55 protein-coding genes, 1 pseudogene and 2 CRISPR repeat arrays (2 of these 58 running past the window's edge) are annotated in these 57,671 nt (G+C 39.3%); of the genes and pseudogenes, 11 read left to right on the plus strand and 45 right to left on the minus strand.

From position 1 onward, the window contains the following. The 10 genes from trxB to A0O21_RS05420 form a co-directional block, all read right to left on the minus strand. On the minus strand, window positions 1-830 hold the 5' portion of the coding sequence (gene trxB / locus A0O21_RS05375) for a thioredoxin-disulfide reductase (RefSeq protein ID WP_067062440.1). 91 nt of this gene lie to the left of the window's left edge; 830 of the gene's 921 nt are visible here — the first part of the coding sequence; it begins with the start codon at window positions 828-830; the stop codon falls past the left edge of the window. 10 nt (window positions 831-840) lie between these two features. Continuing rightward, entirely contained in the window at window positions 841-1,152 is a 312-nt protein-coding gene (gene trxA / locus A0O21_RS05380) for a thioredoxin (protein ID WP_099092216.1), read from the minus strand. Window positions 1,153-1,293: 141 nt separating this feature from the next. Then, window positions 1,294-1,944 carry an ArsR/SmtB family transcription factor gene (locus A0O21_RS05385; RefSeq protein ID WP_067062447.1) on the minus strand — a complete coding sequence of 217 codons (651 nt, stop codon included), beginning with the start codon at window positions 1,942-1,944 and terminating at the stop codon, window positions 1,294-1,296. A 383-nt stretch (window positions 1,945-2,327) separates the two neighbouring features. Next, window positions 2,328-2,954 (minus strand): endonuclease III, encoded by a 627-nt coding sequence (gene nth / locus A0O21_RS05390; RefSeq protein WP_067062453.1) that lies wholly within the window; start codon window positions 2,952-2,954, stop codon window positions 2,328-2,330. A 343-nt stretch (window positions 2,955-3,297) separates the two neighbouring features. Beyond that, window positions 3,298-3,906 (minus strand): DUF1349 domain-containing protein, encoded by a 609-nt coding sequence (locus A0O21_RS05395; RefSeq protein WP_067062455.1) that lies wholly within the window; start codon window positions 3,904-3,906, stop codon window positions 3,298-3,300. A 157-nt stretch (window positions 3,907-4,063) separates the two neighbouring features. Beyond that, complete coding sequence (locus tag A0O21_RS05400) at window positions 4,064-4,288, minus strand: DUF4649 family protein (RefSeq protein WP_067062458.1); 225 nt, start codon at window positions 4,286-4,288, stop codon at window positions 4,064-4,066. Between the two features lie 427 nt (window positions 4,289-4,715). Then, window positions 4,716-5,006, minus strand: coding sequence for a hypothetical protein (locus A0O21_RS05405; protein WP_067062459.1), 291 nt, complete (start codon window positions 5,004-5,006; stop codon window positions 4,716-4,718). Between the two features lie 285 nt (window positions 5,007-5,291). Next, on the minus strand, window positions 5,292-6,767 hold the full coding sequence (locus A0O21_RS05410) for a glycoside hydrolase family 1 protein (RefSeq protein ID WP_067062461.1): 1,476 nt from the start codon (window positions 6,765-6,767) through the stop codon (window positions 5,292-5,294). A 342-nt stretch (window positions 6,768-7,109) separates the two neighbouring features. Further along, entirely contained in the window at window positions 7,110-7,967 is an 858-nt protein-coding gene (locus A0O21_RS05415) for an aldo/keto reductase (RefSeq protein ID WP_067062464.1), read from the minus strand. Between the two features lie 62 nt (window positions 7,968-8,029). Then, window positions 8,030-8,881 carry an aldo/keto reductase gene (locus A0O21_RS05420; RefSeq protein WP_067062467.1) on the minus strand — a complete coding sequence of 284 codons (852 nt, stop codon included), beginning with the start codon at window positions 8,879-8,881 and terminating at the stop codon, window positions 8,030-8,032. Window positions 8,882-8,985: 104 nt separating this feature from the next. On the opposite strand from A0O21_RS05420, the gene A0O21_RS05425 reads away from it, so the two are divergent. Next, complete coding sequence (locus tag A0O21_RS05425; protein WP_067062471.1) at window positions 8,986-9,840, plus strand: LysR family transcriptional regulator; 855 nt, start codon at window positions 8,986-8,988, stop codon at window positions 9,838-9,840. Between the two features lie 357 nt (window positions 9,841-10,197). Here A0O21_RS05425 and A0O21_RS05430 read toward each other — a convergent pair whose 3' ends face one another. From A0O21_RS05430 to A0O21_RS05445, 4 genes are all read right to left on the minus strand, one after another. Beyond that, entirely contained in the window at window positions 10,198-11,013 is an 816-nt protein-coding gene (locus tag A0O21_RS05430; RefSeq protein ID WP_067062474.1) for an aldo/keto reductase, read from the minus strand. A 79-nt stretch (window positions 11,014-11,092) separates the two neighbouring features. Next, window positions 11,093-11,413, minus strand: a complete 321-nt coding sequence (locus A0O21_RS05435) for a carboxymuconolactone decarboxylase family protein (protein WP_067062477.1) — start codon at window positions 11,411-11,413, stop codon at window positions 11,093-11,095. Window positions 11,414-11,532: 119 nt separating this feature from the next. Beyond that, complete coding sequence (locus A0O21_RS05440; RefSeq protein WP_067062479.1) at window positions 11,533-11,955, minus strand: cupin domain-containing protein; 423 nt, start codon at window positions 11,953-11,955, stop codon at window positions 11,533-11,535. 188 nt (window positions 11,956-12,143) lie between these two features. Further along, the gene (locus A0O21_RS05445; protein WP_067062482.1) at window positions 12,144-13,319 is read right to left on the minus strand and encodes an Mbeg1-like protein; all 1,176 of its coding nucleotides are present in this window, start codon (window positions 13,317-13,319) and stop codon (window positions 12,144-12,146) included. A 318-nt stretch (window positions 13,320-13,637) separates the two neighbouring features. Here A0O21_RS05445 and A0O21_RS05450 point away from each other — a divergent pair, with 318 nt between their 5' ends. Further along, window positions 13,638-14,264, plus strand: coding sequence for a Pr6Pr family membrane protein (locus A0O21_RS05450; protein WP_067062485.1), 627 nt, complete (start codon window positions 13,638-13,640; stop codon window positions 14,262-14,264). 112 nt (window positions 14,265-14,376) lie between these two features. Here the strand turns inward: A0O21_RS05450 and A0O21_RS05455 are convergent, their stop codons facing one another. Together A0O21_RS05455 and A0O21_RS05460 are read right to left on the minus strand one after the other, a co-directional pair. After that, window positions 14,377-15,780 carry a prolyl oligopeptidase family serine peptidase gene (locus A0O21_RS05455; RefSeq protein WP_067062488.1) on the minus strand — a complete coding sequence of 468 codons (1,404 nt, stop codon included), beginning with the start codon at window positions 15,778-15,780 and terminating at the stop codon, window positions 14,377-14,379. Window positions 15,781-16,454: 674 nt separating this feature from the next. Further along, entirely contained in the window at window positions 16,455-16,919 is a 465-nt protein-coding gene (locus tag A0O21_RS05460) for a GNAT family N-acetyltransferase (RefSeq protein WP_067062491.1), read from the minus strand. A 290-nt stretch (window positions 16,920-17,209) separates the two neighbouring features. Here A0O21_RS05460 and A0O21_RS05465 point away from each other — a divergent pair, with 290 nt between their 5' ends. From A0O21_RS05465 to A0O21_RS05485, 5 genes are read left to right on the plus strand one after another with little or no spacing between them, the layout of a single operon-like run. Next, window positions 17,210-17,527, plus strand: a complete 318-nt coding sequence (locus A0O21_RS05465; protein WP_067062493.1) for a PadR family transcriptional regulator — start codon at window positions 17,210-17,212, stop codon at window positions 17,525-17,527. After that, on the plus strand, window positions 17,524-18,117 hold the full coding sequence (locus A0O21_RS05470) for a DUF1700 domain-containing protein (RefSeq protein ID WP_067062497.1): 594 nt from the start codon (window positions 17,524-17,526) through the stop codon (window positions 18,115-18,117). Before A0O21_RS05465 ends, A0O21_RS05470 begins: the two co-directional genes overlap by 4 nt. Continuing rightward, the gene (locus tag A0O21_RS05475) at window positions 18,114-19,085 is read left to right on the plus strand and encodes a DUF4097 family beta strand repeat-containing protein (protein WP_067062500.1); all 972 of its coding nucleotides are present in this window, start codon (window positions 18,114-18,116) and stop codon (window positions 19,083-19,085) included. The genes A0O21_RS05470 and A0O21_RS05475 overlap by 4 nt, the downstream gene beginning before the upstream one ends. Before the next feature lie 7 nt (window positions 19,086-19,092). Further along, complete coding sequence (locus A0O21_RS05480) at window positions 19,093-19,896, plus strand: CPBP family intramembrane glutamic endopeptidase (RefSeq protein WP_067062504.1); 804 nt, start codon at window positions 19,093-19,095, stop codon at window positions 19,894-19,896. Window positions 19,897-19,928: 32 nt separating this feature from the next. Next, complete coding sequence (locus tag A0O21_RS05485; protein ID WP_067062507.1) at window positions 19,929-20,762, plus strand: CPBP family intramembrane glutamic endopeptidase; 834 nt, start codon at window positions 19,929-19,931, stop codon at window positions 20,760-20,762. 37 nt (window positions 20,763-20,799) lie between these two features. On the opposite strand, the gene A0O21_RS05490 is transcribed toward A0O21_RS05485, so the two are convergent. The 3 genes from A0O21_RS05490 to A0O21_RS05500 form a co-directional block, all read right to left on the minus strand. Beyond that, entirely contained in the window at window positions 20,800-21,384 is a 585-nt protein-coding gene (locus A0O21_RS05490; RefSeq protein WP_067062512.1) for a hypothetical protein, read from the minus strand. A 275-nt stretch (window positions 21,385-21,659) separates the two neighbouring features. After that, window positions 21,660-22,550 (minus strand): alpha/beta hydrolase family protein, encoded by an 891-nt coding sequence (locus A0O21_RS05495; protein ID WP_082854419.1) that lies wholly within the window; start codon window positions 22,548-22,550, stop codon window positions 21,660-21,662. Window positions 22,551-22,714: 164 nt separating this feature from the next. Then, window positions 22,715-23,689, minus strand: coding sequence for an alpha/beta hydrolase (locus A0O21_RS05500; protein ID WP_067062516.1), 975 nt, complete (start codon window positions 23,687-23,689; stop codon window positions 22,715-22,717). Window positions 23,690-24,016: 327 nt separating this feature from the next. On the opposite strand from A0O21_RS05500, the gene A0O21_RS05510 reads away from it, so the two are divergent. Further along, window positions 24,017-24,934 (plus strand): LysR family transcriptional regulator, encoded by a 918-nt coding sequence (locus tag A0O21_RS05510; protein ID WP_067062523.1) that lies wholly within the window; start codon window positions 24,017-24,019, stop codon window positions 24,932-24,934. 88 nt (window positions 24,935-25,022) lie between these two features. Here the strand turns inward: A0O21_RS05510 and A0O21_RS05515 are convergent, their stop codons facing one another. The 11 genes from A0O21_RS05515 to A0O21_RS05565 form a co-directional block, all read right to left on the minus strand. Beyond that, window positions 25,023-26,207 carry an oxidoreductase gene (locus A0O21_RS05515; protein WP_067062527.1) on the minus strand — a complete coding sequence of 395 codons (1,185 nt, stop codon included), beginning with the start codon at window positions 26,205-26,207 and terminating at the stop codon, window positions 25,023-25,025. 150 nt (window positions 26,208-26,357) lie between these two features. Further along, a complete protein-coding gene (locus A0O21_RS05520; protein WP_067062530.1) occupies window positions 26,358-26,798 on the minus strand; it encodes a hypothetical protein in 441 nt (146 codons plus the stop codon). Window positions 26,799-26,824: 26 nt separating this feature from the next. Continuing rightward, window positions 26,825-27,970, minus strand: coding sequence for a galactonate dehydratase (gene dgoD, locus A0O21_RS05525; protein WP_067065163.1), 1,146 nt, complete (start codon window positions 27,968-27,970; stop codon window positions 26,825-26,827). Between the two features lie 35 nt (window positions 27,971-28,005). After that, window positions 28,006-29,355: a PTS galactitol transporter subunit IIC gene (locus A0O21_RS05530; RefSeq protein ID WP_067062533.1), complete on the minus strand. Its 1,350-nt coding sequence runs from the start codon at window positions 29,353-29,355 to the stop codon at window positions 28,006-28,008. A gap of 24 nt (window positions 29,356-29,379) precedes the next feature. Continuing rightward, a complete protein-coding gene (locus tag A0O21_RS05535; protein WP_067062536.1) occupies window positions 29,380-29,661 on the minus strand; it encodes a PTS sugar transporter subunit IIB in 282 nt (93 codons plus the stop codon). 302 nt (window positions 29,662-29,963) lie between these two features. Further along, on the minus strand, window positions 29,964-30,470 hold the full coding sequence (locus tag A0O21_RS05540; protein WP_067062538.1) for a PTS sugar transporter subunit IIA: 507 nt from the start codon (window positions 30,468-30,470) through the stop codon (window positions 29,964-29,966). A gap of 21 nt (window positions 30,471-30,491) precedes the next feature. Continuing rightward, window positions 30,492-31,103, minus strand: coding sequence for a bifunctional 4-hydroxy-2-oxoglutarate aldolase/2-dehydro-3-deoxy-phosphogluconate aldolase (locus A0O21_RS05545; RefSeq protein WP_067062541.1), 612 nt, complete (start codon window positions 31,101-31,103; stop codon window positions 30,492-30,494). Between the two features lie 6 nt (window positions 31,104-31,109). Next, window positions 31,110-33,116 carry a BglG family transcription antiterminator gene (locus A0O21_RS05550; RefSeq protein ID WP_067062544.1) on the minus strand — a complete coding sequence of 669 codons (2,007 nt, stop codon included), beginning with the start codon at window positions 33,114-33,116 and terminating at the stop codon, window positions 31,110-31,112. 276 nt (window positions 33,117-33,392) lie between these two features. Beyond that, window positions 33,393-35,219: a translation elongation factor 4 gene (gene lepA, locus A0O21_RS05555; RefSeq protein WP_067062547.1), complete on the minus strand. Its 1,827-nt coding sequence runs from the start codon at window positions 35,217-35,219 to the stop codon at window positions 33,393-33,395. Between the two features lie 191 nt (window positions 35,220-35,410). Then, a complete protein-coding gene (locus tag A0O21_RS05560) occupies window positions 35,411-35,746 on the minus strand; it encodes a hypothetical protein (RefSeq protein ID WP_067062551.1) in 336 nt (111 codons plus the stop codon). A gap of 174 nt (window positions 35,747-35,920) precedes the next feature. Continuing rightward, a complete protein-coding gene (locus A0O21_RS05565; RefSeq protein WP_082854420.1) occupies window positions 35,921-36,166 on the minus strand; it encodes a helix-turn-helix domain-containing protein in 246 nt (81 codons plus the stop codon). Between the two features lie 308 nt (window positions 36,167-36,474). On the opposite strand from A0O21_RS05565, the gene A0O21_RS05570 reads away from it, so the two are divergent. After that, complete coding sequence (locus A0O21_RS05570) at window positions 36,475-36,936, plus strand: helix-turn-helix domain-containing protein (RefSeq protein ID WP_067062563.1); 462 nt, start codon at window positions 36,475-36,477, stop codon at window positions 36,934-36,936. 339 nt (window positions 36,937-37,275) lie between these two features. On the opposite strand, the gene ndk is transcribed toward A0O21_RS05570, so the two are convergent. The 11 genes and pseudogenes from ndk to hemW form a co-directional block, all read right to left on the minus strand. Beyond that, complete coding sequence (gene ndk / locus A0O21_RS05575; RefSeq protein ID WP_067062565.1) at window positions 37,276-37,695, minus strand: nucleoside-diphosphate kinase; 420 nt, start codon at window positions 37,693-37,695, stop codon at window positions 37,276-37,278. Between the two features lie 788 nt (window positions 37,696-38,483). Next, a complete protein-coding gene (locus A0O21_RS10880; RefSeq protein WP_158511695.1) occupies window positions 38,484-38,654 on the minus strand; it encodes a hypothetical protein in 171 nt (56 codons plus the stop codon). Window positions 38,655-38,926: 272 nt separating this feature from the next. Continuing rightward, a pseudogene (locus A0O21_RS05580) lies at window positions 38,927-39,308 on the minus strand (pyridoxamine 5'-phosphate oxidase family protein). Window positions 39,309-39,510: 202 nt separating this feature from the next. Then, a CRISPR array of direct repeats spans window positions 39,511-41,391; the repeat unit is 36 nt; unit sequence GTTTTGGAACCATTCAAAACAACACAGCTCTAAAAC. Window positions 41,392-41,606: 215 nt separating this feature from the next. Continuing rightward, window positions 41,607-42,272: a type II-A CRISPR-associated protein Csn2 gene (csn2, locus tag A0O21_RS05585; RefSeq protein WP_099092217.1), complete on the minus strand. Its 666-nt coding sequence runs from the start codon at window positions 42,270-42,272 to the stop codon at window positions 41,607-41,609. Further along, entirely contained in the window at window positions 42,259-42,603 is a 345-nt protein-coding gene (gene cas2 / locus A0O21_RS05590; RefSeq protein WP_067062567.1) for a CRISPR-associated endonuclease Cas2, read from the minus strand. The genes csn2 and cas2 overlap by 14 nt, the downstream gene beginning before the upstream one ends. Next, a complete protein-coding gene (cas1, locus tag A0O21_RS05595; RefSeq protein WP_067062571.1) occupies window positions 42,600-43,469 on the minus strand; it encodes a type II CRISPR-associated endonuclease Cas1 in 870 nt (289 codons plus the stop codon). Before cas1 ends, cas2 begins: the two co-directional genes overlap by 4 nt. Continuing rightward, window positions 43,466-47,584, minus strand: coding sequence for a type II CRISPR RNA-guided endonuclease Cas9 (cas9, locus tag A0O21_RS05600; RefSeq protein ID WP_067062573.1), 4,119 nt, complete (start codon window positions 47,582-47,584; stop codon window positions 43,466-43,468). Before cas9 ends, cas1 begins: the two co-directional genes overlap by 4 nt. An 896-nt stretch (window positions 47,585-48,480) precedes the next feature. Next, window positions 48,481-49,131 carry a TIGR01906 family membrane protein gene (locus A0O21_RS05610; protein WP_067062580.1) on the minus strand — a complete coding sequence of 217 codons (651 nt, stop codon included), beginning with the start codon at window positions 49,129-49,131 and terminating at the stop codon, window positions 48,481-48,483. Continuing rightward, window positions 49,121-49,894 (minus strand): TIGR01457 family HAD-type hydrolase, encoded by a 774-nt coding sequence (locus tag A0O21_RS05615; protein ID WP_067065170.1) that lies wholly within the window; start codon window positions 49,892-49,894, stop codon window positions 49,121-49,123. The genes A0O21_RS05610 and A0O21_RS05615 overlap by 11 nt, the downstream gene beginning before the upstream one ends. 454 nt (window positions 49,895-50,348) lie before the next feature. Beyond that, window positions 50,349-51,083, minus strand: coding sequence for an acyl-ACP thioesterase domain-containing protein (locus tag A0O21_RS05620; RefSeq protein WP_067062584.1), 735 nt, complete (start codon window positions 51,081-51,083; stop codon window positions 50,349-50,351). 6 nt (window positions 51,084-51,089) lie between these two features. Continuing rightward, entirely contained in the window at window positions 51,090-52,220 is a 1,131-nt protein-coding gene (hemW, locus tag A0O21_RS05625) for a radical SAM family heme chaperone HemW (RefSeq protein ID WP_067062587.1), read from the minus strand. 125 nt (window positions 52,221-52,345) lie between these two features. On the opposite strand from hemW, the gene A0O21_RS05630 reads away from it, so the two are divergent. Continuing rightward, window positions 52,346-52,945 (plus strand): TetR/AcrR family transcriptional regulator, encoded by a 600-nt coding sequence (locus A0O21_RS05630; protein ID WP_067062591.1) that lies wholly within the window; start codon window positions 52,346-52,348, stop codon window positions 52,943-52,945. Further along, window positions 52,942-53,505 carry an NAD(P)H-dependent oxidoreductase gene (locus A0O21_RS05635; protein WP_067062594.1) on the plus strand — a complete coding sequence of 188 codons (564 nt, stop codon included), beginning with the start codon at window positions 52,942-52,944 and terminating at the stop codon, window positions 53,503-53,505. The genes A0O21_RS05630 and A0O21_RS05635 overlap by 4 nt, the downstream gene beginning before the upstream one ends. A 320-nt stretch (window positions 53,506-53,825) precedes the next feature. Next, a CRISPR array of direct repeats spans window positions 53,826-54,463; the repeat unit is 28 nt; unit sequence GGATCACCCCCGCGTGTGCGGGTAAAAT. Window positions 54,464-54,486: 23 nt separating this feature from the next. Here the strand turns inward: A0O21_RS05635 and cas2e are convergent. The 4 genes in view from cas2e to cas5e are tightly spaced (at most 2 nt apart) and all read right to left on the minus strand, a layout consistent with a single transcriptional unit that may run on beyond the window. Further along, a complete protein-coding gene (cas2e, locus tag A0O21_RS05640) occupies window positions 54,487-55,389 on the minus strand; it encodes a type I-E CRISPR-associated endoribonuclease Cas2e (protein ID WP_067062600.1) in 903 nt (300 codons plus the stop codon). A 1-nt stretch (window position 55,390) separates the two neighbouring features. Continuing rightward, window positions 55,391-56,332: a type I-E CRISPR-associated endonuclease Cas1e gene (cas1e, locus tag A0O21_RS05645; protein WP_067062603.1), complete on the minus strand. Its 942-nt coding sequence runs from the start codon at window positions 56,330-56,332 to the stop codon at window positions 55,391-55,393. A 2-nt stretch (window positions 56,333-56,334) separates the two neighbouring features. After that, window positions 56,335-56,979: a type I-E CRISPR-associated protein Cas6/Cse3/CasE gene (gene cas6e / locus A0O21_RS05650; RefSeq protein ID WP_067062607.1), complete on the minus strand. Its 645-nt coding sequence runs from the start codon at window positions 56,977-56,979 to the stop codon at window positions 56,335-56,337. Window positions 56,980-56,981: 2 nt separating this feature from the next. Then, window positions 56,982-57,671 carry the 3' portion of a type I-E CRISPR-associated protein Cas5/CasD gene (gene cas5e, locus A0O21_RS05655; RefSeq protein WP_067062611.1) on the minus strand. Its footprint extends 39 nt past the window's final position, so 690 of the gene's 729 nt are visible here — the last part of the coding sequence; its start codon lies beyond the right edge, outside the window; the stop codon is at window positions 56,982-56,984.

Consider the following 57,671-nt stretch of genomic DNA (forward strand, 5'->3'; position numbering starts at 1 on the left):
ACATCCCCAGCCGCAAAAATACCAGCTCGGCTGGTTTTAGAACTGCCAGGCTGCGTTTTAATATAACCAGCACTGTCCAAGCGGATGTAATCTTTTACAAAATCGGTATTAGGCTGATGCCCAATAGCCACAAAGAGACCGCTTGCCTCAATTGTCTCCGTCTCCCCAGTCACAGCAGACTTAATATCCAGTCCAGTCATTCCTGTTTCGTTAGAATGAACCTTTTCTGGTAAGTAGCCAAGCTTCCAGTGAATTTTAGGATTGGCCTTAGCACGCTTAACCATGATATCCGATGCCCGCAGCTGTTCACGGCGGTGGACAAGGATTACTTTAGAAGCAAATTTTGTCAAAAATAAAGCCTCTTCCATGGCTACATCGCCGCCGCCAACAACAATGACTTTACGATTTTTATAGAAAAAACCATCACAAGTTGCACAAGCGCTGACGCCTTTGCCGATTGTTTCATTTTCACCATCAATCCCCAGATATTTAGCAGTGGATCCCGTTGCAAGAATAACAGTTCGAGCTTTTACCAGTTCGCCTGTATCTAAATGGAGGGTAAAAGGCGACACATCGCCTTCAATTTTTTCAACGCGGGCAAAAGTCATTTCCGTCCCAAATGATTGGGCTTGTCGGCTCATAGCTGCTACCAGCTCATTTCCATCAACCCCTTTTTCAAAACCGGGATAATTTTCCACTAAAGTGGTGGTCGTCAGCTGCCCGCCTTCAGCATAGCCTGTTATCAAACGATTTTTTAAACCAGATCGGCTGAGATAAATACCAGCAGTATAGCCTGCCGGACCAGACCCAATAATAACAGTATCGTACATAGCAGTCTCCTTATAATTGATTTGAAATTTTATCTGCAAGAAGCTGCTTAGATTGGACACCAACCGCAGTGTCAACTACCTGACCATCTTTGAATAAAATCATCGTCGGGATAGAGCGAATACCAAACTTGGCAGCAACTTCTTGTGATTCATCAACATCCACTTTTGCTATGCTTGCCTGACCTTCAAAATCTTCAGACAGCTCATCAACAATAGGTTCCAGCATACGGCAAGGAGGGCACCATGACGCACCAAAATCTACTAAGGTGACACCAGACTTAATTTCTGAAGCAAATGTTTCTGTTGTTAGTTGTTTTGTCATATCCATTCCTCCATCTATTCAATGATTTGATTGAATTCTACTCCCAAAAAAAGAGAAAGTCTAATCAACTATTTAATTGAATAATTAAATTATAGCATTTCCAAAGATAAAAGCAAGTTTTTTGCTCAAGATACTTGAGAATTAATACTCAGACCATTTCCAGTCAATATAACTGCTGTTAAGACTGTAGGCCCTATAGCCTAAATCCTGCAGTTCTTTAGCAGCCAGATTGGCGTTAGCACAGAAACGGCCGCGGCAGTACACAATAATTTCTTTTTCCATGGGTAATTGCGTTTTTTGGCTGCTGAAATCTGATATAGGCAAATTGACTGCTCTTGGGAGGTGACCGACTTGATACTCATCTTCTGGACGCAAATCAAGAAGCATAACATCCTGAGACTTTGATTTCATTAAAGCAGCAGATAAATCCAACAGCGGGATACCATCAGCTTGGTCGTGCTCAGTCTCAATTTGTTTAATTTCTGCCCTTTCCTCTTGCCCGATATCACGCAGCAGCAGGACTAACTGAGCTACAGCATCAGAAGATAGAGCATAGATGATAAAGTTTCCTGAGCGCTGCGTTTTGACTAGGCAGGTTTCTTTTAAAATTTGCAGATGTCGTGATGTATTGGCAACACTCATCCCCGTTTCATTAGCAATAACCTCCACTGTTTTTGGGGCATGCATCAATAGACTTAGAATTTCAATACGCTTCTCATTGCTAAGCCCTTTTCCCATTTTAGCTAATTCTCCATAAAGGCTGTTTTTATAGTGTGAAACACGATCTTCCATATTCATCCTCCTTCTACCATTCAATTAAATAGTAAAATTCTTAATAGGAAAAGTCAACTATTTCATCTTGAAATTCCCATCTAATCTTAAAGTACAGCCTTCTGCTTATAACTAAAAAAGCTTGGAGTTTTTAGGCTCCAAACATACTGTGTATTGCTTTACGAAATAAAATACAAACTGCTTTCGTGCAGTCCTTGATACTAACACCTTTATTCCAACTGTCTGTTAGGATGGGCTTAACAAAAGCAAGCCAGGGTTTGAATAAAGACAATCCTCAGTAAAAAGCTGATAAAAAGATAGCCTCGTTTTTTGGTTCTGCTGATGACGGATTCCAAAAAGCATTATTTTAGGTCTAAACCAAACCAGACTGCTTTTTTGTCTCTTTAATCAAACTGGTAAAGCTGAGGATACTGATCGCACTTGGGATTTTTTGGATGACAGATGTTACGGCCAAAAAGAATCATGGCCTGATGGGCAGGAAGCCATAGTTCAGGCGGCAAAACATCTGTCACGCGCTTTTCAATTTCTAAGGGCGTAGCCGACTGCCTGACAATCTTATGGTGCTTGCAGATTCTGGAAACATGAGTATCTACTGCAAAAGCCGGGATACCAAAACCTACTGATAAAACGACATTAGCAGTTTTCCGGCCAATACCGGGTAAACTTTCCAGCTCTAATCTGGTCTTGGGAACCTGTCCGTCGAAACGCTCTAAAAGCTGAACGGACAGTTCATGCATAAATCTGGCCTTATTGCGGTACAGCCCCAGTTTAGAAATATACGGTTCAATGTCAGCTGGTCTGGTTTCGGCTGCTTCTTTAGGGCTTGGAAAACGCTCAAAAAGAGCCGGAGTCGCCTTATTGACTGCAGCATCTGTTGTCTGAGCCGACAGCATTACTGCTATCAAGAGCTCGTAGTGATTGCGGAAATCCAAACTGGGCTTGGCGTCTGGAAAAAGGGCAATAATCTCTTCGATGACATGACGCGCTCTTTTCTTGGATAACAAATCCATATGTCCCCTCCGGTTAATGATATCTTATTATACCAAAATACTCTGATTTTGGCAGATTTAAATGATATGCTCTCTCAATTAACGATATGCAGGAAAATGAGGATTTTTTGCATTATTTACCAATGCAAAAAGGCAAGGATACAAACTCCAAATCTGTCAAAGCCTAAAAGCCAACTAGTGAGGACGATTGATTTTTTTGAAGAAGAAAACAGTCTTTCAATTCATTTCCTAGATTAGTCAATTCTAGGAGAAGTTAATCGTACCTTAACCATAATTTAAAACAACTCGGAAAATTGAGACGATCAACTTAACAGAACTCTAACAGTAATGATAGATCTTACTCTTAGTCCGGCTGCTGGCCATCATGAGCCTGCCATTTGCAGTCAGTCAGCTCCATGTTTGTGAAATAGGCTGTGAATGAAGAGTTCTCAGGCGAACAAGCATAAAGACCGAAACGGATTGTTCCGCTTCCTTTATGTAAATGGCAGACTCTCATCTGCCGGAAAACAAGACCGTCATCCGAACACTCAATGCAGTAATCGCTCTCTCTGCGGCTCAGCCTGTACCACATCGATTTCACTGAACTGTCAATTTCAGTGCTGGCCCAGTCAGAATAACCCAAATTTGTCACAACACTTCCTAAATGCTGAAAATCAGCATTCTCATATTCAACTGAACCTTTCAACCAATTCTCAGCATCCAGATAAAGGACAATTCCGCACTGATCAAAACGTGTATGACTGCTGGAAAAATCTGTTTTTACTGTAAACGAAAAAAAGGGCTCATTGCTTTCCATCTGCAAAACAGGGGCATTGTCATTAACAAAATGATAGTAAGTTTTTTGCCATAAATCCGTATGAGGTGCGGTCGTGATAGAGATGCAGTCATCCGCAATTGAAAATTCTTCAGGCTGACGCGTCCACTTTAAATCCTGACTGTTAAATGCTTTCATTGCACTATTCTCCTTTTTCATCTTTTTTACATTTTATCATAAAAAATCATAAGCTTCTGCTAAAAAACAAAGCCCTCAGAAACTTTGATCTGAGGGCTCTATTGCCTTTTAATCCAACTTTTCAGGAAACTATCGGCTGATTCTCCAAAAGACTTATTTAAACATCATCCTGCGGCAGGTTTTGCTGCTGCAAATAAAAGAAGATATCGCCATAAGTGCCTGAATAGTTTAAATCCTGACCTTTGTAAGTCAATTTTACAATCTTATAGTAGTCTGCGATTTCTGTTGAGTTCGTCTGCTGTGACTGTTTAAACTCCTCATATGACGGATAGGAAACCGTCCTTTCCTGATTAGCTGCATCTAAATACATTATTTCAATCATTGAAATCCTCAATTCTATTAAGCTTTTAGCTTAAGGGGGTTACACCATTCTATCATACCTGCAAGAAAAAGCCAGTTAAACGACTTATGACTTAAATATGCAAAAGTTATGCAGGAAATGTGCGAAAGGCAGTCAATCATAAAGCTGCAGTTTTACAGTTCCCCTTTCAAACGGCATAGCTGTAGTCTTACACAATCAAGAACTGTCCTGAAATAAGTCAGTAAGGTTCTCCTGATTAGGCCTTCTGCTGGTTTTTTATAAAATTTAATAATAAAGAAAATTTGCTCAGACGCTTCAAAACGATATTTTTTATGTAATAAGCTGTTCAAAGCAACTAAAATAGGATATCATAGCTTAAGAATATCTGGCTTTCCCATCCTGAAAGTAAGGATAAGTGCGCAGAATTTTTATTTCTTAACTAGTTTTTTTATTTGTTTTTGCAGTAAGTTTCCCCAATGCCGGAAAAACAAAATAGTTGCTCTTCTAATCTATAATTATTTTTAGTTTCTTTTGGTAGTTTTTGATTTTGGTTAGCTCTTGAACGTCTTGAGCTGTTTAAACGCCTTTTAGAGTATGTTATATCTGTTGGCAGCCCTGCCATCAACCAAATAATGTTAGTTTGGACTGTGGCCAGCGTTAGCAGCTGGGGCAAAGAGCATTTGAATTTGACGGCGGCTGTATTTACTTTAGCTATAATTCCTCTTTCCTTGCTTATCATCTGCTTTGCCTTCCCTTGGGACTAAATAGCTAAGCTGAAAGTTCAGTTATCAGACACTCAGGAAGGAAAAATTATGGGCGGATTTACTTTTTAGTGGTTTTTCTATTTAGTTTCCCTTGGTTTCAGCAATACAAGCTAAGCTGCTAATTTCATTTATCGATATTTTAGGTTGTCTATTATTTCTGTTTTTATATGCTGTTTTACCGCTTATCTTATGCCCTCAGGCACAAAACAACACCCCTATTTCCTATGAGCAGGAAATAGGGGTGTAATTGTTTAGGCTTATCAGCCTAAATCTGCACCATTTGATTGGCAGACTTTTTGATACCAATAGAAGGAATCTTTGCGGCTGCGGGAAAAATCGCCTGTTCCATCATCATGCCGGTCAACATAGATAAAGCCGTAACGCTTAGCATACTGGCCGGTACCTGCAGAAACCAAATCAATCGGTCCCCAGGTGGTGTAGCCAATCAGAGGGACACCATCTTCAACAGCCTCATCCATCGCTTTGATGTGCTCTTTGAAATAGGCGATGCGGTAGTCATCATGAATGCTGCCGTCTGCTTCTACCTGATCAAAAGCGCCAAAGCCGTTTTCAACAACCATCAGAGGCGTATCCGGATAGCGGTCATGCAGAAGATTAAGCGTGTAACGAAGACCGTCAGGATCAATCTGCCAGCCCCAGTCAGAAGCTTTCAGATAAGGGTTTTTTGCCCCCATAGACATATTCCCGCCAATTTTTTCGGCAGACTCATCAACTGTGATACAGTTGGTCATATAATAAGAGAAAGTGTAGAAATCAACAGTGCCTTCTTTAAGAATCTCTTTATCTGCTTCAGTGATATAAGAGACATCAATCTGATTTTCCTTAAAGTAACGGAAAGCAAAATCAGGGTAAGCACCGCGCACCTGCACATCACCGCATAAATCGTTAGAAATATGCATATTTCTTTGATTTTCCAAAATATCCTTTGGATTAGGTGTCAGCGGGTATGTTGTTATATGGGCAATCATATTGCCGATTTTAAAGTCTGGATTGATTTCATGGCCTGCCTGAACAGCTAAAGCTGAAGCCACAAATTGATTATGGAGGGCTTCAAAGCGCATTTGCGGATTGTCTTTCAAGTCAGACAGAGGAATCGGCGTTTCAGAGTTGATATCTTCATCCTGCATTAAACCAAGGCCGTATAAATTACCTAAGCCGCTGTGGCCCCCGCCCATTAAAGGAATATTGATTTCGTTGAAAGTCAGCCAATACTTCACTTTGTCTTTATAACGCTCAAAACAGGTCCTTGCATACTTGGTAAACAGGTCAATCGTTTGTCGGCTGTAGAAACCGTGATACTGGGTTACAATATTCCAAGGAATCTCATAGTGGCAGAGTGTCACAAGAGGTTCAATGCCGTGTTTGTGGCATTCATCAAAAACCTTATCATAAAAAGCCAGTCCCGCTTCATTAGGTTCAGCATCGTCACCATTTGGGAAAATCCGGCCCCAGTTAATCGATAAGCGGAAAACACCCCAGCCCATTTCCGCAAACATGGCAATATCTTCTTTATAGTGATGATAAAAGTCAATCGCCTCGTGTGATGGGTAAAAGGCATTGGGATCCGTTTTAGGAAGGAAAGTTCTTGGCGTATCCACATCACCACCCAGCAGCATATCTGGTACAGACAGACCTTTGCCGTCTTCTAAATAGGCTCCTTCACACTGGTTGGCAGCAGTTGCTCCGCCCCACAAAAAGTCTTTAGGAAATGTCATCTTAGTTACCTCCGATTGTTTCTATGCCTATCATACCACTTTTAGGCCGATCTTACCAGAAAAAATGGAAGCCTTTTCATTTTTCTTATCTAAAAACGATTTTAAGATTTGTGCTGCACAGAATGGGTACCTTGCTTTATGGTTCAAACCAAACGATCTAAGTATTTTTGAATATATTATGTATAAATATAATAATAGTTTATACAGTTAAACCTTTAAATGTTTCTAAAGCATTATCGTCCTGACTCTATATTTCAATCAAAAAAGAGAAAATGGATTGCTTTTTGAAATGAAGAGTTTTCATTTAGGCTAATCCAAATTCTCATTTTTTATATTTATAGCTTAATCATCCGCATGGATATCATAGTTAGATAAGAGGTAGTCTTCCACACCCGGTGCGTCCGGATCGTGTGAGCCCTTGCCGGTGTCTAAGGCTCGCAGGTCTTCTAATTCAGATGGCGTCAGTTCAAAGCCGAAAATATCCAGATTGGACTTGATACGCTCTGATTTAGTCGATTTAGGCAGCACAACGATTCCTTCTTGATTTTCAAAACGCAGGATGATCTGGCCGACATCTTTACCGTATTTTTCAGCCAGCTTCACAATTACCGGATCGGACAGCAGTTCCTTATTGCCCTGACCAAGCGGACCCCAAGCTTCGACAACAACCTTATCTTTAGCTAAAAGATCGCGCAGTTCTTTTTGCTGCGAATAAGGGTGGAGTTCAACTTGATTGACTGCAGGCATAGTATTGAATTTCGGAACATAGCGCTGCCAGAGTTTAGGTGTCATATTAGAAACCCCGATGGATTTGATTTTACCTGCTGCCTGTGCCTCTTCCAGAGCTTTCCAAGCCTGTTCAACTTCTCCGTAAGGCTGATGCAGCAATAGTAAGTCAATGTCATCCAATCCCAGTTTTTCTAACGAACGGTCAATGCCTTTAACCGCAGAATCATAGGCATAATCCTGCAGCCACAACTTGGTTGTCACATAAATGTCTTTTCTGGGGATACCGCTGTCGGCGATAGCCTGGCCGACCTCAGCCTCATTAAAATAGGCCTGAGCTGTATCAATATGCCTATATCCTGCTGCTAAAGCTTCCTTCACAGCCGTATAGGTTGAGCCATCTGCGGGAATCAGAAAAACCCCAAAACCGACAGCAGGGATAGTGTGCCCATCATTTAAGACTATATTTTGCATTTCTTACCCTCTTTTCTTGTTTAAAAATAAATAGCAATAATCACAAACAGCAAATTGCTGCATTAATCATGGATTTTGACAGAGTGGAGCATTTTGATAACTGCCGGATCATAGTGATTAATAATCTCACTGTGTCCCATATCAAGCCTTGCAATTTCGGCATGATCCTCTTCCGAAAGAGTGAAGTCAAACACATCGATATTAGCTTGGATACGATCTTTATGAACAGATTTTGGCAGAACGATTACTCCTCGGTCCAAATTCCAACGCAGAGCGACCTGAGCAGCAGTTTTCCCATATTTTTCCCCGATTGCTGCCAAAACAGGGTGATTAAAAATATCGAATTTTCCTTCAGCAAAAGGACCCCAGGCTTCAAGAGCAAGGCCGTATTCTTTGGCAACGGCTAAGTCTTCATCGCGCTGAAAGAAGGGGTGAATTTCAATTTGATTGACAGCTGGCATAATAGCAACAGTTTCACAGAAATCCACTAAACGTTCCGGATAAAAATTCGAAACACCGATTGCTTTAATTTTTCCTTCCCGATAAGCTTCTTCCAAAGCCCGCCAAGCTCCAAGATAATCGCCGACAGCCTGATGGAGCAAGTACATGTCAATATAATCAAGCCCAAGCTGATTTAAAGATGTCTGAATCGCTTTTTTGGCGTTTTCGTAGCCAAAATCCTGAACCCATAGTTTACTGGTCACAAAAATATCTTCCCGGGGAATGCCTGATTTGCGGACAGCTTTGCCGACCGCAGACTCATTCATGTAAGCTGCAGCCGTATCAATATGGCGATAACCTGCTGCAAGAGCAGCTGCCACAGCCTCCTCACATTGACTGAGATCAGGTACTTGAAAAACCCCAAAACCGATTTGCGGAATAGTAAAGCCGTTATTTAAGGTTACTGTTGTCATATTTTCCTCCTCCTTTTTCTTTTACCTTACTCCATTTCCTCTGAAAAGTACACTACTTTTTGCTTATTATGGTATAATTAAGGCTAATAGCAGGAGGAAAAACCATGATTGACGGCTATTTACTGGAACAGCTTTTATCTTTTTACCGGACGGGAACTTTATCGGCTGCAGCGGAAGAACTGCACATCTCACAGCCTGCCCTCAGCCAGTCGATGAAAAAAATCGAGTCAATGATAGGTGTCCCGCTATTTAACCGTTCTCAAAACAAGACAAGCTTTAATGAAAACGGCCTACTGCTTATTGACTATGCCCAAAAAATTACAGAACTGCAGGAAGAAATGCTAGAGGCTGTACGCCATCAGGCAAAACATTCTTCAAAACTGCATTTGGCTTCTATCGCACCGGCACCGCGCGATGCTGTTTTAGAACAAGCGGCAGCCTTCCAACTGGAGATTACAAGTGAGCTGCTGACAGATGAAAAGCAGATGATAACTGATTTGCTTAATGATAAGTATGACTTGGCTATTGCAAGCCATATTCCTGTTAATAATCTGCTTGCTGCTGTCCCTTTCTTTGACGAAACTCTCTATATCCAAGTTCCGATTGAACATCCTCTTGCAAAATATGATGCGGTAACTTTTGCCGACTTAGCCGGGCAAAATATTCTTATTCTTATGGATATAGGTTTTTGGATGGATTTGGTGAAAACAGAAATACCCAGTGCTAACTTTCTTTATATGGATGACAATCAGGCTTTTACAGAAATTGCCTCAGAAGGAGAGTTTCCCCATTTTATCACAGACATTACAGATTTAAGCCGGGCAGCCGAACATAAAAAAATTATTCCTATTCACGAAGATAAAGCGAAAGCGACTTTTTACTTTGTATTTAAAAAAGAAAATCGTCTCAAATGGGATAAGTTGATTGAACGCTGCCGTTTAGCTTCAAATCAGAATTAAAAAACTGTCAATCTGATAAAGACGCTTGTCAGGTGAGACAGCAAAAGACAGCTCCTGCCTGACTCATTTTGTCTTTTGATGAAACCGCCAGCTAAAAAGTAGGCTGCAAAAGCTTAAATCAAGAAGGAAAACTGGCCATCTCCCATCATTCCAAACTGACCTAAAACCAGAAATCAGCAGCACGGATTCTTTATGCTGTAAAGCGGGAATTCAGTGTTCCCCTAAGTCTTATAAATAAAGCTCCCGTTAAATCGGGCGGACAGCAGGAACTGCCAAATAACCTTATCTCAACAGACTAAAACAGTCTGGAACTATAAAGTTCCAGACTGTTTTAGTGAATGCAAAAAATAGTTTTCCTTATTTCTCAATCGCCATAGTCTGCGGCCATCCGGTAATAGACTGACTTTTGTCTAACTGTCTCAGATTGCTGATTTCTTCCTCTGTCAGCTGGAAATCAAAGATAGCGATATTATCCTTGATATGTTGAGGATTGGTAGATCTAGGAATCACAACAATGCCTTCCTGAGTCAGAAAACGTAAAATAATCTGGGCTGCTGACTTTTTATATTTTTCTGCAAGTTTTTTAAATGCAGGATCCGTCAGTAATCCTGACATTCCCTCACCTAAAGGCGACCAAGCCTCATGAACCAGCCCCTGCTGATTTAAATAACGGTGCATTTTCTTTTGTTGGAAGAAAGGATGTGTTTCAATCTGATTGATAACCGGCTTGACTTCAGTTTTTTTGATGATTTCGTCAACCTCTAAATGATTAAAATTTGACAAACCAATAGCTTTGATTTTTCCGGCATAATAAAACTCTTCTAAAGCTTTATAGGTCCCCAGACTATCAGTTGTGGGCCAGTGAATAAGCACTAAATCACAGTAATCGCCTCCAAGCAGCCGCAAAGACTTGTTCAAGCCTCTAACAGTAGCTTTGTAGCCGTCAGTCTGCGTCTTAGTTGTAATAAAAAATTCACTGCGCTTAAGTCCCGATTCAGCCAGAGCCTGCCCTACTTCTCTTTCATTATGATAATACTGAGCTGTATCAATCAGCCGATAACCCGCTGTAATAGCGTGGCTGACATATTTTTTGGTCTGTCTGGGACTGATTGAGTAGGTACCAAAACCTAAAATAGGTATCTGTATCTTATTATTTAAAGTGAGATATTCCATAAATCCCCCTTTTTCTTTCAGTAAAATAAGGTCATCTGAACAAGCCTTCAGGCCAGCTATCTGCTCAGCTGCTTCTCCCTCAATCTGTCCAAATGTCTTTAGCTCGATTGAAAGCCGACCAAGCCTTAGGCCAACCGACATAAAAGGCAATATGAGTCAGAATCTCTGCAATTTCCTCTTTTGAAACACCATTATCTTTAGCACGCTGCAAATGATGTCCTAATTGTTCCAGATTGCCGCCGCTGACTAAAGCAGATACAGTCACAATAGAACGCAGTTTAGGAGACAGCTCTTCTTCACGGGACCAGACTTCTCCAAAAAGAACCCCATCATTAAGTTCTGCAAATTTTGGGGCAAAATCTCCCAAAAGATCATGCCCAGCTGTTTGTTTTTCTGCCATAATAAAACCTCCAACAAGCTACAAAGGCCGTTTAAAAATTCGTATGAAAATAGGGGATGGCAAGTGATGCTGGCATCACGATGACAGCTATCTTTTCACTAGAATTTTAGCCGTTTACTTTATTTCGCGCTCTGATTAGCTTCTTCGTATTGCTGATCATTGACCGCTTCAAACCATTCTGCCTGTCCGGCAGTGATGGCCACATGGGTAAACCAGGCATCTTTTGTAGCGCCATGCCAGTGTTTAACACCATCTTGAGTCAAAACAACATCTCCTGTTTTCAAGAGCCTGGCAGGCTGCCCTTCTTCCTGATAAAGCCCCTCTCCTCCAGTCACTAAGAGTATCTGATACCCTCCTACATGAGCATGCCAGTTATTGCGGCAGCCAGGTTCAAATGTAACATTGCCGACCCCAAAATTACCATCTGGTGCCTGAGCCAGCATCTGCAAATAAGACTGTCCAGTAAAAACATCTGAATAGGCGGTATTTTTATCTCCGACCGGAAAAATATGACCTTCTTGAATCTCTTCAAATTTTGCCATTTTATCACCCTCCTTCACTAGTTGCTTTTATTATAACGCTTTTTATAAATATAGCAAATACTTGTCATGAATAACTCTTTATAGATAAAAAGCATAGTAAATCGGCTTCCCCACTTTTAAAACAGCTCGCCCTAGCTATATTTTTAAATGCGAAGTTATATACCTTCTCAAATCTTCTCAGAATAGGATTAATCTTTTTCAGCAGACTTTAAAAAATCAGGCAGAGGCAAAAGCATTTTCTCCCAGGCTGCCAAACGTGTGTGACCGACAAAAGCCAAGAAAAAGAGACGGGCAGACTTTAATAAAAGGATTTTTTTGCTGCTATCAATAGAACGAAAAGATGCGACAACATTGGCCAATTTCCGACCGGAAGCTGTATCAAAACTCAAATCATTTAAACTGCTGATTCCACTGGTTATAATGGTATCAAAAAGGGTATCAAATAAACGTTTTAGTTCTTGACTGCTTAGATCTCTGGTCCATTTTTTAAAGGTCTTCTCCAGGTTCACGCTCAGGTCTGTCGGTCCTTCCTTTGCTGGGAGTAAACAGTCTTTTGCCATATCAACCTGCCAGTTAGTGGCCTTATGCTGACCGATACCAAAAGAAGACGAGTCAATGATTTTCACCTCAGCATCAATGTCCAGCATCACACCGACAATAGCTTCTTGCGGACGCAGAACATGTACCTTCTTACGAATCGCCTGATAGCCCCGAGATTGTAGGACACTGGCTTGCAGTCCGGGAGAATCGAACATATAGACTGCTGCAATTTTCTTCTGCAGTTCTGCTTTGACATAGGTACTGGCATAAACAGCCAAATTGCCGCCCTTAGAATGTCCTGAAACAATTACTGGGCCAGGCAAGGCCGCTAATGCTTTAGTCAAATAGACGATTGCTGAGCGGTGAGCTGGAATCTCCCGCATATAGGTCAATTTGAAGTCTTCTTTCCAACCAATCATGCTGTCATCGGTTCCGCGAAAAACAAGCTGTTTGTATTCAATTTGCGGCAGTTTAAAAACCATGGCAGAAAACTGTTTTTCAAATTCAGTGCTGATATCATTGACATAGAACTCAAGACACAAATCAACAAAGCGTTTACCGGAAAGCATCAGTTTAAACAGCTCAAGCCGCTCCTTTGTTAAAAGGAAGTCATAGGAAACGGCTTGATTTTCCTGCTTTTTCTGATAGTCTTTCCATAAGTGATAAAGTTTTACTTCTCTCCTTAAATCAAGCCCATCTGTTATGAGCTTGCTAAAATCTAAATAGCCAATTTCATTTAAAATAAGAATGTCCAGTTCATTTAAAGGCAGATCTGTAAAAGAAGTGTTCCTGTGCTGCTGAAGATAATTAACAATTGTGGCCATAATTTTGTCCCCTTCTACTAGTCCCTAACCAGCTGCGGTTAGTAAGAAGAGAGCAGCACTATCTTTTAAGGCTTGAACTTTCATATACTTTCACTAGAGCTGCTTCTTGCTTTGTCCACATTTTACGGTTATTTTTCTTATCAGTCAAGGAAAAATATGATAAGATAGAAACAGTTTTCTGCCAACTGATTAAGAAAAACACCTCTAAAGGCATTTTAAGTTTAAGCAGAGTTTTTGCCCCCTGTATTAACTCTTACTGTTCTAAGCCTTTATTTTTTCTGCGGTTGGGTGAAAAAGATAGGAAAGAGGTTTATTGCCATGTCAAAAACACAGATTTTTCGGCTTTTAGCTGCCGGCTGCGGTATTTGGGGAGTCAGTATCCAGCTGCATCAAGGCGGAGCTGGTATGCTGCTTTATTATACTGTCCTTTCAAATATTCTCACCTTTTCTTTTATGCTCTACCTCGTGTATTATGAAGCCAAACGAGGGACAATCAATTCTAATCCTCGTTTGCTGCGCATCAAAGGCGGAGTAACTATGGCTATTGCTATTACTTTTATGATTTACCATTTTCTTTTAGCACCTCGAGTTGACCCTGAAGATTTCTGGAATATCCGCAATTTTTTGGTCCATTACATCGCTCCTTTCTGTTTGATCCTTGATACACTTATTTTAGACCGCAGAAATAACTACAAATGGCAGGATCCCTTCTATTGGACAATCATCCCACTGCTGTATTTTGCCTTTGCTATCTTTAACGGAACCCTTTTACAGCTTCCGGTTCCCGGCAGCAAAGACAGCCCTTTCCCCTATTTCTTTATCAACACCAGTCGCTATGGCTGGGAAACTGTTGCTAAAAACACCGTCCTTATTGCTATAGCCTACCTACTTTTCTGCTACGTCTTAGTCTTTCTTAAAAAGAAGATTGGGGCAAAAAATAAATAAACTAAATAATAGGGAGACTAACTTTTCCTATGATTGCATTTTACAGCTGTTTAAAAGTTATTAAGCCTTAATAAAAAGGTAAACTTCAGTTTTAGAAGTTTACCTTTTTTACTTATTTTTTCTGGGCATTTAGCCAGTCAAAAATATTACTGTATTCAATGCCGTCAACAGTTGCCTTGCTGGCACCTCCTCGTGTGGGATTTGTAGCAACAAGACCGGACAGCCCAGACATGGAGCCAATATTCTCCCGGCTTTGCACACCTGTTACTTGATTGTTAAAGAAATAAATCCAAGCCCAATGGCCGTTATACACTTGCCCAGGTAAATCAGTCCCCAGAGCACTCTCATAATAAGAGATCCATTTATTCTCAAATCCAGCATCTATCATAGCTTTATAAAAAGGCAGAGCACTTTCAGATGCCGGAATGGTGGTATCTGCTTGAGAATGAATCAGCCACATTGGCTGATCTTTCAAAGCTGATAGCGTTTCTTCATCCAAACTGTAAGGTTTGTCATCATTATCAGAAGCTGTCTGATAGGAATAGGGAGCAGCAATTGGTACCAAAGCAGCGAAATAATCCGGATAATGTATCCCCATTTCTAAGGTCATAGCTCCGCCATTGGAAGCACCAGCTAAATAGATACGGTCGCTGTCTATATCTGGATTGTTTGCCAGATAAGCATCAATTGTCTCAATCAGAGCTTCACCGTATTGCTCATTCCAAGCTGTTGGTGCTTGAGGGACCAAAACGTAAGCACCTGTTTGTTCCCCGCTTCCGCTGGAAGTAAACTGACTTTGAATCTCCTCTTGTGTCAAAGCAGCCACCTTATTTGACAAAAGAGGAAAGTTTAAATCGGTTCCTGCTTCACCAATACCATGCAGCCAGACAATCAGAGGGTTTTTCTCACCGGCTGCAGCAGATTCAGGTTGATAGGCTGCATATGGCAGACTGCTGGTTCCTCTATCTGAAAAACGATCAGCTGAGGGAGTTAGACGGTTTTCAATTGCTTCCTGTTCAGAGCTAACCAATTGAAGCTTCCCAGAGCCGCTTCTTTTCAGTCCGAGTCCGCTGACTTTCACCACATAGCTGTCTACCCAATAATTACGATAGGTTGATAAATCAAAAGTAAAGGGAGAAGCACTCTGAGCAGGGTCTTCCGTATTATAATCAACAGCCAATTCTAAAGCAACATGGTTGCTTTTAGTATATCTGTCTAAACGGTTGCCTTGAGCATCCGATAAATAAACGTCATTGATTTGTCTGGCAATTCCTGCTGTGGCTACTGCAGTTTCCGAATTCAGTACAGCTTCACTTAAAGGCTTATCAGTTTCCAGAACAATCTTAGAAACAGCCGGTCCAAACTCATAACTGTCCAAAACAATTTTTGTCTGCACAACTGTAATACTGTTCTTTCCTGCCCGGTCAGACCTGCCCCGGGCCTGAACCTGACTGCCGGCCCAAAAAACAAGCACTCCCAATGCCAAAATCCCCATTACCTGTAAAATCTTTTTCATCTTAATCTCCTCCTTAAGATACAAAGGCCGTTAAAAACGCAAAAGGAAAATAGGGGACTGACCGATGAATCATCAAGATTCGAGGTCAGGCTATCTTTTTCCCGCAGCGTTTAGGCCGTGTTCAATTAACAAGATACAAAGGCCGTTAAAAACGCAAAAGGAAAATAGGAGACTGACCGATGAATCATAAAGATTCGAGGTCAGGCTATCTTTTTCCCGCAGCGTTTAGGCCGTGTTCAATTCATAAGATACAAAGGCCGTTTAAAAAATCTGTGATAGCCAGTGCAACTGCAGTTTTCCTTAATTAGGAGAACTGCAGTTATGTTGTCAGAAAAACGCCTGATTTATCCGGTATTGAGCGGTGAAATACAACAACCGTCCCCGATAATACCCCCAGTATAGCACTTTACAGCAGATTAGCAAACGCTTGCGAATTACTAGTTGATTTGTCATAAAAAGCTTTAAAGCAAGGTTTTTTAAACTATAAAAAGAAAAAGCTTCTCAAATAGCTGAGAAACTTTAATCCCTTTACTATCGCTTTAACATGGGAAAGTCAGGCGAACTGTATCATATGTTTTACAATTTACCAACAAATCAGTTGCATACAGGCTGAATCAGCTATGCCATCTGAACAAACCAGTCTGTTAATGCTTATTCTTTTAGTGATTTCCTCCTTAAAGAATCTGTTCCAGACGTGTTTCCTGAGCTCTCAATCCTTGACGCTCATAAAAACGCAAAGCCCCTTGATTATCATTCCAAACATTGAGTGTCAGATTATAACAGCCAATCTCTCGGGCATATTTCAAAGCAAACTGATAGAGCTCAGAGCCGATTTTCTGCCCTCGCGCTTCTTCATCGACACAAAGATCATCAATAAAAAGAGTTTTATGCGGGACTGACGGAGCCTTAGCTTCCTGTATAATTGTGAACAAGTGTCCCAAAATTCGGCCATGCTCATCCTCGTAAACAAAAACCGGACGCAGTTCATCAGCTATCAATCCTTTCAGCTCTTCTCTGCTGTATTTTCCGCCTTTAGCCGTAAATAAATCAGGTCTGGCCTGATGGTGGACAGTCAAAATTTGCTGCAAAAGCTTTTCAAGAGCAGGAATGTCTGTTTTCTGTGCAGGTCTGATTGTCATTTTGCCATTTAGTCCTCACTTTCATTCAAGGTACAGTGCTGAATGAAAACACTGCACGCCTTCCTTTGTTTATTATAACACAGTTTATCCTTCTGCTGCACCGATTGCCCTTTAATATGCTGACTCCCTTTACTTTATTACTCTGTGAAAATGACGGTGGTGTTTTTAGGGATCTTAAAACATTTTATGTTATTTGACTGTTTTCTATTGACATCTGCTTGTAATAGGTATAAAATTTATATATAAAATAATTATATATATAAATATTATACATGAAGTGAGTGTATGTTATGTATTTTCCTATTTCATCTATCTTAATTGAGTATTTAGTACTTTCTATTATTGAAAAACAGGATTCTTATGGCTACGAAATCAGCCAAACCATTAAAATTGCCGCTAATATTAAAGAATCCACTCTTTATCCCATTTTGAAGAAATTGGAAAAGGCCGGCTTTCTGACGACTTATTCACAGAAATATCAGGGCCGCAACCGAAAATATTATGCGATAACAGAAGAGGGAAAGGCACAAACTGCCTACCTCAAGCAAGAATGGCAGGATTATAAAGCTGTATTGGACGGTATTATTGAAGGGAGGATTAGGAAATGACACGCAAAGAGTATTTAGAGCAGCTGGAAAAACATCTAAAAAAGCTGCCGCAGCAGGATTTTACAGAGGCTATGGATTATTTTTCAGAGTATTTTGACGAAGCCGGACCTGAAAATGAAGCGCAGGTCATTGAGGAATTGGGGAGTCCTAAAGAAGCAGCCAATGAAATTCTTTACCGGCTCTTAGATGAAAAAATGGATCAAAATCCCAAGAGCGCCAAAAGCCGTGCTAATCTGCTCTGGATAGCCCTGTTAGCTCTTCTGGCTTCGCCTGTAGCATTTCCGCTGTTTATTGTCGCTGTCAGCCTTTTGTTTACTGCAGTTATCGTTTTTTTCAGCCTGCTTCTTGCAGCAGTCTGTGTTGCCCTTTCATTTTTGGTTGTCGGTGCAGATTTTATTATCGAGGCATTCATGACAATCCCATCTGATTTTGCTGCCGCACTGGTAGAACTTGGAATGGGAGGCCTTTTTCTGGGTCTGCCGCTTTTGCTGATTCTGCTTATACTGCAAATCGGCAAATGGTGCAGTCAGCTGACTGTTACAGTGGTAGGCGGAACTGTTTCTGCTATTAGAAAGAGGGGAAAACAATGAAAAGATGGAAAAAAATAGTTCTTATCGCGGGACTCTGTCTCTCATTTTCAGGAGCAATCTTACTGCAAATCGGTTATAAAGCCGGTGGCTTTCAGTCAATGGTAGATAAGAACAAAGGAGACTTTATCCTGCAGGAAGAAAAACTGACTTCTTTTAACAATCTGGAGGCTGATTTAGACAGACTGGATATCAGCATCAAAGAGACTGACGCTAAGCAAGCCTACTTAAGCTATTACAATGTTAAAAATCAATCCCCTCTTAAACTGACTAACCGAAAGGGAAAGCTCCGTCTGACAGAAAATAAAAAAGTCACCTCAGTTTATAAGAACAGGATTCATCTGTTATCAATCAGTGATCTTATTCTATGGTTACAGCAAAGCTTTGCAGATCAGCCAAATCCTTATCAAGCTGTCCTCTATCTGCCTAAGGGAAGTGAACTGACCAGCTGTTCTCTGTCAGTCAACAGCGGCGACCTCAAGCTGGCTAACTTAACAGTAGATAACTGTAGTTTGGAAGTTAAAAATGGGGATCTTTCTATCTCAGGCAATTCCTTTAAAAAAAGCGAAGTTCTGGTCAGCAATGGTGATTTTAAAGCCGCTGACTGTCAATTTCAAAATGGAACTTTCATTATTTCTAACGGAGACAGCAGGCTGAACTCCGTTACTATGAAAAACTGTTCACTCGAAAGCGGGAACGGAGATGTTAAGATAAATGAAGCCATTGTATCAGACAGCAAACTGCATTTAAACGATGGAGACCTAAAGGCAGAAGAAATCAGCTTTAAAGGAATAAATGATATCAGCAACCAAAACGGTGACAGTAAATTTGAACTCTCTTCTTACAATGTCTTTGTAACAGCTCAGTCGCAAAATGGAGACTGTTCAGTCAGCAGCCAGGCAACAGCTGATTACAAAAGTGATAACCGTCTGACCCTGTTTAGTGTTAACGGTGATTTAAAAGTAAGGTAGGTAAGACATGGCAGCAAAGAAACAAGCTTTTTTCAGCAGGCATATTATTTTCAGCACATTTTTAATTATCTTCGTCATGCTGGCAGCAGGTTTGTTAGCTGGATTTGTCTATTTATTGCCCACAATAAAGGAAAATGATAACTTATCCTCTGCCCTCTTTGCCTTGTTCTACTTAAATTTTGCTCTAATCTTTGCCAAACTTCTGGCTGAACGTTACTGTCGGCTAAGCCTTAAGGACTGCCGTATCTGCCTATCCCTTCCAAAAATCAGCTGGCAAATCGTTGGACTCCTTCTGCCATTAACAGTCTTGGGGGGCCTCCTGCTCATTGGAGGAAAACTATCTCTAAGCCATCAGCCTTGGGGCAGAATTATTATTGGCACCCTAGCTGCACCGGCAGTAGAAGAACTCTTTTTCCGAGGGCTCTTACTGACTGTTTTTGAAATTAAATATTCCAAATTCATAGCTGTTCTAGTCCCTGCAATAATTTTTGCTCTCCTTCATCTGTTAAACGGTCCTTTAGATTTTTTGACAGTCTGTCAGCTTCTCCTTGCCGGACTTTCCTTTAGTGCACTTCTTTCTTACAGTGTTTATGAGACCAATTCAATTAGTGACAGTATCCTGATTCATGCCCTTTGGAATTTCTTCACCCTTCTTTTCACTTTCAATAATACTTCCTTCTGGTTTGGCGGTCAATACGGCATTGACATTTCTCCAATTGCTGTCCTTGCTTATCTGTCAGCCCTTTTGATAATTTATCTGCTTAGAACGTCAAACAAAAGAAAGCTTAAATTCAGCCGTTCTAATACTTGAAAGATTTCTATCAATTTTCAGGAGGCTTTATTATGATACAGACATCATTTCAAGACAGGCTGCTGACACCTTTCACCAGAGCTTGTCTAGTGACCCTCACAGCTTTACTGCCCATTTGTGCAGTCGCCCTGCCTCTTTTCCAAAACGATCTGCCCCCAATCCTTTATAACCTTTATGAGATCTTAGTTTGTTTAGCCTATATAGTTTATACCTGGTTTTTTACACGAATTATTGATCGACGGCCTTGGTCAGTTTTAGAATTGAAGCTTGATAAAAATGCCTTAAAGGGGTTTTTGGCCGCTTTATTATTAACAATTGTAATTGTCCTTTTAGGGAGCTGGCTGTCTATTGTCTTCTTCCACGACCGTTTTTCTGGTACAGTCCGCTTCGGCCTGCCTGAACTCTGGACTAGCTTTGCACTTTCCTTTTTATTGCAGGGCTTCCCGGAAGAAATGGTTTGGCGCGGTTATCTGGTTCAGACTTTGCAAAAAAAGCCAATGCCAACCTTATTCATATCAAGCGCCCTCTTTGCCTTAGATCATATTGTTCATATTATTCCTTTTTTTGGCGGCAATCCCTACGACAGTGAAGGCTATCTCACTATTTTTTATGCTTTTTGCCTTGGTATTTTATCCTGCTTAATGAAATACCTTTTTCGGACCACCTGGGCTGCCGTTGCTGTTCACGGCAGCATGCATATGACTTTACAACTCCTGACAGCAGTTATCCCAGGCTTCTATGAAACAAAAACCATGATGCTTGTCACTCCCTGCTTAATGCTGCTGACAGCTGCTTGGCTGCTTTATCACTATCGAGACAGACTAAAATCTTGGGAAAGTATTGAGTCAGCTTCATTTTTTAGATAAAAGAAAAAAGAGGCTTTATCCTGCCTCTTTTTAGTGTTTATTGTCTGTACAAAATGTTATCTGCGTAATCCTCTCCTCCGACAAGATCACTAGTAATATAAAGACGGTCTTTATCATGGTCAGAGGTATCCGTATAGCCTTCAGCAAAATAATCTTCCGGCAGTTCAGATCCAGCCTTAATAAAGTAAAGATCATATACCAGACTGCCGTCTGCTGATGTCAGAGTCGCCAAATAGGTATTATCATCCAACTGCTGGTAAGGGGTGATGGTGAAATCAATCGTTCCCTGAATGTCACTGCTTTCCAGCCCTTCAGCATTAAAAGTTAAACTGTTGCCATTACTGCTGAGCCAAACACCCGCAGCACTGTTATAATCTTCGTTAGCCAGAGCAGCTATATCTAAAGCTTGATCCGTCTGAGATGTTTCTGTATTCTCACTTGTATCTGATGAACTCATCAGAGTCTGTGCTGTTGAACTGGATGTTGTCGTACTGCTTTCTCTATTATTAATATAGGACGAAACAGCAAAAATAATCAGTCCTAAAGCCAGTAAAACCACACCTAAAATGAGGAAAATCCTCAAGGTGTTGCTATTATCTGCTTTTTTACGATGACGTGCCATAATGTCAATTCTCCTAAATTCTTATTTCTTTCTATTGTACACAATTATCGACAATAAGAACAGTCTTTTAGCATAAAAGAAAAGAAATCTTAAAGAAATTTAAAAATTTCACGGTCCAGATAGGTCAGATATAACTGATTACAAACGACTATCCTGCTTTTATAATCCTAAAAAGCAAACAGCCTCGATTACTTTTGAAACCTCATTCCTTTATCAGCATCTCCTTAAGAGCAGAGGAAACAAAACGGATGGTTTTATTTCATTGCTTTATCTCTCTACTCAGTCTCTTTAATAAAATTTACGATATTTTCAGCTGCTTCTTCCTGTGCTGAATTCGAAAATCCATGCCCTTCTCCTTTTAATTTTGTTAAAACAGCATGGGGAAACACTTCACTTGCCCTTTCTGCATAAAATATAGGGACTAAATCATCGTCAGTTCCGTGAAAGATGCGAACGTCTCCATCATACTGACTTATTTTGTCATAGATATTATAGTCCCAAATATCAGTAAAATAACGGCTTCCAACCGTCAAGCCCATTAAGTTGTAAGTTTCAGGAATGGCTTCGGCAGACTCAAAACGGTTATGAGCATCATCAAAAAGGGAAAATGCTGGGTAGAGCAGAATTAAGCCCTTAACCGCTTCCGGATTTTCTGCTGCCACAATACTGGAAACGACAGCTCCTTGGCTGCCACCTAAAAGGTAAAGATTATCTTTATCGAAGAACTCTTGATTCTCAAGAGCCACAAGAGCATCTTTAAGATTCTGTACTTCTGTCAAAACGGACATATCGGTCATCTCACCCTCACTTTTGCCAGAATCATAGCCTGATCCACCAGCAAAATCAAAAGCATAAACTGCAAAACCGCTTGTGGCTAAATTCTCTTGCATGATCAACTCTTGTTCATAATTGCCCCCAAAACCATGACAAACGATGATAGTCGGTACAGGCATATCTGTTTGAGGAATGAGTGCACGTCCATAGATGGCATTATCATTGCTCACAAAAGAAATTGTTTTGTTGGTAAATTGATAGCCTTCTCTTGCCGTTTCATCGGTTTGATTTGTCGCATCTTTAGGAGACTGATTATTATTGATTATCCAAAAAACGGCTAACAAAAAAATCCCTGCAATCAACGCAGTAATGAAAATACTCTTTCTTGTCATTTTTCGGGCCTTTCTATCAAAGTACTTTTACTACCATTCGGATTTTGTTGTCCCGTCTCCTCACAGCTGATTAAGGGCGCTGTTCCCCAATCAGCCACTGCACCAAACGCATAGATCTAAAAAGTGAAAGGAGGCAGGACTTTGTTTCCCTGCCTCTTTAAACACTAGATATTCTTCTTAATAAAAGCTTCAATTTCTGTAAATGGAATTTTATCCTTCTGGTCATATAAATCACAGTGGTTAGCCCCTGGGACCGTAATCATCTGTTTATTCTTACCTTTTAACTTAGCAAAGGCGTCTTTTCCCATATAATAAGAATGAGCAGCATCGCCGTGAACCAGCAGCACCGCATTACGGATTTCATCTGTATAATAAAGGAAGCGTGTATTAGTAAGGCTAGTATTGGACTGCACTGCCCAACCGTTGTTGGAGTTCAGACTGCGGCTGTGATAGCCGCGCGGCTGCTTGTAATAAGCATAATAATCTTTGACAAACTGCGGTGCATCTTCTGGTAAAGGATCAACGACTCCGCCGGCCAGTTTGTAAGTTCCGGTTTTATAGTCTTCAATTCGCTGAGCGCTGAGCGCTAACCGTTGCTCATAGCGAGCTGCTTCATTATCAGCCACATCATTATAACCATTGCCGGCAACACGGGACAAATCATACATTGTCGAAACAACGGTTACCTTGATACGCGGATCAATAGCTGCTGCATTTAAGGCAATGCCGCCCCAGCCGCAGACTCCGATAATCCCAATTTTTTCGGAATCTGTCTCATCCAGTGTTGACAGGAAATCAACAGCAGCTTGAAAATCTTCCGTGTTAATGTCCGGTGACTGCATATAACGAGGAGAACCGCCTGATTCTCCAGTATAAGAAGGATCAAAAGCAATCGTGAGGTAGCCGCGTTCTGCCATTTCCTGGGCATACAGACCGGACGACTGTTCTTTTACAGCACCAAAAGGTCCTGCTGCTGCTAAAGCCGGCAATTTCCCCTGAACATTTTTGGGCTTATACATGTCAGCAGCCAAGGTAATGCCGAAGTGATTATGGAAGGTCACCTTTTGATGGTCGACTTTATCGCTTTTTGGAAAAACTTTATCCCATTCTTGAATTAACTGTAAATGCTCTTCTGTCATGATGGATTCCCTCTTTCTTTTATTTATTTTTATTATAGACCATCCTAGAGATATAGACAAATACTTATTTTATATAGACATTATGCTTAAAAAGCATTTTCCTGCACTTCTTAAAAACAGGCCATTTCTCCTTCTGACTCTAATCCAGCCATTACGGCCTATTAGCTTTTATCAGGCTGACCTGATTTTTCTTTTACAAGTTTTTTTTATTTTGATATGATGTGTGTGAAAGAAGCTTAGCCCTGCTTTTTTGTGCCTCAAGAGGAATTCTGACCTTTGCGGCATTAATTTTCAACTTTTCATTGGTCAAGTGACAAAGGATGCATTATGAATTTTGAACAACTTCTCTACGCCGAGATACTTTCTCATTACCAGTCACTGCAAAAAGCCGCTGAAGTCCTTCATATTAGTAAATCCGGTCTGAGTCTGGCTATTTCTCAGTTAGAAGACGAGCTCGGAATCAAACTTTTTGAACGAACGTCTTTAGGGACATCTCTGACACCAGAAGGCCAAAAATTACTGTCCTCTGTCTCAGATATCCTGCGTGCCAAAAATGCTCTTGAAAATCAGGCGCATTTTATGGCCAGCCCAGACCATTTTCAAAAAATAACAATCCATTATATGAATGTGATGCTGCGCCCTTTTTGGGAAGGTTTTTTACAGCATTATGAAAGAGACTATCAGTATACGACTTTTGATATCAGCTGCCATGAACTGCCTTCTATCATTAGACGGCTGCATCATCATGAAATCGATGCTGGTTTCATTGCAACAAATCATATGAACCAAAATGAGCTGCAGGGACTGGAATTTCGCCCAGTTTGCCATACCAAACTGGTGATGCTTTGTTCTCCGAAAAACCCTCTTTTAAATAAACAGGACCCCATTACTATTGAGGATATCAAAAAGCAGCGGTTCAGTCTTTTCAATGACAGTCTGCATGACACACTGTACGATAATTTACAGAATATCTGCGGACCTCTCCCTTTGGTTCTGCGGACAGACGACGCTTGGGCTATGAGCCAAGCCATTCTCCAGTTAAATACCGTCTGCTTTGGGCGAATCGCCCAAGAACAGCTGTCAACTAATGAAAATATTAAGGATCTTGGTCATATTGATATTGGCCACCTGATTGATGATCAGTTTTCTCTTGGCTGGCTGATCAATCCCAATAAGAAGCTTTCATCACAGACTGAACAGCTGATGGATACCATTACAGATATCATAAAAAGAGAGGCCTCATAGCCCCTCTTTTTATGATATTTTAAAATTTCAGCTGTCTCAGCCTGCTGGTGAGATCTGATTGGACTTGACTAGCTGATAATCATCTGGTTTACTGTGTGCCATCGTGCGTCACAACATCGTCAAGCTTTTCATCGACTAATGTTTGGAGATAGTCCATACCTGGCATAGCAAAGTATTCTGCATTAGCTAAGAGGGCCATCAAGCCCGGTGTAAGCTTGGCTACTGCTACGGATTCTTCATTGAAGGATAGGCTGATTTGATCTTCAAGTCCTTTTTCTAACTTGTAAGCGATTTGCGGATCAATCAAAGTTGGACGTCCGAGGCTGACAATATCAACATAGTTCAGAGCATCCTGCATTTTTTCGACCGTATGAATACCGCCTGCAATCATCAGTAAGGCTGGGGCCTGCACTGCATCACCCAATAGCTGGGCATAGTTCTTATCAGAGTCAGACGGTGTTTTCGTGTAATCATTAGTTGAGAGGTGAATGTAGTCAAACTCAAATTGTTCTGTCAAAGCTCTTACCAGCTCTTTAGATTCGTGCCAAGTATAACCGATATTTTCACCATGAATTTCTTCAGGGCTGATACGATAACCGACGATAAAGTCTTTTAGAGCAAATTCATTAACAACTTTAAAAACCTCACGCGCCACTTCGAGTGCAAAATTCATCCGCTTTTCTAAGCTGCCGCCCCAGAAATCGGTGCGCTTATTTGAGAAAGCAGAAAAGAATTCTTGGTGAAGATAGTGATTGGCACCGTGAATTTCAACACCGTCAAAACCGCAGTCGATCGCCCGTTTAGCAGCAGCTCCGAAGTCTTTGACAATTCCCCATACCTCATCCTCAGTCAGTTCATAAAGTGGATAATCAATCCAAGGGAAATCAAGCTTAGATGGGACTTCGACTCGCCCTCCGAGTTCATGGCGGTAAGCCGCTTCACGACCCGAATGAACCAACTGAAGCAAGGCTTTATTGTCGTCTTTTTTCAAGACTGCTGCTACTTTTGCCAAGCCCGGCTTAAAATCATCATTGTAAACAGCCAATTGTTCCCGATCAGGCGCCCAAGAGCGCGATGGACCGCCATTGGGACTGACACTGGTATACTCAACAATGACCATACCAGCAGATTGAGAGCGTGCTGCATAGTAATCAATCGTATCCTGAGTCACTTTTTCATCTAAACCGCTGTTGGTCAGCATAGGCGACTGAGCGGTGCGCGTTTTAATCTTCGCACCATGTCGAAAAATGACACTGTCTGTTAATTGCTTCATGTGGAAACGCCTCCATATATTTGATATATTAAGTGTATCATTTCACAATCTTCTTGGGAATTTCGAAAAAGTTGATAGACTGTTCAGGTTAGCTTAACAGATGCAGTTTTCTCTCATAAGTCACTATTGTCTCTCAGAATATTGATTGCTTTATTTTTGTAACAGTTCACAATGTAGTTTGCAGTCGTTTAAAAACTTTCTAATAACTTTTGGTTCATCTTTAAAATATAGATTAATATCTGAACGTCTGGTCGAACTTTGACATTCTAAGCGTGCCCCAGAATGCTCATTATGAATAATCAGTTTTTCATACTCTGCCAGCTTCCCATTACGGACACCAAATGTTATCACACGATCTCTGCTCAGTCCTTCTTTTCGCCAAGCCTGTAAAATTAAAAGGAAACCAATCAACAAATTCGTACCCAAATTTGGGGCTTTTGGAGCTCGTATCAAAACAAAAAATACCCCTGCTAGCAGTAATAGACTGCTTTTAAAAATTGAGCGTTTACTCTTTATAAAAATTTTTTTCATTTGTGTCTGGTAATAAATTGTATAACCCAGTAAAAGCAGAGCTATAAATAAGAACTCCATCTCACTTCCTCCTTAGAGCCATCAGTTTACCATTCAGCTATAGTGCCATCATCATTTCTCCAAGATGGATTCGTCCAAACTAAACCTTCTTGAGCAATTTCTTTTACGTAGCTTTCATTAATTTCAATGCCTAAGCCCGGTTTATCAGGGATTGATACAAAACCATCTTTATATTGAAACAAGTCTTTATTGTCTACAAAATCCAGCAAATCAAAACCCTTATTATAGTGAATCCCCAAACTCTGTTCCTGAATAAAAACATTAGGTGTAGAGCTATCAATCTGCAATGTTGCGGCCAGTGCGACGGGGCCATATGGAGCATGAGGAGCAACTGCCATATCATAAGCTTCAGCCATAGCAGCGATTTTACGAGTTTCCAATATTCCTCCTGCTAAAGCTACATCCGGCTGAATAATGTCAATAGCTCCTGTCTTAAAGATCTCTTTAAATTGCCATCTTGTGTACAGACGTTCGCCTGTTGCCAAAGGAATTGACACCTGACTGGCTATTTCTTTAAAATATTCTTCATTCTCAGGAAGAACAACCTCTTCTAAAAACATAGGGCGGTATGGCTCCAAAGCTTTGGCTAAAACTTTTGCCATCGGTTTATGAACTCGACCGTGAAAATCAATTCCGACAGACAGTTTACTGCCAAAATAATCATGAATGGAAGCCAAGCGCTCAACCACAGCATCTATTTTTGTAAAAGAATCAATATAATGCAACTCTTCTGTTGCATTCATTTTAACCGCTGTAAAGCCCCGTTCGACTCTATCCTTTGCCTGGGCCAAAACATCATCTGGTCGGTCGCCGCCGATCCATGAATAAACTTTAATTTTATCTCTGGCTGCTCCTCCAAGCAATTCATAAACCGGTACCTCTAAAGCCTTCCCTTTAATATCCCAAAGTGCCATCTCTATGCCTGATACAATTGTCGCATTAATGGGACCACCGCGAAAAAAAGAACGGTGTAGCTCTTGAAAAAGCCGTTCAATCTCAAAAGGGTTTCTTCCTATTATACGTGTCCCCATTTCATAAGCTCCAGCAACAACTGTTTCAGTTTTTGTCCCTGAAATCATCTCACCCCATCCTTCAATACCGTCATCTGTCGTCAATTTGATGAAAATCCAGCGAGGTTTTATTTTGTATACTTTTATATTTGTTATTTTCATACCAATCACGCTTTCTAAAGCTAGCTTATCTTTCATTAAATTGTTTTTTGATTTCGAGAAACAGATTTCTCAATAAAGAACCAATAAACACCAAAGCCAAACATTAAGAGCGGAATTCCGATTACCGGTTTGGCAGTAAATGCCAAAAAGACTAAATAACTTTGCACCATAGCCGTTGCAGCAAAAGAAGAAATTAAAATAGTGCTTGTTCCCAACTCAATACCTACTGATTGAGCGATGCTTGTCAAAACTGGAGCTGTAGCAGATCCACACCATAGTAATGATGCAGTGACGACTAAGCCAATAATAATATTTTTTAAAAGATTACCGCGGGTCAAAGCTACAACCATAGCAACTCGAAAAGGAACAACTGCTAAATCAGCAAAAGGCAATACACGGTTGCCAGGAAGAACCAAGGCCATGGCAATTGTTAGTGGAATAATTATCAAGGCTGTTGTAATAACATCTTGATTTCCAACAACAACAGCTGCATCTAAGCCGATAAAAACTTTCCGTCCTTTGAGACGTTTTTGCGACCATTTCTGCGCAGCATCCGATATCGGCATTAGGCCTTCCATAAATAAGGCAGTCATTTTAGGAATTAGCACAAGTACTGCTGACATACTGACACCTAACTGCAGTATAGCTGTCAGATCATAGCCAGCTAACAGTCCTATAGCCAAACCAATAATCCCTCCCATAATCATTTGATCTCCAAAAAATCCCAAATATTTCTGGGCATCTTTAATTGAGAAAGTAGAATTTTTGATAAAAGGAATCTTATCCAATAGCCAATTCATCGGCCAGGCAATGACTAATGATGACAGAGCAGAAACTGTTGGTAAAGATACTCCGGGGATACCAAAGAACTCTTCCACCATCCCTTGTGACCAATCCGAAAATTTAAAAGTAATAACAGCCATAGCTGCACTAGCCCCGACACCTAGGAAAATGTTTTTTGTCACAAAATAAACCATGACACCGACAATTGCCATATGATGGTAATTCCAAATATCAACATCCATGGTATTCGTTACTTTTAAAACTAGCATAGCAACATTTATCAGTAAAATACTGAAAATCAGCACAGCAATAATAGGAGATGCCCAAGTCACCGCAGCTATTGACCCCCATCCGACATCAAGAGCATCCAGCTGAACACCGGTTCTTTCTACCATAGCTTTTGCAGCAGGGCCTATATTGGAAGTCATATAATCCAAGATTAATTTAATTCCGGCAAAACCGATAGCTAGGGTTAGACCCGACTGAAATGCTTTTTGTAGTTTTAATCCAAATATTAAACCGATAATGGTAATGATGACTGGCAGCATTACAGTCGCGCCAGCGTTAATAAAGAAATTAAACACATCCATTATTATATTCATTTTTCTATCCTCTTAAGTATATATTCAGGACTTGACAGCCTTCAGTACATCCTCTAATACTTGATCCGCTCCGATACCTGTTAGTATCGGCATAGCTTTAATTTGTGCGACACCATGTGCGTCGCCTCCAAACTGACCCGTTGTGACCAGTAAGTCGTAGTCTGCTACCTTGGAAGGGACCTCCATCAATTTACATTGTGTGATAGTGGTCTGCTCCCCATGTTCTTCCAAAAATTCGCGTATTTTTGCTGCTACAACTGTCGATGTCGCAATTCCATTGCCACAAGCTACTAAAATCTTTTTCATATACTTAACTCCTTATATAAGATACAAAGCCCGTTAAAAGAGCAAAGCAAAAATAGGAGACTGGACGAAGAGCCTTAAAGCTCTAGGACAGTCTATCTTTTTTGCACAGCCCTTAGGGCGTGTTCAGTTCCATCAAGATACAAAGCCCGTTAAAAAGCGCATGGGAAAATGCCAAAAAATCTCAATTCCAAGAGGTTTTTATCTTTTCCCGCAACATTTAGGGCGTGTTCAGGCAACAAGAGTAGGACAAAGTCCCAGAACCATAAGGTTCCTGTCTTTTAATTTCTAAGCTCAGGATAAGATCACTCACCGGAGAATTTCATCCCTTTAATATTTATATCGTATTCAGTCAAGACTTCTTTTTTAAAAACAGACAGTATTCTCTTTTTATTGCTGTTTAAAATAATATCTTTAAGCTGTTTATTTTGAATCAAAGTGATTATTTTTTGAAGCATTTCAACTTGTCCATGAGGCTCTGAAATCGCTAACATGATAACGATATAAATATCCAGTTTTTGCTCTGGTGATTCCATATTATAAAATACAACTGGTTTTTTTAATGTTGCCACCGCAATAGAATTCTGCTTTACCAAGTTATGATCGGCATGGGGAATCGCCACCATAGGTGGCAAAGAAGGCAGCCCTGTGGGATATTCTTTCTCTCTTCTTAAAATAGCTTTTTTATAGTCTTTTTTGACATAACCTTGTCCTTTTAATGCATCTGCTAAAAGACTAATTGCCTCTTCCTGGCTGCTTAATTCAGCCTGTTCGAAAATCAATTCTTCATTAATTCTCACATTAAATATCATATAGTCACCTCCTTCTTAAACCTATTTTAAGTAAACCTTCAGTAATTCCCGAATAGCAGCATCACTGGCAGCATCAATATTTAAATCTTCAAACATTCCTCCTCCTATCCCGACATATGCAGCTCCTTTATTAAAAAACTCTTTAAAATTAGCCGCATTGACACCTCCGACAGCCATCAGTGGCAGACTCCCCAAAGGGGACTGTACAGCTTCAAAAAACTGGCTGCCAACTGTTGCTGCCGGAAAAATTTTGACAATATCAGCTCCCATGGCAAATTGTTCATTAATCTCTGAAGGCGTCATCGCTCCTGGAATCGCAAGAATACCTTCTGCTTTACTATAATTCAGCATGGACTGTGTAAAACCGTGAGGCGACAATAAAAATTGGGCACCAGCTCCAACAGCAGCTTTGGCATCTTCTAAAGTTCTTACAGTACCGGCACCAATAAAAACCTTTTGACCATATTTTGCTGACAAAAAACGAAGCATAGATAAAGAATCCTTTGTATTTAATGCTATTTCAACAGTAAAGTATTGCGCATATTCACGCAAAACATTTATAATTTTATCTGCCTGTTGCAAGTTATAGCCTCTTATGATAATCGTAAACCGCCTGTAATCTTCCAAACGCATTGTATCTCACTCCCTTTCACAAATCATCTGGTACAGTCTTTGTTTATTTTGTATTGACAATATTTTTTCTATATTATGGTCATCCATGACATACTCGGCAAGTTCTTTAACGGCAAGCAAATGCTTAGTTGTATCAATAATAGCAATCGGAGCGATAATATGTATCTGCTGCCCTTTTGGGAAGACGACTGCCTTTTTAAAAACAGTAAATCCTATAATTTCCTGATGTACAAGCTCTTTAGCGTTTATGTGGGGGACAGCAGTAGATTTCCCAAAAAAACTATAGCTTTGGTTATTTTGATAATCTGCAATGGCCATTTCTGTATAATCGCTCTCTAAACTATGATCTAACAGCATTGGCTTAAAAGCAAAACGTATCGCTTCTTTCCAAGCAAAATGCTCCTCAGTAATTTGCATCCAGTCCGGTTTCATATAATAAGAAAGATTTGGTAAACAATCATCAATTTGAAGCAGGTTTTTATTCCCGAGACGTAAGCCTAGCTCTGTCTTCAAAGCGTCCAAATCGTCTATTTTAGCGTATTTTTCAATAGTTTTAACAATGGCATTAACCTTTTGATTGGTGTTTAAAAGACCGATATCTTCTAAAACTCTGTAGCGAAGATGAAGCTGCTCTTCATCAGTCATAATTGGATTTATGATATACTGGTAAATGGTTGTATTTAAAGGGCTAGTTGTAAAAACTAAGTCATAATCCGATGAAAATTGTTCAAATTCTCTTATAGATAAGGCTGTTAAAAAATGTATTTCTGGAAATAAGCTTTTAAGAAGCTCCAGCATCATTCTGGAGACAATTAAACCATTGGAACAAACCACCACTGCTTTTGCTTTCGGTGAAAGCTCTTTATCTAAGTCATGCAGCTGTGAACCAAAATAAAGAGTCAGTAGTTCCAGTTCATCATCAGGGAAAGACTTACCGATGTAATTTTCAATCGGCTTAATAAGCTCTAAAATCATAATTTTTAAAGTATTATCGCTTTGCCTGTTAACATTGCCATGACCATCCCTAACTGCAATATCATACATTATTCTAAAACAAGCCGGTCTCAAGTGATTATATAGTCGCATTTCAAATTCTGAGCAATCAGATACTTCAATTAAAGTCATCCTTTGAAACTCAGCAACCATTTCGTGAATTAGTTGAAAGAGTCGGTCATTATTTACATCAAGATGTGATTTTTCAATAATATAAATATCAGATGCCATAAATTTCAAACTAATCCAGCCAATGTCAGCTTCGTAAACTGTACCTTGTAACATAAGCAGCAAAGCTTTGTACTCCTTACTTTGTTTTATCTGCTCATTCTCTGCTCCTTCTATATGCACACCTTTTTTCCTAATACGATGGAAAACATACATCAATATGTTAGCTAAAAAATCAAACGATTCATCAGAATAGCTGATATGAAGTCTTTTCTCGATTTCTCTAATTAAATGAATGACTTCATCCTTACGTATAGTGAAATAGTCATCTATAGCTGAAAAGTCTCTTTTAAATTTGATAGTTCTTTCAACAACTGCTTCAATTAAATTGCGTATATCACCTTCTGAACCAAGCAAATGGTAACCTTTTGACCTTGAATATTCAATACAAATATTATAGTTTTCAATAGCTGCATTTGAGTTTTTAATATCATTTACCGCTGTATTTTTACTGACCATCAGAATATCCATCAAGTGATTTAAAGAAACCTCTTCATCACTCAGAGCTAAATAAAGACAAATTAAGTCAACCCGTTCATTTTCAAAATAAAAATTTTCTTTTTCTTTATCTGTTTTTGCATAATTTTGTATAACTTCCTGAGGCACAGTTATTAAACCAGTAGAATCTTTTTTAATAATAGGAAGGTTAGATTCAGCCAATTCCTCGTTTAACTGTTTTAATGCATAATTAATCTGCCTTCTGGATAAACCAGTTATTTTTTCCAAGTCAGAAACTTTATAGTTAGGATTTTTAAAAAGCAAATTAATTATTTTACTGATACGGTCATTCATCTTCTGTCCCTCCTAACTAGCTGTTTTTATTTCAATTCTATTATAAGAGGCCTTGTCCTTAAAATAAATCTTTTTCCATAACAACTTTTGTACACCTTTCTACAAAGAAATACCATTCTAATTAAACTTTCTCAAACGGATGCTGAAAAAGAGGCAACACTATTAAAACAATTCTGAGTCTGTTTGCTACCAAATAAAAAACCTTATTTCTGTTTAAGACAGAAATAAGGTTTTTTATTTGTTTGTTTTTGCTGACAGCTTCTTCAGCTGCTGTTCTTACTCTGTATCATCCATACTCAGTACTGATAAGAAGGCTTCCTGAGGGACTTCAACCGAACCGATGGCTTTCATCCGCTTCTTGCCGGCTTTCTGCTTTTCAAGGAGTTTACGTTTGCGGGATACATCTCCTCCGTAACATTTAGCCAGCACGTTTTTGCGGAGGGCTTTAATATCGCTTCTGGCCACAATGTTTTGACCAATGGCTGCCTGAATCGGCACTTCAAACTGCTGGCGCGGAATAATCTTCTTCAGCTTATCGACAATCAGCTTCCCTCGCTCATAAGCAAATTCCTTATGGACAATAAAGCTGAGCGCATCAACCTTGTCACCATTGAGCAAGATATCCATCTTCACCAGCTGAGACGGACGGTACTGAGAAATCTCGTAATCAAAGCTGGCATAGCCCCGTGTAGAGGATTTGAGCTTATCAAAAAAGTCAAAAACAATTTCCGCTAGAGGAATCTGATAGATAACATTCACACGGTTATTATCAATATAATCCATAGTCACAAAATCACCGCGCTTGCGCTGCGCTAATTCCATAACAGCTCCGACAAACTCCTGCGGCACCATAATCTGGGCTTTAACGTAAGGTTCTTCAATTTTTTCTACCTTAGCCGCTTCCGGAAATTCAGACGGATTGGACACTTCCAAAAGTGCCTTATCAGTCGTATGAACATGATAGACAACAGACGGCGCTGTCATAATTAAATCAATATGGAACTCACGCTCCAGCCGCTCCTGAATCACATCCATATGCAAAAGCCCCAGGAAACCGCAGCGGAAACCAAAGCCTAAAGCCTGTGATGTTTCCGGCTCAAACTGCAGACTGGCATCGTTAAGCTGAAGCTTTTCAAGCGCTTCGCGCAAATCATTGTATTTATTGGAATCAATGGGATAAATCCCCGCAAAAACCATAGGATTCATCTGCTTGTAACCATGCAGCGGAGCAGCTGCCGGTTTATCTGCCAGAGTAATCGTATCACCGACACGTGTGTCAGCAACTGTTTTTATGGAAGCCGCCAGATAGCCGACATCTCCTGTTGCCAAAAACTCACGGCCCACTGCTTTAGGAGTGAAGATCCCAACCTCAGTGACATCAAAAGTCTTGCCATTAGACATTAGCTGAATTTTATCGCCCGGTCTGACGATACCGTCCATTACCCGAATCTGTAAGATAACACCGCGGTATGCATCATAAACCGAATCGAAAATCAAAGCCTGTAAAGGGGCTTCAACATCTCCCGCAGGAGCTGGTACTTTTTCCACTACCTGCTCCAAAATTTCTTCGATACCTATTCCTGCTTTAGCAGAAGCCAGAACAGCATCGGAGGCATCGAGACCGATGACATCTTCGATTTCCTGCCGTACACCTTCCGGATCGGCGGCCGGCAAATCAATCTTATTAATAACAGGCAGAATTTCCAAATCATTATCCAAAGCCAGATAGACGTTAGCTAAAGTCTGTGCCTCAATCCCCTGAGCTGCATCTACCACTAAAAGCGCTCCCTCGCAAGCAGCTAAAGAGCGGGATACCTCATAGGTAAAGTCCACATGCCCAGGCGTGTCAATCAGGTGAAAAATATAGCTTTCACCGTCTTTGGCACGGTAGTTCAGTTCAATAGCATTCAGCTTAATGGTGATTCCGCGCTCCCGCTCCAAGTCCATACTGTCCAAAAGCTGATCCTGCATTTCTCTGCTCGAAACTGTTTCCGTCTGCTCTAAAATACGGTCAGCCAGTGTTGATTTCCCATGGTCAATGTGCGCAATAATAGAAAAATTGCGAATTTTTTCCTGACGCTTACGTAATTCCTGAATATCCATTATTTTCCCATACCTTTAATTCTTACTTTTTATTATAACAAAAAAGCAAGCCCCTTACCACTTGCTGAGAAATTTTACATGGTTACAAGCCTTTTTTCACACAAATATCGCACTAGCTATTAAGCTAACGGTGCGGAGATTTTTATCATCTATAACCTACAAGAAGCCCCTTTTCTCTGTTGCTTTTAAAATCATTCGCTGACAGCAACAGGCTTTTTTTGGTAGTCAATATGAAGGTCAGACAGGCTGTTAATCTGACTGGGTATCGCTTTTTTAACAAGACAGCCCCCCTTATTTTGTGAGAAAGGCTCTGAAAGGATAATACTGCCGTTATTAGGCCAAATAAGGGCGTCAGCCTCATACTCTCTATTGACAAGCACTTTACTTATCCAAACCCTGCTCTTTTCATAAAAAGCAGTAACTTCTACCTTATCAACCATTTCGTAATGATTAAGGAGATAAAGGCACAGCCTGTTTTGATCATAAATGAAAACCGATTCTTCCTCAGAATGCAATCTCTTTTCCACCTCTTCTCCTTTTGAATATTTTTACAAAAAATCCATTATCTGCCCGAAATACAAAAGGAGACACTGTTAAGCGGCCTTAAATGCTTTTCCAAAAAAAACAGAGTCTAAAATCAGCCCTATTAAACAGCATCTGTCATTCCATTTAGAACCATCAAACGGCTCAGTGCAACGTAATTATTTGTCTTCCTTGCGCTTTGCTTCTTTAAACCTCTGTTTTAAAACAGCGTTCTTACCTAAAAAAATAGAATCCAAACTAATACCATAGTAATCCGCTATGGCACGAGCTAATTTTACCGGAATATTTGAGCTGTCCTCTTCATATTTCGATAAGGTATGCACAGAGATAGCCAAACTTTCTGCAACTTCTTCAAGACTTAAATCATAATTTACCCTGAGGGCACGTAAGGTTAATTTTTCCACCTTCAGTCTCTCCTTTCCTTGTCCGCCTACTGTTGGATGATTTTCACAACCAACGGCAGGTGATTTCAGCAGGCTCAGAACCACTATTTTTTTACAAGAGCAAAACAAGTTAATGAGCTAGCATTCCGATTTAATGATATCAATCTGCCTATAAACAAATTTATAAAAGATACTCCTATTATAATTCGATTTAAATCACAAGTCAAGACTTTTTTCACGAAAAATTCTCTTTCTTATTTACAATTGCCAATTAAAACGATATCATGTAATTAAAGGATAAAAAAACAAAAACCTATAGGAGGTACCCCATGGGACGCGGTAAATTAACCCCACAAGATTTAGTGGCCATGAAAATTGTATCCGCTAATTTACAAAGACTTTTAAAAGAAAGCGGCGTAAAGCAGGCGGACTTAGCAACAACACTCGATATTCCCAAAAGCAGTTTGAACGAGTATGTTAAAGGCAGAAGTCTGCCGAAATCCGGTAATGTGCAAAAGCTGGCCGATTACTTCGGTCTGAAAAAATCAGAAATCGATCCACGATTTTCACATTACAATTATACTGCTTCAGCTATGCTTGAAAATATCAACAAAGCTGCCAGTCAGCTGAGTGAACAAAGGCAGGAAATTGTGCTTGATTTTGCTCACCAGCAAATAAAAGAGCAGCAGAAAACGGCTGAATCAGATTCTGATACTGATGGTGCTGACAATGATGGTAATTATCAAAAGGTTGTTCAGAACTATCTGAACGAGGAAGCTAAAGAGGACTAGGCAATCTGCTTAAGCTGTTTCAAAATGCCTAAAGACTTGTACCGGACTTGGGATTTGGAGCAACGCGTATGAAGATGTTCAGCTTCATAGCAGCCTTTCTGTAACAGCATGGAGCCGCTCTTTTATGGCAGTTTCTGTTTCTCAACAATGAAGCTAATCCCGAAAGGATAAAGAGATTGAGTTCACTTCTCCTAATCCTCAACATAATGCATCATCTTAAAAAAATTTTCAGCTAAGCTCAGCCGATAGAAGTTTAAAAACCAGCCCTGTATCCGGGCTGGTTTTTAAACTATTTCCGACCGAAACACTCAAGAGCTGCTTCTGCTGATAGATTAACTCTCAGACCTCATTAAACCACAAACCGATTTCACGTTTAGCTGACGCTGCTGAATCCGAACCATGAACAACATTTTCAATAGACTGATTAGCACCAGCCGCTTGAGCAAAATCGCCTCGAATAGTTCCCGGCAAAGCTTCCTGCGGTTTAGTTGCCCCCATCATCAACCGCCAGCTGGCAATAACATCATTTCCAAACATTACCCCAATTACTAGCGGCCCGCTCGTCATATAAGCAAGCAAATCAGGAAAGAAAGGCTCATCAACTAGGGCAGCATAATGCGCTTTTAGCAAATTTTCATCAGCCTGGCACAGCTCTAACCTTTCAATAACAAATCCTCTCTTTTCAATGCGGCTCAGCACCTCTCCGATTAGCCCCCTGCGCACAGCATCAGGCTTAATCATAAAAAATGTCTTCTCCACTTACCCACTCACCTTTCTCCTATTATTTCCTACCATTTTACCATAAAAGCACAGACGGCGAAAACATCTGCCCTTGATTTTCTTCAGGCAAATATTGCAGAAAATTGAATCGTCTAAAATTCCAGTAAAAAAGAAAAGTCTTACTCAGTTATTTCCGTTCAATAAGAAGCATAAGCGTCTGGGAGCGGGACAGAACCCAAATTATAGAGTTCGTTGTCCCACCCCCGCAAAACTTAGCAGGCAGTTTAAAGCTTTGAAAAAGCGAATAAAGTGCCGCTAGACGGCTAGCGTCCTGCTAAGCAGACTTGAGAGATTTTGAAAGCTTAAACCCTTCTAGCCGTCTTGGCAGAGGGGCGCAGACGAAATCACAGATTTCTGGCTTACCGTCAGCCGTAGCCGTCTGAAAGCTTTGCAGTCTTTACAGCCTGCCGCACCCTTCTAGTCGTCTTGGCAGAGGGGCGCAGACGAAATCACAGATTTCTGGCTTACCGTCAGCCGTAGCCGTCTGAAGGCTTTGCAGTCTTTACAGCCTGCCGCACCCTTCTAGTCGTCTTGGCAGAGGGGCGCAGACGAAATCACAGATTTCTGGCTTACCGTCATTTTCCTTTTACGTTCTTAACGGGCTTTGTATCTTGATAAAAGCACTGCTCAAAAGAAAAAGATGGTGCTTATCCACCCATCACTAGGTATGTGATAAGAAAGGAAGCGCAGATAAGGCTAGCCGTTTTCTAAAATCAAAAAGGCGGACCTATCGGTCCGCCTCTTATCCGAAAGCAGGCAACTCTGCCTCAGCTATGCGAATGACGGTGAAAACCAAACATGTCAAATAATTGATTATGAAGGGATTCACCATTGGATTTTTTAAAGGTTTCCATCACTTTAAACAAATCAATCAGATAAGGAACACCGATTGCTACCAGCAAAGCGAGTGAAACCAAAAAAACAGTTAAGTAAAGCATAAGACAACCTCCTTTCAGGAAGAAGCACCTCGCTTCCCTCACCCCTATTGTACCGCTAACCAGAGCAGATTGCAAGAAAAGGAAAAGCCAGCAGGCTGAACCATTTCCAAACATAAGCAATTGACGCTTTCTTTATTATTACTCTAAAATCAAGAAGACAGTCGTAAGATTTCATCCAGAACAGTGACTACCAATAAATACATCAGTTGCAATCAAAACTCTAAACCCGCTCCTGCCTACTTACTGTCGTCAAAAAATAATTTCTAAAGCCGTTATAACAGCTGTTTAGCATCTGTAACAGTCACTTCTAAGACACTTCTCAAAAACGGAAATTTGGCTTTCATCTCTTCAAACTCAGCGCCTTCATTAACTAATTTACCTATTCCCAATACTCTAAATCCTGTCCCTTGATAACCCTTGTATCCCTCTACTTGACGGGATCCAAGGATTATAATGAGTTTTGGATTAACAGATAAATCCTCCTCTGTGCTGTGCATTCCTGCTACTAGCAAAAGTAGGCGTTTGTTTTCCTTTAAGAACAAGATAAGAATTCCATGTACAAGTGACATGCGGATCATCTGCCCACCAAGAAGTGATAGAAACAACTCCTCTGTAATCTAAAACTTTTTTAACGGTATCTGTAAATTTACTAATCGTCCATCGCCATAAATAGTTGAGTTATCTTCATTACACATAGCCATTATAAGATATCCATTTCCAGACTTGTTGCCCACGGATTACTCGTTTTTCTGATGGAGAGGCGACATGGAGGTACAAATTTATTGAAACAAGAAAGCACCTAGATTACTCTAAGTGCTTAGTTTTTAAATTGTTCCAATTCTTCAAAGATGAGTTCATTATTGAACCATTCAAAACAGCACAGCTCTAAAACGTAAAAACTTCCAAATCCATAACGCTTTTGTTTTGGAACCATTCAAAACAACACAGCTCTAAAACTGCAAATGCAGCAACAAGATTAGATATGACGTTTTGGAACCATTCAAAACAACACAGCTCTAAAACACAAAGCCACAATCACCCAAAAATACCACTGTTTTGGAACCATTCAAAACAACACAGCTCTAAAACTTATCCATGGGTACGGTCTTCCCACGCAGTTTTGGAACCATTCAAAACAACACAGCTCTAAAACGGAGCTGATGGAGCTGTCCCTGTTCTAACTGTTTTGGAACCATTCAAAACAACACAGCTCTAAAACTATAATCACCTCCTTTCGAGATGATTATATGTTTTGGAACCATTCAAAACAACACAGCTCTAAAACTAATTTGTCTGATGAAACCATTGATTTTTTGTTTTGGAACCATTCAAAACAACACAGCTCTAAAACAATTATATTAACTACTTTTGTTAATATAAAGTTTTGGAACCATTCAAAACAACACAGCTCTAAAACGCAGGCCGGCACAGATAAGGCGGTTATCAAGTTTTGGAACCATTCAAAACAACACAGCTCTAAAACAATTGCCATTGATAAGATTGACATATTTATGTTTTGGAACCATTCAAAACAACACAGCTCTAAAACGCCAACTACAGCATATACGTTGAGTTGGGGGTTTTGGAACCATTCAAAACAACACAGCTCTAAAACTAGGGATTGTCCAGCGCGCAGATGTATCCAGTTTTGGAACCATTCAAAACAACACAGCTCTAAAACATGGACTTTTGCAACAATATACCAAACGCTGTTTTGGAACCATTCAAAACAACACAGCTCTAAAACGACTCCCATTTTGATATAGTGGCATCCGATGTTTTGGAACCATTCAAAACAACACAGCTCTAAAACATGCCATTAAACAAGACCTCCTACATACCTGTTTTGGAACCATTCAAAACAACACAGCTCTAAAACTTTATATTGAAGGCTAGTGATCACACGTTAGTTTTGGAACCATTCAAAACAACACAGCTCTAAAACGCCGGGCACGTCTGAAATCCAGTTTAGACAGTTTTGGAACCATTCAAAACAACACAGCTCTAAAACATGCTTGACGAGGATAGCCCTTACGCTAAGGTTTTGGAACCATTCAAAACAACACAGCTCTAAAACTAATTCATAGTCATCCCTCATAAGGTAGGCGTTTTGGAACCATTCAAAACAACACAGCTCTAAAACCGCGTGCCGGGAAGTTATCCTGGTATATTTGTTTTGGAACCATTCAAAACAACACAGCTCTAAAACCGTACAACAGTGACTTTCTTTTCCTGATGGGTTTTGGAACCATTCAAAACAACACAGCTCTAAAACTATTTCTGTCTTTATTATACTAAATGCAGTGTTTTGGAACCATTCAAAACAACACAGCTCTAAAACTCTGTGAGCTTGATAATCGTCTTGTCTGTGGTTTTGGAACCATTCAAAACAACACAGCTCTAAAACGGGCTAATATGGGTACGTTTAAAGGGACGTGTTTTGGAACCATTCAAAACAACACAGCTCTAAAACTAATAACTGTTTATACTTTCTCTATAGTAGGTTTTGGAACCATTCAAAACAACACAGCTCTAAAACACAGTCTGATGTTAGAGAGACTAAAGTAACGTTTTGGAACCATTCAAAACAACACAGCTCTAAAACGGCGGCTTGGCTATGGTCAATGACCAAAAAGTTTTGGAACCATTCAAAACAACACAGCTCTAAAACCGTTGCTCGAGACCTGCTATCTGTATCTCCGTTTTGGAACCATTCAAAACAACACAGCTCTAAAACCTCGCAGAACATTTTTTGTTACGAAATTTCGTAATCGCGCTATTCGTCCCAGCCAGACTTCAGTATCAAACAGTTCCATTTTATCACTTTTATTTTATCTAAAAAATGCTTTAAAATCAAGGTTTCAACGCTGTTTTCTATTAATGCTCTGACCTTCATCAAAACAAGCAGCTAAACTCCTTTTACATTATTGACATTTGATCCGGCAGTCCTTCTTAATGCTTTATTTCATCAATCAAGAAATAGTCTCTATCTAAAATATACTGAGAAAAATCATAGAGCTTACGCGGTTCAAGAAAAAGAACTGTTTGGTTGGCCAAGCTAATATAATCAAGTAGCTCTTTAACCTCTTTCCTTGTTAAATAGGACCCGCTATTGATAAAGACCAACAGACGTTTCTTACTAAGATACTTATAAATTTGTAAAATTTCCAAGCACTTTTCAAAAACAGTATCACTGCTTGTTTCTACTTTTACACCTAAAGCTTTAATAAGTTCTAGAATTGTAATTTCGTCATATTCCAGATCTAATTCGTTTTCTAAACATTCGTAAGCAATTAGCTCTGTTATTGTAGCTGCCAACTTTTCAATCATGGCTTTGACTTCCGGTTTTTCGTTGAATTGCTCCTCTAAATCAGCATGAATGAGCTTCAGCATAGCAGATGAATTGATATTGTAACCTAAAATATCAGTAACAAGCATAATCTCTGATTCTTTTAATGACTTTAATTTTTCATCAAATAATTTGAGTTCACTTGCTTCATCATACTGATAAATTAGCCTTACTAACCGAGCATAGAGCTCAACATCTTCAATCGCTAAGATTGTTCCTTTTTGCAGTATAAGCGGCTCGTCTAAAATAGGGAAATTAATCTTCAGCATCATAAGCCTCCCCAAGAAAAATTAAGCGGCTGTCTGTATTAGCAATACTTGTATCTCTATCGCCATGCAGATAAATCATACGAGCAAACTGTTTTTCTGTAACAGTCAACAATGTAATGTTACCTTTTTTGGGATTATTTTCCTGCAGACGGTCAATCATAGCTTTATTAGCAGAATTATTAAGCAACAGCTTACTGTAAATTGAAAACTGATGCATAATAAATCCTTCACTCAGTAAAAATTTTCGAAATTTACGGTAAGCTCTCCGTTCCTCAACAGTCTCAGTCGGCATATCAAACATCAAAATCATTCGCATATATCGATAACTCATATCCTAAACTCAGGAACTCCTTTCCCATCATTATTAAGAGCTTTCACAACCTTTTTGGTATAGTCGCTGACAATGTTAGATAAGTACATTTCTTTGTTGTTGTAGAGGTAGGTATCTGAAAACATGCTGAACAGTTCCCGCTTTATTTTGACAAATGAGCTATTGCGATTTTCATAAACAATACGGTCAACAATAGGACGAAAAGGTTCCATAATATCACTGGCAAGGTTAAATTGATTAAACTGATTGGCATGCTTGAGACCAAATTGAGTCATACAGCCGGAAACAACAACTTCACGCGCAAACATGCTTAAAAGTAAGGTATAGCCATAATCAAGGCCCGCGTTAATGTCATTATCCTGCTCTCGTGAAAAATCATTGCCAAATAAGGTATTGAAATATATCCTCGCAGAATGTCCTTCACGATTGCTTGGATCAAACAGCTCCAGACCATGGTATAAATCCATAATAGACTGAGATTTCTCAAAGAAAGAGCACCCACTAAGGTATAAACTTTGATTCAAAATTTTCTGAGCAATAATATTAGTCCAAACATCAGCTTTAACATCTTCTGTCCAAGATACCTGCCTCGCTAACTGCAAACTGGAATCATGCCGGGCAGACAGCGGCATTAGATTAGCAATCGGCAGTCGTTTGTCATCACAAAAAATAACCAAAATATTTTCATCAACTAAACGCTTAAGCAGCATAGTTGACAAAACAATATCTGTCGTCTCCAGCAAAAGAATGTCTATCTCGGACAGATGGATTAATTCTGTCCGAGAAGCCTCTTTAAAAATCAAATGATTATTTTTATATGCTAACTTTGAATGTGTATTTACAACAACTGTACGCCAACCGCTCATTTATCTTCTCCTAATTTACTTAAATCAATACGGGTTTCATAAAGGCCAGTTATAGATTGGTGGATGAGGGTGGCATTCAGACATTCTTTTGTTGAAGTATAACGTTTACGTGGAATTTTTTTGCCAAGAAAATTGAAATCTGCTGGTGCACCTAATGCAGTCAATGTTAATAAATTAACAAATGAAGTTGAAATTTCTTCAATTGAGAATGTGTCTATTTTATTGATAACCGCTCTAATTTTATCAAGATTTTTTTCAACATCAACATATGAGTTAGCAAAATTTTCTACACAAGATAAGACCTCTCCAAATTCTTTCTTATGCTCACTAACGTATTTTAAATGCTCAGTGCTATTAAAACTATTGACTCGATGAGCATGATAAAGCAGTTCTACTAAACGATCTGAAAGTACAACTTCATTTCCTTTTTGAAGTTCTGAAGCACTGGCTAACAAACGTCTTCTTCCACCTTCAAATTCAAAAAGACTGTATTTTGGAAGTTTTATCAATGTGTCCTCTTGGACATTACGATAGCCTTTCTTTTCCAAAAATACAATTGGATTTTTTTCAAAGGATGGGCGCTCCATAATTGATATACCAACCAATTCTTTTACTTTTTTCAATTTCTTGGCTTTGCCTTTTTCAACATCAGCCACAACAAAAACAGAGTAAGCAATTATTGGACTATCAAATCCACCATATTTTTTAGTATCCCAATAAACTTTTTTCGTCTTTCGTGGAATTAATTTATCAGAATCACCTTTAGGTAAAATCGATTCTTTTGAGAATCCTCCAGTCTGGCTTTCAACTTTTTTAACAATATTAACTTGCGGATACGAAAGTACTTTACATATCGTCCTAAAATCAGTCTCCTTATTCCAAACAATTTCTCCAGTATCCTTACTATACTCAATAACTGGTCGAACTATTACTCTGCCATTTGAATATCTTACGACACGTTTAAAGAAGTTCATTAGGTTTGAATAAAAGAAATATTTTGCTGTTGCTTTATCGCTTGAACTAGTGATGAGTTTACGAACATCATATTTCTTGTACTCACCATAAACAAATTCAGGCGCCAATTTCGGATATTTTCTTAGTAAAGCTGTCCCAACTACTGCATTAAGATAAGCATCATGAGCGTGGTGATAATCATTGATTTCGCGTACTTTATAAAATTTAAAATCTTTCCGGAATTGTGAAATTAGGTTTGATTTCAAAGTAATGACTTTCACATTGCGAATCACTTTATCATCTTCGTCATGTTCAGTATTAAAACGAGCATCTAAAATTTGTGCGACATGTTTTGTAATTTGACGTGTTTCAACCAATTGACGCTTAATAAAACCAGCCTTATCCGCTTCAGTCAAACCACCGCGTTCTGATTTTGTCAAATTATCAAATTTACGTTTAGAAATTAACCCAGATTTATATAGTCGAACCCAATCTGCCTTTCTAGCACGAACAATATCAAGATTTGGTACATCATCTGATTTACCACGATTTTTAGCAGAACTTGTTAATACTCGATTATCAATAGAGTCATCCTTAATAAAGGCTTGAGGAATAATGTGGTCGATATCATAATCACTTAATCGGTCAATATCTAATTCTTCACCAGTATATATATCTTTACCATTTTGAATATAGTAAAGGAATAGACGATCATCTTGAAGGTGAACATTTTCAACTTTATCTTCAACATATGATGGCTTTTTCTTATTAAGGATATTGCTCCCCAACTCTTTCAATGAATCCTGAAGCTTTTTCAAGCGTTGTTGTGATTGGCTTCTTCCTCGATTAGTTGTCTGATTTTCACGCGCCATTTCGATGACAATGTTATCAGGATTATGGCCCATAACTTTAACTAGCTCATCAACAATTTTGATACTTTGTAAAATCCCTTTTTTAATAGCAGGACTTCCGGGTAACTCGTGTACCACAGCTGCAATATCATCAATATTGCCAATAATTTGCGCGTCTTTAATAATTTGTTTAAACGGTAGCGTATCATCGTTAATTAACTGCATAAAGTTTCGATTAGCATAACCATCATCAATCAAATACTCAAGAATAGTCTTATTATTTTCTTTATTACGAATACCATTAATTAATTTATATGACAAGCGCCCCCAACCAGTATAATGACGGCGTTCAAGTTTCTTCAATTGCTGTGTCGAAAAGATATCACTATATTTGTGAAGGCGCTGCTGAATCATTTCTCTATCTTCAAACAAAGTTAACGTTTTAATAATATCTTCAATTACTTCTTCGTTTACTTTATCATCCAAGAAAGATTTATCCAAAATCTTTTTCAAATCATGATAGGTTCCAAGACTAGCATTAAATGACTTATTTTCCTTATCAAGACCAATTAAATCTTGAATACGATATTCAGGAAACTCTTTATCGAGGTAATTTAAAAGTTTTTCCTTGGTAACTTTACGGTTTTCTTTAAAGACATGGTCAAAGATTTCTTGTTTCATATTTGAATCAAAGAAAGCTTCTTTTCCTTGCTCATTAACATACTTAATTTTGGTTAACTCATTATAAACCGCAAATGTTTCATATACATGACTGTGTTTTGGTAAAACTTTCTCCTCTGGCAAATACAAATCATTTAAAGTCATGCGTGTAATGAATTTTTCAGCTGATTTTTCTTTATCAATTACCTTATTGAAATTCCACGGTGTAATCTTCTCATCTGAATGATACTCTGCCCATGCAAATCGACTATTCTTTCGCGCTAATGGACCAACATAGTAAGGGATTCTAAAAGTCAAGATTTTTTCAATTCTATCTTGGTTCTCTTTTAGAAATGGGTAATAATCACCTTGACGGCGTAAAATTGCATGCATTTCTTGTAAATGAATTTGGTGCGGAATCGAACCATTATCAAATGTTCTTTGTTTTCTTAAGAAATCTTCACGTTCAATTTTATCTAGGAAATACTCACTTCCATCAGTTTTAGAAAGGATTGTTTTTAAATATTTATAGAATTCATCTTGTTTGACACCATTTTCAATATAACCAGCATAACCATTTTGGGTTTCATCTTTAAAAATATCATGATACAAATTAGGCTTATTTGTTTTAATGAATGCTTTTAGTTTTTCTAAATCTTCATGATGTTCTGCATAGCGTTTAATCATCGAAGCTGATAACGGCGCTTTAGTTGAACTATCATCAACAGTTAAAATACCTGAAAGTAAGATTGCATCATAAAGATTTTTAGCTGAAGTAAATAAGTCTGCATAATCATCTCCAATTTTCTCAAGTACCTCTTCTAAGTCTTCTTCATAGGTATCTTTAGAAAATTGCAACTTAGCATCTTCAGATAGTTTGAAATTCGTTTTAAAATTAGGCTGTAATCCTAAAGACAAAGCAATGAGATTTCCAAATAAAGTGTTTTTCTTCTCCTTTGGATAGCTTTCTATAAGATTTTCTAAACGGCGTGATTTGCTAATTTTTTCTGTCAAAATACTTGAAGCATCAACAGTAACTTCTGACAAATGACTATCGTCAAACGTTCTATCGTACACCTCCACAAAATCAGTGAATAATTTTTGGACATCTGTATTTTCAGCTTTTAACTCACCTTCAATCAAAAAATGCCCACGATATTTAATCATATGTGCCAAAGCTAGGTAAACCAAGCGTAAATCAGATTTTTCAGGAGAATCAGCAAGATATTTCCTTAAATGATAAATTGTAGAAAATTTTTGATGATAAGCATCTTCTTCTGCTTTATTGCCGAAGATTGGGTGTGAATCAAAATCTTTATCATCATCTGTCAAAAATGACTCATCTAAACGTTGAAAGAAACTGTTGTCAGCTTTTGCAATTTCTTCAGCAAAAATTTCTTGTAGATAACGTAAACGATTTTTACGGCGTGTATAACGACGTCTAGCTGTACGTTTCAATCGAGTCGCTTCTGCTGTTTCGCCGCTATCAAACAATAAGGCTCCCAGCAGATTTTTCTTAATATACTCTTTATCAGTATTTCCCAAAACCTTCATCTTTTTGGCTGGAATTTTGTAATCATCAGTAATCACAGCCCATCCAACACTATTAGTACCAATGTCGAGTCCGATTGAATAATTTTTCTTAGTCATAAATTTCCTCCTTTTTATAGTAAAGTTTAAATTTACAAAGAAGACTATGAAATAAACGCTTTAATTAAATCAATAAAACTTTTTAGCAATTTCAATAACTCCGTTAAAAATAAGAGTCTTTCTTTATCAAATTTAAACCTTTTCAAAAAATCATCTCCCTAAAACATAACATGTTTTATAAATAAATTATATCACAATTTAAAATAAAGGCTGATATAATTTTTATAATTTGTTAAAATAGTAATAAGTTATGTTTTAGTTTTATAGTTGTATTTTGAAAATTTCTAACAATAACTTTATATAATTAATACTTGAAAATAAAAAGTAATTATTATATAATATCTTTGTTGGAACTATTCAAAACAACACAGCGAGTTAAAATAAGGCATTGTCCGTACACAACTTGTAAAAGTGGCACCCGATTCGGGTGCTTTTTTATTGATTTATAATTTTTAACTCATATCTTATATTTTACTCTTTTCACCAAAAAAAGCAAGCGCTTCCAAAATATTTACTTTTACCTTTATAAGTTAAAACATACCAAATCAAAAAGCAACGATATTATATTCGTTGCTTTTTAAATGATAGAAACAATCTTAACAGCGTCTGAAGGGGTTGACTGTAAAAAAAGGTTCCTTGAGGTATGCTTATTTATCTTGGGAGGATTCTCTGTTGTAAGACACTGGGAGTGCGGGTAAATCTTTATTAACGGCCGGATTTCGGCTTGTTTTAGCTCAAAAGCCAGCCCCAGAAAAAGGGCAGGAAGAAGGCGAGAAAACCGCAGATAACGAAAATGATTTTGATTCTTTTATTTGCCATAAAGCTTGACTTTATCCAGAAAACAACAGCAAATAGCCAAGATAAGGTAAAAAGTAGCCAATAGTACCAAGCGATAGTCATTGTGTCTCCTTTCTCTGTCTGCGCTGTGCCAACTGTCTTCTGCTTATCCCTACTAAACTGATCATCAAGGCTTCATAGAGAGCCAAGAAGAGCAAAAAGCAATGCATAAAGAAATCTTGCGGCAATATCCAAATCACAGGATCTGTGGCCGGATTGAAAAGCCAGGAAGAATCTCCCGGGAAAAGAACTTGATGAAAAAGTGTAAAGAAATGGTCAAACCCAATAAGAAGGGCGAAAACAGCCGCAACAAGCGGCAGAGCAGCTGCACCCATAAACAGTTTCTCAAATACAAAGAGAGAGCTTTCTTTCCTTGTCTGTCTGAAAAAACGCCAGCTCGGTAAAAGTAAAATTATAAAAAGAGCCTGTGTGGTGTGAAACAAAAGCTTTACATCATGGAAATGCTTGAGTCCGCTTTTGGAAGACGAAAAAGCAGGCAAATGTAAATGCATTTGCAGCGGATTGGTTAAGTAGCCCATCAAAATATTAAAATTGTAAACGATTGTTTTTTGACTGAGGTAAACAGTATTTTCTAAATCCAGCCAGTTTGCTTCTAATGGATAGAAAAGCCAAGCCAGATAAATAGTTATTAAAACAGCCAACGCTAAAAGCCAAAGCCAGGTGCTTAAAAACCATAGTTTATTTTTCATTGAAATTCCATTCATCTAAGCTAGCCAGCACATAATCGGGTTTGACAGGGAGCCCTGCTAGGTCTTCTGCCTTAGTAAAGCCGGTTGTGACAAGCAACGTTGCGATATCATTTTGGATACCAGCCATTATATCGGTTAAGTAATTGTCACCGACCATAATCGCTTCATGGCGCTTAACTCCCAAAATATCCAGAGATTTATTCATGATAATGGCATTTGGTTTGCCGATAAAGACGGGCTGCACTCGTGTGGCAGCTTCCAAAAGTTTGCTGATTGCTCCTGCTCCTGGCAGAAGGCCGCGTTCTGTCGGAATATTTAAGTCCGGATTTGTTCCAATAAAAACTGCTCCTTTTTGGATAGCCAAAGTTGCTGCTGTCAGCTTTTCATAAGTCAGTTCACTGTCCAACCCAACAACGACATAAGCAGGATTCTCCTTATCTTCAGTATAACCTGCCTGACTGATAGCTGTTTGAAGCCCCGCTTCTCCGATAACATAGACTGTCTTTCCGCGGTTCATATCATTCATATAGTCAACGGTTGCCATAGTAGCCGTGTAGATAGTATGCAGCGGAGTTTCCACATGAAACTGCTCAGCCAGCATCTTCTGCACCATTTCAGGCGTCCGGGTAGTATTGTTAGTGACAAGAACGTAAGGGAGATTTCTTTCTTGAAGTCTGCTGATAAACCGCTCACCTGCAGGAATCCGTTCCTTTCCTTTGTAAATCGTTCCGTCTAAGTCAATCAGATAGCCTTTGTAAGTCATCATTTTCAGTCCTTTTCTAAATTAATAACAGTCTGCCAGTTTTGTCTATAAGGTATCTGTTTCTTCTTTGTTTTAGCTTCAAGTAATTTCGATAAATTATTTAATCCAAAGTATCACTGGCAGCAGCCGCAAATTTTTTAGTAAAATGACTGACAGAACCAAGCAACTGTGCTTGCCTTCAGTCTAAATGCAGCTCAAAAGGTATCAAACCACGATTTTTCATCTTGATTAGCCCTAGTGTAAGGAATCCCTCCCATTTGCTCCTTTTTACCCCTGAAATCAGTAAGTCATCTGTCTTTTGAGGACCTTTGACAGCCTGTTTCACGGGTCCTATATATTACGGATAAGACTGGGATAGCCTAAACTAAAGTATTTAACATCATCTCAGCTCAGTTAACAGGTGATTGATACTACAATTCTGTCAGCCAGTTTATCCATTTCTTCTCTTCCATACTCAGTCTGCTTTACTTTTCCATTCTATTTTGGCTTGAGCACGGACAGTGCCGGCACTGGTGATTTCATGTCTGCTGGTTAATCCATCTCTTTCGACTCGGGAGAGGATATCATTACCATAGTAGACTTCCTTAATAAATTTCAGATTCACTTTTTGAGGGATATGCTGGCGCAGAAAATCGATGTCAATAACATCGTACATCCATTCTAAATACTTACTGTTATTGACATGTCCATTTAAATCAAGATCAAAATAGCGCACACGATAAAGTGTTTCCTCAGGGCTCTCCAATGCTGAATATTTGGGCCCGCGTACAATGCGTTTGATTTTTTCGACATCAAAAGCAGCAACAATATCATCAACAACCTGATGAACTTTTCGGCTCTCATAGTCCATAAGGACAAAAACCGAATGGATAAGGACTATTTTATCACCGTTTTCGCCGTAAATAGTGAAATCACGGTAGCAAAAAAGCTTATTATAAGCAGTCGGCTCCGTCTCTATAATAATTTTTTCACCGTATTTTGGCAGACGTTCAATTTCAATATCATATTCAGTAATAATCCAAACAAGATGGTGAGTCTTAAAAATATAATCATCGCCTACGCCTAAACTTAAAGACTGAAGCCCCGATACCTGCAGGGCTAAAGACAGTAAATGCGGCAGTTTAACATTATGATTGACATCTGTCTCATAGAAAGGGACTTGATAATCGACTGCATATTTTTTTCCCATAGTTATTCACTCCAAAATAAATTTCTCTGCAACAGTATCGCCTAAAAAAAGGCCTTTTTTGGTCATTCTTAAATGTCCGTCAGTGATTTGAACAAGGCTGTCAGCTATTAACTCTTCAACAATTTGCCCGTACCGCTTTTCAAAGCTCTCGTGAAATTTTTCTTCAAATCGTGAAATAGAAACACCTGTTTTTTTCCGCAGACCAAGAAAAAGTTCTTCTTCCATCATCTCTTTTTTAGTCAGAACTTCTTCTTCCAACTTTGGATTGCCTGCGGCAACACCTTTGAGATAATGCTGAATCGGACCGCGATTGCGGTAGCGAATGCCATCAAGATAACCCGACGCACCGGCTCCGCAGCCATAATATTCTACATTTGCCCAGTACATCAGGTTATGGCGGCTCTCAAAACCTGGTTTCGTGAAATTCGAAATTTCATAATGCTCAAAGCCGTTTGCTTCCATTTCAGAGATGATGTAGTCAAACATTTCAGCTTCCAAATCTTCACCCGGCAGATTAAGTTTGCCGCGCCGCATTTTATTCATAAAAACTGTATGGTGTTCTAAAATCAGGCTGTAAAGGCTGAGATGAGGAACATCGAGTGCCAAAGCTTTTGCCACATTCTCCTTAACATCTGCCAAGGTTTGGCCGGGAAGGGCATAAATCAGATCAATGGAGATATTATTAAATCCGGCTGCCTTTAAACTGTCAATACTGTCGTAAATTTGTGCTTCATTATGACCGCGCCCGATCTGCTTAAGCTGCCGATTATTAAAAGTCTGCACCCCTAAGGAAACGCGGTTAACAGCTGAACGCTTGAGCACCTCAATTTTTTCGGGACTTAAATCACCGGGATTAGCTTCGATTGTGAATTCGTCCAGCCTTCCCAAATCAAGATGCCTTACCAGATTGGTTAGAAGCCAGTCCAGCTGCTCTGCCGAAATGGCTGTAGGCGTGCCGCCTCCTATATAGAGTGTCTGCAGCTCCCTGATATCATAGCTTTCATACTCACGAATAAGAGCCTGCAGATAAGCATCAACAGGCTGATTTTTGATAAAAACTTTTGAAAAATCACAATAATAGCAAATTTGTGTACAGAAGGGTATGTGGATATAAGCTGAGGTCGGTTTTTTTTGCATATCTTTATTTTACCACTTTTCAGTTAAAAAGGCGGCCGTAAATTATTGACAAAAAAATAAAGACAGTGTATACTAAACACAAAAAAGTATACACTGTCTACTTTTTGTGTGCGAAAGGAGGTATCATGAAACGCCACACAGCTGAGCTTAAAGAAAAACTTATCCAGACTGGGGTTGAGGAAATTAAAAAACACGGAATTGATAAGCTGTCGCTTCGGAATGTTGCGAAGAGATGCGGTGTGACACACGGTACGCCATATAAGCATTTCGACAGCAAGGAGGGCTATCTTAAAATTATCTTTGAGAGGCTGTCACATATCTGCAGCCGGGAGCTGCAAAATGATATTATCCCGACTGAACCAGCCAGACAGCAGCTAGCAAAAATGGGATACAATTTTGTCACTTTTGCTGAAGCCTATCCTTATATTTTCGAAGCTCTCTTTATCAAATACCCTTTCAACTATCTGAAAATTAAAGATGAAACCATTATTGCAGACACAGATTTACCAGGCTTTAACGACTTTAAAGCGATTGTCTTGCAGCTGCGTCAGGAAGAAAGTTTAACAGGCAGTGAAGCAGAAAATCTCTTTCACTTCTGGAGTTTCATTTCCGGTTTTGCTATTTTGGTTAACAGCCCGATTGGTGATAATTTTAATCAGCAAACTATTCGGGAAAATATTGACAGTATGTTAACAACTTATATAAAAGGAGGAAAATCATCATGAATTGCTTAATCGTTTACGCACATCCCAATCCCAAAAGCTTCAATGCTGCTGTTTTGAAAACAGTAACAGATAACTTGTCCGCAACACACACGGTCCAACTGATAGACCTATATGCTGATCATTTCGATCCGGTTCTGCGTTTTGATGACGACCATAAAAGACGTGATTTGACTTCTGATCCTGCCACAAAACGATATCGGGATTTGGTGACTTGGGCTGATCAGTTTATTTTTATCTTTCCTATCTGGTGGAGCGGCATGCCTGCAATGATGAAAGGCTTTATCGATCGGGTTTTTGTGGCTGGTTTTGCTTATCATAATACCAATACCGGGCTTAAAGGCCATCTTAATGGCAAGGCATGGATTATCACAACACATAATACACCGGCCTTTATCACCCCTTTTGCTCAAGATTACGGTAAAGTTTTAAAAGGGCAGATTTTAAAAAGCTGCGGCATTCGGCCGGTTAAAATCAGTCAACTAACTGGGATCGAAAAGAACAGTGATCAAGAGCGCCAAAAGAAACTGGCTATGATAGCTCAGACTGCTAAAACGATTTGAACTATTTGAAAATACCTAAAACGGACTTAGCCTAAATTTAAGTGGCTCTATAATTTCTGTAGCGGGGAACCCCCAACAGAGATTGTGGGGTCTTTTTGAGTGTACAAATATTACAATTACAAATTAGCCCAAAATCAGCAAGTTTATCTATTGCCATATCACTTAACGCCCTATCAAAGAAATGACAAAGTAAGATGTTATTTTAGCTTGCACTTTTTGAGAAAAACAGCTGAAATCACTCTCTAACTATAGCCGATTAAAACATTTTTTCAAGAAAATCCCTTAAGGAACTTGACCAATGGTAGAAAAATTCCGGCAGGAGCACACCTCCGCGTGTGCGGGTAAAATTCAAAGACGCTTGCCCTGATGGTAACTTCGCCGGGATCACCCCCGTGTGTGCGGGTAAAATTTCCAAACATATTATTCTTCGTCTCCTTTTTCGGGATCACCCCCGCATGTGCGGGTAAAATCAAGAATTGGACACTCGGCAAGGTTGGGCAGTAGGATCACCCCCGCGTGTGCGGGTAAAATAAAACATTTCATCAACAACTAATTAATCAACCGGGATCACCCCCGCGTGTGCGGGTAAAATTTCAGAACGACATAGATGTTCCCTTGACGGATAGGATCACCCCCGCGTGTGCGGGTAAAATCAGTCAATCAAGCAGCATATCATTTGGCACCAGGGATCACCCCCGTGTGTGCGGGTAAAATTATCAAAAGATGGGTAAACCGGATAGTTTTAGGGGATCACCCCCGCGTGTGCGGGTAAAATGATAATCTAAAAGCAGAACTAAGTGAAAAGGTAGGATCACCCCCGCGTGTGCGGGTAAAATTTCATCTTTATCTTCCAGCTGGCTTAGTAGATGGGATCACCCCCGCGTGTGCGGGTAAAATGCAACTCTTTGAGGTCTTCTTCGGTGGCTTTTGGGATCACCCCCGCGTGTGCGGGTAAAATACTAAAAGATCCCAATAAAGTCGCTATTCATGATTAAACTTCTTCCAAAATTTATTTACTTTAGTAGATAGCTTATAAATGAGTTTTGAATCTGGAAGAGCCCTGTGAGGTACTTTCTCTTCGATACCATATGCCTTTAGTACTGTTTGGAGTTTGTAATTAGGTAAAAATAGCTTTTCATTTTTTACAGTTCTCATTAAATCATGCGTTCTATTCTTCAACAAAGGATAATTTAATTGCGCTAATTCCCTATTTATAAATTTTATATCGAAATTAATACCATAACCAATCAGGTCCAGGTTTTCGATGAAATTTAAAAATTCTTGTAATACAGTCGAAAGGGCCATGCCTTCACGATTCAAAAGTTCCTGACTTATCCCGGTCAGCCGGCTTATACTCTTTGGTAGCGTCTTACCGTAGTGCACTAAATACTCAAATTCTTCGATCTGATTTTGATTAACTTTAATTGCTCCTATTTCTATAATAGTATTTTCATGTTCATTTAGTCCATCCGTTTCGATATCGACAACTACATAAGGGCTCGGGGGAGTATTACTATTTTTAACAGGTGTTGTATATTTTCTGATCTTTCTAAATCTAGCAGCATCACTAAAACCTAATTTAGGTTCTCTGCTAGCAGTATCCAAGCTAGATGGTAACATGACCAAAGGAATACCATCGTAATCCGCAACTTTCTTTTGAGCATTTACAGTATCAAATTGATAGCCGATTTCATTTCTATAGGAATAGCTGATTGTTGCCTCTCCGTTGCCAACATTATCTCGAACCCTTTCCCACAACTGTTCTCGAACCTTTGTATTAAAATTTCCGACATAAACACCAGTCGCAATCTCTTGCATCCATTTTGTTAAATCTCCTTTTAAGGAAGGAGGAACATTTGTTACAGTTATCACCGTTAATGGCATATTAAAAGTTCTCCTCGTAATTCACCCCATGTTTGACCAATCTTTCTTTATCATCCCATAAAGCCAATACGTCTACTAACAATTCTTCTGACTTTTCTATATCTAATAAATACTGGATATCTTTAACAATCCGAGCCATCAATTTCCCATCCACAAAAGAATCCCTGACTCTAAGTCTGGTTAGCTTTCCAATATCATCTTCTGGAGCGCTATTTGCAGCTATTTCAAAAGCAACCGGAATGGTGGTTTCTGCTTTATATAAATCCGCCACATCATAGACAAAAGATAAATCATGACCAGTATGAACAAATCCCAATCCAGGCGATGCACCTAAAGCTACTATAATGCTGTGCACTAATCCATACAAAGCAACATTAGCAGCGGATAAGGCCTGATTGACTGGTGTTCCATCTTCAAAATTTTCAGGATTATATTCCCGCTTCGTCCAAGGGATCTTATATTTTTTAGCTTGCAGGCTATACACTTTTCGAATTCTGGCACCTTCTCGTCCGCGCAATTGCTGCATTGTCAATGCTGAGACATCTTCATTCGGAAATCTCATCTGGTACATTTTCCGGGCTACTTTCAGGCGTGAACGTGAATTAGACACTAACTTAGCTTGCTTTTCCAAAAATCGTGTTGAATGCGCTAAAGATCGGCCATGAGCGTATTGACGTACACCACGCTCACCGACCCAGACTATACTGGTCCCAGTATCTCCGATTAGTTCTATCGCACGATGGCTGATATCAGTACCAGGACCAAGCAAAAGGACACCGATCATCGCAGCTGGTATTCTAACAATCCCTCTGCTGTCTGCAACAGTAATGGCACTGTCGACCCTATTTATCTTGGCATGCTCAACATAAATAAAGCTGACCCTATCACTTATTTTAGGGAGTTCTTTCAAAGAGGTTTTCTTTGCACCAAATTTTTCCTTCATCTTTACTCACCTACAGGAATAACTGTCATCATCCCAAAACCATAAGCTTTCTTTTTACCGACACCCTCTGTTAAAGCCTTTTTAAACAGCTCAACATCATTTACGGTTAAAATTCCTTCATAAACCACTTTGATAAGCCTAATAGATTTTGAATTAGTTTTATTAAAAATCTCATAACCTCTTTCAACAATCGAAAAATCATCTTCTCGCAATGTAAAACCATTTTTCTCAGAACGATTTAGTAAATATTCCATCTGATGTTCAATTGTAACATGAGGCATGAGGACACCTCTTTTGTGATTGTTATCCTTCGACGTCCGAGAGATGACTGGATTGAGGACAAGACGAAACCGCATCCGTTCCCCCTCTTTTAAGGAATTTAAAAAATGATCGTACATCTTAGTCTGAGCACTATTTGCTACGCCATACTTTTCAAGTCGTTTTAAATTAGGTTTTTCTTGGCTTACAATAATCAGATATTGCTTGCCTTGTAATTGGTCAATGCGCCACAGTTTTCTAGTGCGAATTTCTTGTTTAATTTCATCAGGAAAACTTTGCTCCACCCAGCCATGATAAGACTCAATATTCTTTAGATCTTTAATTTTTCGCCGATTATTTCTGTCGATTTCTACTCTTGAAATATACATATTTATCCATCTCCTATACTGCCAAAAACATCATGTTCTGTTTCATTTTCTTTGGCCATGGGATTGAGAACAGTGACATAATCTCTTGTCTCGTAGCGAAAGCCGAATTTTCTTGCCTTTTGAGAAAATGATATAACTCTGTCCTGCCGTAGCTGGTAGGCTTCTTTCTCTAACAGGTAGTTATCTGCATAAATTTCTAAGCTAAAACTAGATTCCCTAGAGTGTTTTTTCATGAACCATTCGGAAGCTTGCCATTCCACTTGTTTCAAACTGTCTAGGGCACTATCGGATGTCATTTTCAAAAGAAAGTCAGCATTCAATGGAAGACTTCGTCTTCCCATAAAAAGCTGAAAGTATGGATTTTTCAAACCTTCTTCAATAGTTGACATCAATACATCATCTTTATGCGAAATGGCAATGATAAACACAGCATCTTCTAAATAATAGCGATTGGTTACATAAGTTCTTTCAAACTCCCCATTGCTTTTATACTTTTTCGCAGTATGATAATCCCGTAATAGTTTACCTTGCTGATCTACCCGAACAGCAAAATCCAAATCATTTAACCGCTGAAGCTTCTCTTCCTCATCTCTGAGGTAGCCAAGACTGGCAGCAATCAATCCAATCACCGCACTTTTTGACGGATAAAAATCTGTATGCCTAGTCTCAAAATGTGAACTGGTTCCCCACGA

Source organism: Streptococcus pantholopis (assembly GCF_001642085.1).
GTDB lineage: Bacteria > Bacillota > Bacilli > Lactobacillales > Streptococcaceae > Streptococcus > Streptococcus pantholopis.

What these genes read in the sequence shown, in the direction of transcription:
- A0O21_RS05485 (WP_067062507.1), top strand. Translation starts at nt 19,929, where the DNA reads ATGATACAGACATCATTTCAAGACAGGCTGCTGACACCTTTCACCAGA.
- A0O21_RS05470 (WP_067062497.1), top strand. Translation starts at nt 17,524, where the DNA reads ATGACACGCAAAGAGTATTTAGAGCAGCTGGAAAAACATCTAAAAAAG.
- A0O21_RS05410 (WP_067062461.1), bottom strand. Translation starts at nt 6,767, where the DNA reads ATGACATTTCCTAAAGACTTTTTGTGGGGCGGAGCAACTGCTGCCAAC.
- dgoD (WP_067065163.1), bottom strand. Translation starts at nt 27,970, where the DNA reads ATGAAAATAACAAATATAAAAGTATACAAAATAAAACCTCGCTGGATT.
- A0O21_RS05480 (WP_067062504.1), top strand. Translation starts at nt 19,093, where the DNA reads ATGGCAGCAAAGAAACAAGCTTTTTTCAGCAGGCATATTATTTTCAGC.
- A0O21_RS05420 (WP_067062467.1), bottom strand. Translation starts at nt 8,881, where the DNA reads ATGACAACAGTAACCTTAAATAACGGCTTTACTATTCCGCAAATCGGT.
- cas9 (WP_067062573.1), bottom strand. Translation starts at nt 47,584, where the DNA reads ATGACTAAGAAAAATTATTCAATCGGACTCGACATTGGTACTAATAGT.
- A0O21_RS05460 (WP_067062491.1), bottom strand. Translation starts at nt 16,919, where the DNA reads ATGACAATCAGACCTGCACAGAAAACAGACATTCCTGCTCTTGAAAAG.
- trxA (WP_099092216.1), bottom strand. Translation starts at nt 1,152, where the DNA reads ATGACAAAACAACTAACAACAGAAACATTTGCTTCAGAAATTAAGTCT.
- A0O21_RS05630 (WP_067062591.1), top strand. Translation starts at nt 52,346, where the DNA reads ATGAAACGCCACACAGCTGAGCTTAAAGAAAAACTTATCCAGACTGGG.
- A0O21_RS05455 (WP_067062488.1), bottom strand. Translation starts at nt 15,780, where the DNA reads ATGAAAAAGATTTTACAGGTAATGGGGATTTTGGCATTGGGAGTGCTT.
- A0O21_RS05395 (WP_067062455.1), bottom strand. Translation starts at nt 3,906, where the DNA reads ATGAAAGCATTTAACAGTCAGGATTTAAAGTGGACGCGTCAGCCTGAA.
- A0O21_RS05495 (WP_082854419.1), bottom strand. Translation starts at nt 22,550, where the DNA reads ATGACAAGAAAGAGTATTTTCATTACTGCGTTGATTGCAGGGATTTTT.
- csn2 (WP_099092217.1), bottom strand. Translation starts at nt 42,272, where the DNA reads ATGCTGAAGATTAATTTCCCTATTTTAGACGAGCCGCTTATACTGCAA.
- A0O21_RS05620 (WP_067062584.1), bottom strand. Translation starts at nt 51,083, where the DNA reads ATGGGAAAAAAATATGCAGTCGATTATCAAGTCCCTTTCTATGAGACA.
- A0O21_RS05520 (WP_067062530.1), bottom strand. Translation starts at nt 26,798, where the DNA reads ATGGAGTTCTTATTTATAGCTCTGCTTTTACTGGGTTATACAATTTAT.
- A0O21_RS05550 (WP_067062544.1), bottom strand. Translation starts at nt 33,116, where the DNA reads ATGAATGACCGTATCAGTAAAATAATTAATTTGCTTTTTAAAAATCCT.
- cas6e (WP_067062607.1), bottom strand. Translation starts at nt 56,979, where the DNA reads ATGTATATTTCAAGAGTAGAAATCGACAGAAATAATCGGCGAAAAATT.
- cas1 (WP_067062571.1), bottom strand. Translation starts at nt 43,469, where the DNA reads ATGAGCGGTTGGCGTACAGTTGTTGTAAATACACATTCAAAGTTAGCA.
- A0O21_RS05400 (WP_067062458.1), bottom strand. Translation starts at nt 4,288, where the DNA reads ATGATTGAAATAATGTATTTAGATGCAGCTAATCAGGAAAGGACGGTT.
- A0O21_RS05545 (WP_067062541.1), bottom strand. Translation starts at nt 31,103, where the DNA reads ATGCGTTTGGAAGATTACAGGCGGTTTACGATTATCATAAGAGGCTAT.
- A0O21_RS05415 (WP_067062464.1), bottom strand. Translation starts at nt 7,967, where the DNA reads ATGCAAAATATAGTCTTAAATGATGGGCACACTATCCCTGCTGTCGGT.
- nth (WP_067062453.1), bottom strand. Translation starts at nt 2,954, where the DNA reads ATGGATTTGTTATCCAAGAAAAGAGCGCGTCATGTCATCGAAGAGATT.
- hemW (WP_067062587.1), bottom strand. Translation starts at nt 52,220, where the DNA reads ATGCAAAAAAAACCGACCTCAGCTTATATCCACATACCCTTCTGTACA.
- A0O21_RS05635 (WP_067062594.1), top strand. Translation starts at nt 52,942, where the DNA reads ATGAATTGCTTAATCGTTTACGCACATCCCAATCCCAAAAGCTTCAAT.
- A0O21_RS05405 (WP_067062459.1), bottom strand. Translation starts at nt 5,006, where the DNA reads ATGATAAGCAAGGAAAGAGGAATTATAGCTAAAGTAAATACAGCCGCC.
- A0O21_RS05500 (WP_067062516.1), bottom strand. Translation starts at nt 23,689, where the DNA reads ATGACAGAAGAGCATTTACAGTTAATTCAAGAATGGGATAAAGTTTTT.
- A0O21_RS10880 (WP_158511695.1), bottom strand. Translation starts at nt 38,654, where the DNA reads ATGCTTTACTTAACTGTTTTTTTGGTTTCACTCGCTTTGCTGGTAGCA.
- A0O21_RS05615 (WP_067065170.1), bottom strand. Translation starts at nt 49,894, where the DNA reads ATGACTTACAAAGGCTATCTGATTGACTTAGACGGAACGATTTACAAA.
- A0O21_RS05445 (WP_067062482.1), bottom strand. Translation starts at nt 13,319, where the DNA reads ATGGCCACAATTGTTAATTATCTTCAGCAGCACAGGAACACTTCTTTT.
- A0O21_RS05540 (WP_067062538.1), bottom strand. Translation starts at nt 30,470, where the DNA reads ATGATATTTAATGTGAGAATTAATGAAGAATTGATTTTCGAACAGGCT.
- A0O21_RS05450 (WP_067062485.1), top strand. Translation starts at nt 13,638, where the DNA reads ATGTCAAAAACACAGATTTTTCGGCTTTTAGCTGCCGGCTGCGGTATT.
- A0O21_RS05530 (WP_067062533.1), bottom strand. Translation starts at nt 29,355, where the DNA reads ATGAATATAATAATGGATGTGTTTAATTTCTTTATTAACGCTGGCGCG.
- cas1e (WP_067062603.1), bottom strand. Translation starts at nt 56,332, where the DNA reads ATGAAGGAAAAATTTGGTGCAAAGAAAACCTCTTTGAAAGAACTCCCT.
- A0O21_RS05570 (WP_067062563.1), top strand. Translation starts at nt 36,475, where the DNA reads ATGGGACGCGGTAAATTAACCCCACAAGATTTAGTGGCCATGAAAATT.
- A0O21_RS05475 (WP_067062500.1), top strand. Translation starts at nt 18,114, where the DNA reads ATGAAAAGATGGAAAAAAATAGTTCTTATCGCGGGACTCTGTCTCTCA.
- A0O21_RS05490 (WP_067062512.1), bottom strand. Translation starts at nt 21,384, where the DNA reads ATGGCACGTCATCGTAAAAAAGCAGATAATAGCAACACCTTGAGGATT.
- A0O21_RS05385 (WP_067062447.1), bottom strand. Translation starts at nt 1,944, where the DNA reads ATGGAAGATCGTGTTTCACACTATAAAAACAGCCTTTATGGAGAATTA.
- A0O21_RS05510 (WP_067062523.1), top strand. Translation starts at nt 24,017, where the DNA reads ATGAATTTTGAACAACTTCTCTACGCCGAGATACTTTCTCATTACCAG.
- A0O21_RS05465 (WP_067062493.1), top strand. Translation starts at nt 17,210, where the DNA reads ATGTATTTTCCTATTTCATCTATCTTAATTGAGTATTTAGTACTTTCT.
- cas2 (WP_067062567.1), bottom strand. Translation starts at nt 42,603, where the DNA reads ATGAGTTATCGATATATGCGAATGATTTTGATGTTTGATATGCCGACT.
- A0O21_RS05610 (WP_067062580.1), bottom strand. Translation starts at nt 49,131, where the DNA reads ATGAAAAATAAACTATGGTTTTTAAGCACCTGGCTTTGGCTTTTAGCG.
- A0O21_RS05430 (WP_067062474.1), bottom strand. Translation starts at nt 11,013, where the DNA reads ATGGAATATCTCACTTTAAATAATAAGATACAGATACCTATTTTAGGT.
- A0O21_RS05425 (WP_067062471.1), top strand. Translation starts at nt 8,986, where the DNA reads ATGATTGACGGCTATTTACTGGAACAGCTTTTATCTTTTTACCGGACG.
- A0O21_RS05535 (WP_067062536.1), bottom strand. Translation starts at nt 29,661, where the DNA reads ATGAAAAAGATTTTAGTAGCTTGTGGCAATGGAATTGCGACATCGACA.
- A0O21_RS05435 (WP_067062477.1), bottom strand. Translation starts at nt 11,413, where the DNA reads ATGGCAGAAAAACAAACAGCTGGGCATGATCTTTTGGGAGATTTTGCC.
- lepA (WP_067062547.1), bottom strand. Translation starts at nt 35,219, where the DNA reads ATGGATATTCAGGAATTACGTAAGCGTCAGGAAAAAATTCGCAATTTT.
- A0O21_RS05440 (WP_067062479.1), bottom strand. Translation starts at nt 11,955, where the DNA reads ATGGCAAAATTTGAAGAGATTCAAGAAGGTCATATTTTTCCGGTCGGA.
- cas2e (WP_067062600.1), bottom strand. Translation starts at nt 55,389, where the DNA reads ATGCCATTAACGGTGATAACTGTAACAAATGTTCCTCCTTCCTTAAAA.
- A0O21_RS05515 (WP_067062527.1), bottom strand. Translation starts at nt 26,207, where the DNA reads ATGAAGCAATTAACAGACAGTGTCATTTTTCGACATGGTGCGAAGATT.